Source organism: Pseudoalteromonas sp. 4NS20-0020 (genome assembly GCF_057554385.1).
This window is the reverse complement of the sequence record NZ_BAAJMI010000001.1, coordinates 807,400-852,494: the sequence shown is the minus strand read 5'-3', so window position 1 is coordinate 852,494 and position 45,095 is coordinate 807,400. Positions and strand designations below refer to the sequence as shown.

The following is a 45,095-nucleotide window of genomic DNA, read 5'->3' as shown; positions in this document are numbered from 1 at the left end:
ACGAGCTTCTTAATAACACTGCACTAACTATTAAATAGTAAGTGGCGTCCCCAAGGGGATTCGAACCCCTGTTACCGCCGTGAAAGGGCGGTGTCCTAGGCCTCTAGACGATGGGGACACATAAATGTGTCACTAGGACATTTGATGAGTTTGACTCACATCATGAGTTGCTAAGGTAATGCATATAATACAATTAAAGACTCGAGCTTTAATTGTTACGCTATTCTCTTGGTAAAACCACCTCTAGCTTAAAACTAGATGGCGTCCCCAAGGGGATTCGAACCCCTGTTACCGCCGTGAAAGGGCGGTGTCCTAGGCCTCTAGACGATGGGGACGCAGAAAACTGCTACCCTAGGACAAACACTAATAATTGGTGGAGCTATGCGGGATCGAACCGCAGACCTCTTCACTGCCAGCGAAGCGCTCTCCCAGCTGAGCTATAGCCCCAACTTTATCAACACTCGCCGTAATAACTACGTCGTGTATTGCTTAGTGCGGGGCGCATTCTATGCACCACCTAAAATAAAGTCAACAGTTTTTTATCCAGCTTTATTTAAATGGTTTAATTTTCAACAAACTGGCTATCAAGCATGCTAAAAAACACAATTTGATTAAAATCATTGCCCTAATGCGACTCCCCTACACTTTTATTTTATGTAGCGTTGCTAGTCAGTGAATTGTAGTTCACTACCCTACCCTCAAAAGGTATACATTTATATGCAATTCAAACATTGCAAATATAATTTATAAATTACCGACCTAACATCGCACTTTCATATCAACAGGCCAGTTGGGTAAATGCAGTAAAACACATATGCTTTTTATAATTGCACTTTAAAATACTTTTTCTATTTTATTTGTTATGACTTTTTAGAGAGGTAACAAAATATATATTCTTATTAAAGAAGGTTTAAATGTTCAACAATGAAAAGTGATCGCTTGTATATTCCCTCTAAAAACTAGATTAGCCACTAATGTGATTTATAAACACTACAAATACACCACACAATTACGCTACCGAACATGTTTTGACTATAAAATAGACGCCCGCCATATCTTGTTGTTTATAAAACCCTCATTCAGTACATTTTTGTCATTCAAGTGTTGACACATTTTCAACTCTATCTATAATAGCGCCCCACAACAACGCAGCAATGTGATGTTGTTTAGATGCGGGTGATTAGCTCAGTTGGGAGAGCATCGCCCTTACAAGGCGAGGGTCACTGGTTCAAGTCCAGTATCACCCACCACTTTTAAAAGTGTTCGCATCTAAATTCTATACGGACGCTAAGTTCATATAGAAAAAGAGAACATCACTGCTACTTACAAGTAACAGAGAAGTTCACTGGTTAAAGTCCAGTACTATTTATTTTAATAGTCGTGTTTTAATTTATATGTGGGTGATTAGCTCAGTTGGGAGAGCATCGCCCTTACAAGGCGAGGGTCACTGGTTCAAGTCCAGTATCACCCACCACATATAAAACCTATTATAAAAATAGTAGTTTAAATTGTAATATGGGTCGTTAGCTCAGTTACAAGAAAAGAGAGCATCACCGCTTTTTATAAAAGATGGCGAGGTTCACTGGTTAAAGTCCAGTACTACTTACTACAGGTAGTAGCATGTAATATGGGTCGTTAGCTCAGTTGGGAGAGCATCGCCCTTACAAGGCGAGGGTCACTGGTTCAAGTCCAGTACGACCCACCATTCTCAGAATGGTGCATATTACAAAAATCTAAATGGGTCATTACTCAGTTTAGAAAAAAGAGAGCATAACCGCTACTTCCAAGTAACGGCGAGCTTCACTGGTTAAAGTCCAGTACTATTTATTTTAATAGTAGCGTTTTAATTTATATGTGGGTGATTAGCTCAGTTGGGAGAGCATCGCCCTTACAAGGCGAGGGTCACTGGTTCAAGTCCAGTATCACCCACCACATATAAATCTATTATATTGATAGTCGCGTTTTAAAATTTAATATGGGTCGTTAGCTCAGTTGGGAGAGCATCGCCCTTACAAGGCGAGGGTCACTGGTTCAAGTCCAGTACGACCCACCATTTTTAGAATGGTGCATATTAAATATATAATTTGGGTGATTAGCTCAGTTGGGAGAGCATCGCCCTTACAAGGCGAGGGTCACTGGTTCAAGTCCAGTATCACCCACCAAATTATACTAAGCGATTAATTGATAATTTTAAAAAAGTAATACCTATTATATGTGGGTGATTAGCTCAGTTGGGAGAGCATCGCCCTTACAAGGCGAGGGTCACTGGTTCAAGTCCAGTATCACCCACCACATATAAACACTTCCTCGATATCTATTTTTAATTCCTTTCCTATTTTTATTAAATTCTTATTCCAATAATTAAATCTATTATAAAAAAGAGCATCGCCTTTCTTTACAAATAATGGTGAAGATCACTAGCTCAAGTCCAGTATCACCCACCACATATAAATACTTCCTCAATATCTATTTTTAATTCCTTTCCTGTTTTTATTAAATTCTTATTCGAATAATTAAATCTATTATAAAAAAGAGCATCCCCCCTTCTTTACTAGTAATAACAGATTAACCACGACCTATTATTTAGTACCTATTCAAATACGTACATAACCCGTTATTACAGCACTGGATAAAAATGACACTTTATGACCATATAAACGTATTAGTTAAACCTAATTACCTAATAAATACAGCTAGCATTTAAATTCTCTTGTAAGCAGCTAAACTGTTGATTATAGTCTGTGTTAAAAGTGATAACGCTTAAGCCAATGCCAACTAAGATATTTTCAAAAGCCAAAATACTAATAGTCGAAGAGCAACCGCTTGCTCAAAGCTATATGAAACAATCGTTAGAAAGGCTCGGCTTTCGGCAGTTGAGTTTTGCCGATCATGCAAATTCAGCCAAAGAGCAATGTTTAAGTGAATCGTTTGATTTAATTGTTTGTTCGTTTAATTTAAACAAACACCAAGACGGTTACCAATTGTACGAAGAGCTAAGAGTAAAAAAACTTATAAAAAACTCCACTGGCTTTATCTTTATTTCAGCTGAAACAAGTGGCTCATTAGTACACAGTGTACTTGAGCTTCAACCGGATGATTTTTTAGTTAAACCTTTTACAGGGCAAGAACTCAAAACCCGAATTGAACGTATTTTAAAGCGCAAACACGATCTTCAAACCGTATACACGCTTATTGATGATGGCAATGATTCAAAAGCAGTAAAATATATTGATGCCGCACTTGAAAGAAAAGACAATAATTACAGCCCTATCTTACTTCGCCTGAAAGGTGACGCTCTTCTTCGGTTAAAACGGGCTCAAGAGGCCAAAGATTTTTTTAAATCCGTGCTCGACATTCAAAAGTTTGCCTGGGCAAAGGTGGGGCTAGTTGAAGCGCTTATAGCTAACAACGAGCACATTTTGGCGCAGCGCATGTTAAAAACCATGCTAGAACGTCAAGAAACCCGCCTTGTTGCATTAGACTTATTAGGTCGGTTAGAAATAAAACTCAATCAATTTGAATTGGCACAAGATTTTTTGAGCCAAGCTGCCACAATTGCACCACGTAATATATCGCGTCAAAAATCGTTAAGTACAGTCTCGTTAATTAATCACGACTACGAAAAAAACTACCTTACACAAAAAGATATAGCAAACTTTGCTAAGCACTCTATTTACGATCATCCCGACATTTACTTAAATGCGGCTCGAGCAGGAATCGATTTTGCGTTAACAACAGATCAAACTGATCAAGTGCAACGAATTTCAAGGCAGACAAATAAATATATAAACGATTTAAAAACCCAATTTCCTAACAGTACGAATCAATCGCAAATTGATGTGCTTAATGCGCGGCTTCATTATTTAAAAGATGAGCATCAAAAAGCTAAAAAGCTCATTGAACAATTAGAAGATGACGACTCAATAATACGCTCAGTAGATGGCGCGCTTGATAAAGCAAAAGCCTTTCATGAGCTAGGGTTTCATCAAAAGGCGCAAATGTTATTTTCGCAAATAATTAATCATTGTGAAAGACACCCAAATACCAGCGAACCCACCTACTTACGCTATATACAGCAACAACAAAGCGAACGACGTGATATTAAAATGGGGCCAAAAGAACTTAATAACCATGCGGTAACCCAATTTAACAAAGGGCAATTAAACACAGCACTTGAAGCATTTACGCATGCGTTTAGAGTTATGCCACGCAATCAAAGCATTGCACTTAATTTATTACAATGCTTGTTTGATTCGACCAAGCAAAGTGGCAGCTCATTGAATATAGGACTTGCTAAAAAATGCTACGCCTTATTGGACAAATCTGACCTGCCAGCAGATCAAGCGCAGCGCTTAGATAAAATTATGAATCAAGCAAAAGAGATGAAGCTAAACCTCAAAGACTAAAGCTTTTTCATTGCTGCACCATTAACGCAGTATCGAAGGCCCGTTGGTAGTGGGCCATCTGGAAATATATGCCCTAAATGCGCATCACACACGTTGCATACAACCTCTACACGCTCCATGCCATGGCTGACGTCGCGTACATAGCCGATTGCTTCTATCGTTGCTGGCTGAGTGAATGAAGGCCAGCCTGTTCCGCTTTCAAATTTTTCGTCAGCATCAAACAATAAATTATCGCAACAAACACACACATATTTACCGGGCTCTAGTAATGTACAACTGCCAGACATATCAGGACGCTCTGTCCCCTTCATACGAGTTACGTAGTATTCGTTTTCTGATAATTGTTCACGCCATTGTTCATCGGTTTTAATGACTTTTTTACTGGGTGCAGGGTTGCCATTATTGGCAAAGTTAATCACATCTTTCCATTTCAACATAGTAACCTCATGAAAACCTGTATTACGAATAGGGTGAATAACCTGGACTCTGGATAATTAATTTATATAAAACAAAGGTCAGGTTATATGGCTAAAGCTTTTTATTGTTACGTGGATGAATGACGCCGCGATCAAGCTTGTTCAAAGGTAATAGTTTGCTTTTCTGCAGTAGTAAAAATACGCTGCATAAACGCCTCTAACTCCGCTTTTTTAACGGGTAAGCTAACACTTAGTTGCCGGTCATTATTGCTACAAATAATTAGCTCGTCATCTTTACTCACTACGCGCTCAATGCTTTGTATAACCAGCCAATTTGGACCATGTTTTTTATCAAAAAAGCCCATTAAGCTAAACACTAGTAAGTGCTGCGCATCGCGTTGAACAAAGTGCTCTAAACGGTTTCGCGCTTTAAATAGTGGTGTAAGCCTATACATGCTTGAGCAAAACACAAACACCCAAACTCCTATAAATACTTTAAACCAAATAACTTCAAATAGTTCATAGGCAAACATTAAACCAATAAGCACAAAACCGATGAGTGCAATGGTTAATGCTATTTTTTTGTTTACTGAGTCCACTATGAATCCTTTTTAAGATCTTTTTTATCATCTGATGCTTTTTCTGTTGGCTCAGGCCAATCTTTAAAAAACACGGTTAAATAACGACTTTTAACTAAATACCAAAGCACCCAAAACACAATAACCATTTGCACCGCTAAAAAAAGTGAAAACCGGTAATGGCTATGTGCCGCTTGTACTATTAGCCACGTTAAATCTATTAGCGCGCATACAATTAATGGCCAACGCATATGCCGCCAAATACTCGCCAATCTGTCAGTGGCGCTATGTGAATCGCGAGGGCGGCGCAAGCAAAATAACAACGTAGGTAATATCGCAATACTGCCAATGGCAATAGCAATAAAAAAATCGCTTTTAGACCTAAAAAATAACGACATTAAGTCAAGCTCTGGTCGTCGGCTCAGTGCCGCAATAACCCAAATAAAATAAGCACGCAGCAACACCACTACACTTAAGTGAAACGCAACAGGGGTGCGATAACTCCCGTATTTATCCCAGTATTGAGGTCCGTATTGGCTCATTACTACTTTCCTAGCCGTTATGCTTTTTAAGGAGCTCGATTAAATCATCCTCTGTGAGGACGTCTATCCCCAAATCTTGAGCCTTTGTGAGTTTAGAACCGGCTTTTTCACCCGCTACTAAAGCATCAGTTTTAGCAGATACACTACCTGACACCTTTGCACCTAGCTGTTGTAAGCGCGCTTTAGCATCATTGCGGTTAAGCGTATTGAGGGTACCTGTAAGTACATAAGTAAGCCCCGCTAACGGTTGTTCATCCTCTGACGGTGCGCTTAGCGCAGGCCAATGAACACCTTGCTCAATAAGCGCATTGACCACCGCTAAATTGTGCTCTTCATCAAAAAAGCCTCGTACATGCGATGCTACAATATCGCCTACATCGCTTACTTGTGTGAGGCTTTCAACACTAGCACTAATAATATTCTCTAGCGTTAAAAAGTGATTCGCTAAATTCTGTGCCGTAGCCTCACCGGCTTCTCGAATACCCAATGAATATAAAAATTTAGCAAGCGTAGTCGCTTTTGCTTCATTTAAAGCAGTAACTAAGTTTTTAGCCGATTTAGGCCCCATGCGTTCAAGTGATTCAAAGTGACCTTGCTTTAATATAAATAAATCAGCCGGAGTTTTTATAAGCTCACGGTCCACTAATTGATCAACAATTTTATCGCCAAGACCATCTATATCTAGTGCCTTACGCGAGGCAAAGTGCTTTATAGCTTGCTTGCGCTGCGCGGGGCATACAAGGCCACCAGTACAACGGGCTACAGCTTCCCCTTCTACTTTTTCTACATGGGAGTCACAAATAGGGCAAGCTGATGGAAACACAATGTCTCTTGCATCGGTGGGCCTGCGTTCAAGCACAACTTGTGTTATTTGCGGAATCACATCGCCAGCACGGCGTATAATCACCGTATCGCCGACTTTAACGCCTAACCGAGCAATTTCATCACCATTGTGAAGCGTTGCATTAGACACCGTTACACCGCCTACAAACACAGGTTCTAAACGAGCAACAGGCGTAATTGCACCTGTACGACCAACTTGAAACTCTACATCAAGGAGTTGAGTGACTTCCTCTTGCGCCGGAAATTTATAGGCAATAGCCCAACGAGGTGCACGCGCTACAAAGCCTAAACGCTCTTGTAGGGCTTTTTTATTAACTTTTATTACCACGCCGTCAATTTCATATTTAAGCTCACTGCGACGCGTTAAAATATCATCATAATAATCAAGTGCAGCTTGTGGCCCTTCCACCAGCTTTGTTTCTGGACAAAGGGGTAAGCCCCAATCAGTTAACTTTTCTAATTGCTGAAAGTGATCCTCTGGAATTGAGCCATCAGCAACCAAACCAGTACTGTATGCATAAAACATCAGTGGGCGTTTTGCGGTAATTTTAGAGTCTAGCTGGCGTAGGCTACCTGCCGCCGCATTACGTGGATTTACAAATACTTTTTCGCCACGCTTTTGCGCTTCATTGTTTAGCTTTTCAAACCCAGCGCTGTCCATAAATACTTCACCACGCACTTCAAGCTCTTTGGGGTAGTCGCCACGCAACTTAAGGGGGACGTTACGAATTGTTTTTACATTTTGAGTAATATTCTCGCCTGTAAAGCCATCACCCCGTGTTGCAGCTTGTACCAACACTCCATCACGATAAATAATAGATACCGCTAACCCATCAAGTTTTGGCTCACAGCAAAAAGTGAGCTCATCTGTGCTCATTAAGCGCTCTTTTATTCGGCGATTAAAGCCCGTAAATTCATCTTCGCTAAACGCATTATCAAGCGATAGCATTGGCACTTGATGAGCAACTTGCTCAAATTTACTAAGCGCTGCGCCACCTACTTTTTGAGTCGGTGAGTCAGCAGATAAAAATTCAGGGTTTTGTGTTTCAAGCGCACTGAGTTCGCGTAATAGCCTATCGTATTCAGCATCGGGAATGCTTGGGGTATCAAGCACATAATAATTATAATTGTGCTGCTCTAATAGGGTACGAAGATGATTAATTTGCTCACTAATGCTGCTAGACATTTAAACCTCAAAAAACATAAAAAAGCCACTTTGACGATATCGCCCAGTGGCTTGTAAAAATTATATATTACAAATTGTTACGCTGAAAAAGCACGAACCTGCTCAACATATTGCCTTACACGCTCAACACTCATTTCTTCGCGTTCTGCGTCTAATATGTGCGCGCCGAATTCGTCGGCTATTTTTTTAGCCGCACTGTGCAGCATATTAAAGGCTGCTAGTCCGTCACCGTCACACGGCAAGGTCATAAATAAGCTCACACCTGCGGTGCTAAACTGTTCCATATTGTCTATATCGAACGTTCCTGGGTTGTACATATTAACTAATCTAAACAACACTGGTCCTTGGCCTGCAGGGTCTAAATGACGATTAAAAAAGCCTTCTTCAGAATATTTAAAACCAAGCGTATTCACAGCAGGTAATAACTTGCTGCCTTGCATAGTTAACCCTTCTGGCATTTGTATATGTACAATAACAAAATCGGGTACTGGCTCTTTTGGTTGTTCATTAGTTTGCTCAACCGATTCTAAATCGTCAACAACACTCAGGTCATCTTCAATAGGAACCTCTGACGCGCTGGGCTCAATTTGAGGCTCATTAGCATCAAAGTTAAGTTCACCTAGCTGTGGTTCGTCACGCTCACTAACTACCGGCTCTTTTGGCTCAGCTTTTTGACTATATGAATGAGAGGAAGCTGTTTGGCTTTCTTGGAGTGGTTCAACCCGTTCATTAACGGACGTATCTGGGCTCTCTTTTTTCCTTACAGACCATAAACCATGGACTAATAAGCCACCAATGACAATCACACTGATAATGATTAAAACCCATCTTAATTGTTCGGCCATCCCCTCACCTTTTATTATTTGTTATGCCTAAAACCTGTATAGTAATTAAAAACTAATACACGTGTTATAAAAATTTATGCGTGTGCAAGTTGCACCGCTTGTTCAATATCTACTGCAACCATTCGAGATACACCCGGCTCTGCCATAGTCACACCGGTTAAACGCCCTGCCATCTCCATTGCAATTTTGTTATGGCTTATATAAATAAATTGCACTGATTGTGACATTTCTTCCACCAAACGGCAAAAGCGAACAACGTTTGCGTCATCTAATGGTGCGTCAACTTCATCCAGCATACAAAACGGGGCTGGATTTAGCCTGAATATAGAAAACACTAATGATAATGCTGTCAGCGCTTTTTCTCCACCACTTAACAAGTGAATAGTTGAATTTTTCTTACCTGGCGGCCGTGCCATTATACTAACACCACTTTCAAGTAAATCGTCACTGGTTAATTCCAAATACGCACTCCCTCCACCAAAAACTTTAGGAAACAGCTGTGCAAAGTCTTCATTAACTTGATCAAACGTGGCTTTAAAGCGTGTTTTTGTCTCGGTATCTATTTTCCGAATAGCCCCTTCAAGGGTATTTAACGCTTTAGTTAAATCCTCTAACTGATTATCTAAATACTCACTGCGCTGTTTTGCAACATCAAACTCTTCTATAGCTGCTAAGTTAACCGCACCCAGCTTGTCTAGCTGATTTGTAATACCTGTTAATTGGTTTTGCGCTGAATTTAGGGTTAAGTCGTCAGGTAATGTTTCAAGTACGGCTTTTAAGCTTTGTTTAAGCTCATCTAATGGCTCAAGTGCAGCTTGTGCCTTTATTAATAAGCTCTGCTCTTCAAGTGTTAATTTTTGATGTTGCTCTTGAAGCCCTTGCAGCTCACCTTGCGAATTTTTAAGGCTAGCTTGCTTTGTATGTAAGGCGTCTTTGGCTTGTGATAAATCGTTTTGTAATTGCGCTAATCGTTGTTCGCCATACTGATGCTTTTCTAGTAAGGTTGAAATTGATTCACTGAGTGTTTCTTCTGGAATAAGTAACGCCTCTATTTCCAAAACTAATTCTTCAGCTCCTTGTTTTGCCTCTTCATAGGCTTGTGCTGCGTGGCTCAGTTTTGTTTGACTTAACTGCCATTCACTACGTGCTTTTTGCTGACTTAAGCTTGCCTGATGAGCCTGCGTTTTGTATTGCTCCAATGCGCTGAGTGCTTGGCTATAATTTTTATCGCTGAGCATGCGCTCATCATTCGCAATCTCAGTTTCATCTGTTAAATTTAATTGCTGCTCAACAAATAGTTCATATTGCTCGGTTTGTTCATCAAGCTGCTTATTGAGTTGCACCAGTGACGCACTTATCGCTTGCTCTTGTGTTTTTATTTTTGATAGCTGATGTTGATGTTGAGTAACCTGCTCTGTGAGCATATCGCTTCGGGTACTTGAAATAGCAATTTGTTGAGCAAGATGATGAATAACGTCTTTGAGTGCTTTTTGTTCGGTATTAAGCTCTGCTTGTATTACAGTGTATTGTTCAAGCTCACTTTTGACCTGTTCAAGCAGACTTTTAACCTGTATGACCTCATCGGTGTGCGCGTGAAGTTGCTTATGCTTTATTAGCAATGAGTTGTCGGTGTTACTGTCTGCGTTTACGTGCCAATTACGACCATGCAATTCGCCTTTTTTATCCATTATCGCAATGTAATAGTCATCATTTAGCATAGATAAATCGGCGTGTTCGCTATAGCCAATTCGCGTGAGTAAGTCAGGGTACACGCCAGCGGTAATATAATCTGCCAAGCTTGCCTTAAGCAAAGGTTGACTGCTTGGCCATATACTATTAGTTGATTGCTGCTCTGTTACACTTAAATGCGTGAGCGACTTAAGTGCTTGCTCTATTAGTGGCTCAAAACCATCTTGCACTATGAGCTGACTTAAAACCCCAGTTGAGTTAGTGACCTCTTCATCTAACCCCAATGCACTTTTAAGCCCAGCAATACGGGCGTTTAGTTCATTTTCTTTCTGTGTCAGTGTTTTATGATTGTCTTGAGTTTCATCAACCAGCCTATTTTGCTGCTTCAATTTAACTTCACATTGCGCAAGCGCGCTTTGGTTTTTTGCAAGCGCCTCAGTGAGTGCTTGGCGCTGCTGTTTTTGCTCGGCCAGCTGATGTTCTACATTATTATTTTTTAGTTCATCAAGCTGTAAATTTAATTGGCTAAGCTGCTCATTAACATGATTTATTTGCTGTTGCGTGTGCTTTATTTCACTACTTTGCGACTGCACCTGAGTGGTAAGGTGTTGCTGTTGTTCGTTGAGTGTTTGCCAATTCGAATAACTTCGCTGCTTAGTACCCTGCAACCCCTCAAGCTCAAATGACAATTCACTCACTTGCTCTTCGCACATTAAACTGCTTTCTATTGCCTCTTGCAGTGCTTCATCAAGTTCTTCGCATATGTGCTGCTGTTGCGCTTTTTGCTCAAGGCTATCTGTTTGGCGTTGTTGTAATTTTATTAAGCTTTGTTTAAGTGACTGTATTTGTTGTTTAACACTAATTTTTTGCTGTTCGGCTCGAGTTAACTCGGTATGAGTAATATGTTGCTGGTGCTGCGCATAACTTAATTTATCTTGCTGAGCTTGAACTTCTCCTTCAAGTGTTGCAAGCACATCATCGTGCCCTGAGTGAGCCGTTTTAAAAAAGTTTATTTGCTCATTAAGCTTTTTGATTTGCTCGCTTTTGTCTAATTGTTGTTGATGCAGCTTTTGCCATTTTAAAACAGCTACTTGACCTTTTAATGTGCGCTCTGTTGCTTTAAGTTCACGGTATTTTTTAGCATCAAGTGACTGAACAGCCAATTTATCAAGTTGGCTTTGCAACTCTTTACGAACATCTAATAAACGTTCTAAATTTTCTCGGGTACTTTTAATCCGCGTTTGCGTTTCGCGGCGACGCTCTTTGTATTTAGATACGCCCGCAGCTTCTTCTAAAAACACGCGAAGTTCATGAGGTTTACTTTCAATTAAGCGCGATATCATCCCTTGCTCAATAATCGCATAACTGCGAGGACCAAGCCCAGTGCCTAAAAATATATCAGTTATGTCACGCTTGCGGCATTTGCTGCCATTTAAAAAGTACAACGATTGGCCGTCACGTGTTACTAAACGCTTAATCGCTATTTGGTTTCTATCGGCAAAGGTATTTTTTAATTCTTGCTCGCCCAACGAGTTATCAAAAATCAGCTCTACAGAGGCTTGCGAAATGGCTTTTCGATTAGTCGAGCCATTAAAAATAACATCTGTCATGGCATCGCCACGCAAGTTTTTAGCTGAGCTTTCTCCAAGCACCCATCTTACCGCATCAATCACATTAGATTTACCGCAGCCGTTTGGCCCAACAACGCAGGTCATTTGATCTGGAAACGGTATTTTAGTGGGCTCTACAAACGATTTGAAGCCCGCTAATTTAATAGTGCTTAAGCGCATCTTGTTGTTTTACCAATTTATTATTGTTGTTATTCATGGGCAATTTAACTCAAAGAACACACGTTTGTTAAGCTTGACGTTTAAAATTATCTAAAATAATCCCAGTAGCCATAGCAACATTGAGCGACTCGGCCTCACCAAATGCAGGAATTGTTATTTTATCGGTTACTAAACCCGCACAGGCTTGTCGTATGCCATGAGACTCACTCCCCATTAACAATACACCTTCGCCATTAAACTGTGTTTTGTGTACGCTTTGGCCATCTAAAAACGCACCGTAAATAGGTAACTTGAGTGTTTGTAGGTAAGCAGGTAAATCGACCTGACTAACTGAAACTCTTACAAATGACCCCATTGTGGCGCTAATTGTTTTTGGGTTATAGGCATCTGCACTGTCTGTGCTGGTAACAATGTGTTTAATACCATACCAGTCGGCTACTCTAATTATTGTGCCTAAATTACCAGGATCAGACACGCCATCAAGAGCCAATATTAACCCTTTTATTTTGGGTAAGTCGGCTTTTGGCATATCAACAATTGCAATTGCGGCATTATTACTTACTAGCGTGCTCGCTTTAGTAAGAACGTCCTCGTCGGCTTCAATGATATGGGTGCTTGGAAAACAGCTTTGATGAGCATTTATAAACGCCGAAGTTGCAAATACATCAACTGCGTTTAGTGTGCTATTAAGCAACTCAAGTACGTTTTTTTCGCCTTGTACAAGGTATTGATTATATTGCTTTCGGTACTTTTTTTGGCCAAGTTGGCGAATAAGTTTGAGTTGGTTTTTTGAAATCATAACAGCCCCATAAAATTATCCGTCCAGTATAACAGAGTTCATTATAAAAAATGTATCACCTAGTTTGAACTCACCTTATAGAGATTAAAAGTCCGATTGCAGGGATAAATATTGAGTTTTGCACTTAAAATCGGTAAATTAACAAAAAACAACATGGAATGGCTTTTAATGGAATCAATACACCCACCCCCTTCACAATCAAACGAATCGAGCGCGAATCCACTCACCCCGCTATCTAGCTCTAAAGTACAATTTAGTGGTAAAGGCGGTGAGTTTTTTGGTATTTGGATAGTTAATATCTTACTAAGCGTACTAACATTGGGCATTTATTCTGCCTGGGCAAAAGTGCGTACAATGCGCTATTTTTATGGGCATACTCGTATAGATGGCCACAGCTTTGACTACTTAGCTACTCCAATGCAAATTTTAAAAGGCCGTATTTTAGCCGTTATTGTATTTTTAATTTACACATTTGCTGTCAGCTTTCTTCCACTCATAGGCTTCTTATTTGCCATCGCTTTTATTTTTTTAATGCCGTGGATTATTAACCAAGGCTTACGTTTTAATATGCGTATGACCCGTCATCGTAATGTGCGTTTTGCATTTAAAGGGGATTACGGCGAAGCCTTCATTAACTTTATTCTTTTACCTATTGCTAGTGTATTTACACTTTATTTATTAATGCCTTATGTTTTAAAGCGCATAGATACTTACATCCACAGTAATATTAGTTACGGTAATAAGCCATTAGCCGTAAACCTCAAAGGTGAAACCTACTACCTTACAGCCCTTATTTGCTTTGTGGTGAGCTCTATCACCATGGTGATATTTATGGCTATTTTAGGACTATTTGGACTTGATTTACTCAATGTAGAAAACCAACAAGCCGCTCAAGACCCTGCAAAAATGGGGGTTATGTTTGGTGGGTTAATGATTGCTTACGTCGTGATGATTGCCATAGTAACCGCGGTATGGAAAGCGGCAATTAGAAATCATATTTTTAATAATAGCCAATTTGAAGATGTAGCATCGTTTAAATCACAGCTTAAACCTATTCCTTACGCCATTTTACTTTTAACCAACATGTTAGCTATTGTGTTTTCATTAGGGCTTGCTTACCCCTGGACACAAATTCGTACATCAAAAATGCTTGCCGAAGCTACAACCGTTGATATATACCCTGGCGCATTAAACTTAATAGATACAACGCAAGAGCAGCAATCATCCTTTGCTGAGGAAGCGGCTAACGTATTTGATATTGATTTGTCGTTAACATAAGAGTTTATTATGAACGTTCAGGGACATTATTTTCCAAACGCTTCGAGTAATTATCAGCTGTGTGTCGCTAAAATTAGCGGCTCACACGTTGAAATTAATCACGGTAACGAAGAACCTGTCCGCTATGCAATTAACGAACTTAATTTAAGTTCGGCGATTGCAGGTCTTGCCGACGAACTAAGCTTTGACGATGGTGGTCGGTTTATTCCGCTTGATGTAGATTTTAGGTGGCCATTTAACGCCAAAAATCATCACTCATTAGAGCGGTTTGAAAAAAATAAGTGGGCTATTATTGCAGCAATTGTAATTACACCTCTTTTTATGTGGTTAATGCTATACAAAGTTGTGCCCGCAATTGCTGTTTATAGTGTTGATACTCTACCGCATAGCGTTGTTGAACAAATGGGTGAGCAAAGTTTTGCTGTAATTAAAAAATTAGCACTAGACCCAACAGAGTTACCTGACGAACAACAAGCCAGAGTTCAGCGACACTTTAAGACCATACTTGATGAGCTTGCACTTGAAAAGTCGGTGTATAGGCTTTCGTTTTATAAATCCCAAAGCTTTGGTGCTAATGCGTTTGCACTCCCTCATGGCCGAATTGTGGTCACAGATGAATTAGCTAATTTACTGGCCGATAAGCCCAATGCACTAAAAGCCGTGTTACTTCACGAAATTGGCCATGTCGTTCACCAGCATAGTGTTCGCATAACAGCACAATCGGCAGCAAGTACGATTGTACTTGCCGTTATATTCGGTGATTTAGAGGGAATAGCTGAGGTTGCCTTGGGGACTGGTGCCTCGTTTGCCCAACAAGGCTTTTCGCGAGATATGGAACGAGAAGCCGACAGTTATGCATTAGCACAACTAGAAAACTTAGGCTATTCAAGCAACGATTTTGCCGATGCAATTGAAGCTTTGCAAAGTGCGCATACCACTGAAAACGAACACCTTAAAAAGGTAAATAACTTACTCGAATACTTATCAAGCCACCCCAGCTCACAGGAGCGAATAGATAATGCTAGGAAATAACCGCGGTTATATACAAATTGCACGCTATATTGTGGGGTTGAGTTGGATGTATCATGGCTTTTTTCCAAAGATTTATCACGTTGCCCCTCTTGAAAAGTTAATGACTGGCAGTGCTGGCTATTCTGCACAAGTGTCTGATTTGATTACGCGTGGTGCCGGTATTGCTGAGGTTATTTTTGGGCTGTTACTAATTATATTTTATAAAAATAAACAGCTAGTTTGGTTAAATATTTTCTTATTATTCGGCCTGTTAGGGGCCGTTGCGCTCATGCAGCCTAATTTGTTAATAGAAGCATTTAATCCAGTTACTACCAACTTACCGCTTATTGCCTTGAGCTTTATATGGCTGAAAGAAATAAAACTCTTGAGTAATCGATACCTCTAAATAATAAAAGAGGATTTACATCCTCTTTTATTATTGGGGCACTTTAGAGTGAGTACTTATTTTTATGTGTCCACAAATGCAATAACTCGCTCGCAATTGTTGCTGCGGCAATAGCGGTAAGCTCACTTTGGTCATACGACGGTGATACCTCTACCACATCCATTCCCACCATATTTATACCTTTAAGCGCGCGCAGTATTTTAAGCACTTTATCTGATGTTAAACCACCACAAACCGGTGTGCCTGTACCTGGTGCAAATGCCGGGTCAAGGCAGTCTATATCAAACGTTAGGTAAACGGGTAAGTCGCCTACCCGCTCGCGTATTTGCGCTGCTATTTCATTGGCGTGCAAATCGTTAGCTTGCATTGCATCAATCACTGCAAACTCATGCTTTGATTGGTCAAAGTCGGTACGAATACCTATTTGTATGCTGTGCTCTACATCAATCAGACCTTCCATGGGTGCATGATAAAACATAGTGCCGTGATCAAAACGCGAGCCATTGCTGTATGTATCAGTGTGCGCATCAAAATGAACCAGTGCCATTTTGCCATGTATCTTTGCATGTGCGCGCAATAGCGGAAGCGTTACAAAGTGATCGCCACCAAGGCCTAACAGCGTTGCCCCTTGGCGAAGTATTTGCTCTGCGGCCATTTCTAGCTGTGCCGTAAAATACTCAGGATCGCCTACCGGATAAGTAAAGTCCCCCGCATCTGCAACCGTTAAACGCTCAAACAAAGGAAATGTCCACGGGTATTTAGTGTCCTCCCAGGCTAAATGTACCGACGCTCTGCGAATGGCATCGGGTCCTAAGCGAGCACCGGGACGGCCCGATGTTGCTAAATCAAAAGGTAAGCCTAGTACAACGACATCTGCATCAATGGCATTAATGTTTTGCACCATAGGGCGACGTAAAAACGTCATCCCGTTTGAATACAATGAGTGGTCAACATGACCAAATAAGCTAGACATTGCTTATAACTCTTCTAAATAAGTGTAGCCATTAAGGCCGTTTTGCAACTCGTCTAAAACGCTTTGCTGTTCATTTTTATCTATTTTTGCAGACACTAACTGCGCGTACGACTGCTGAAAGCTCTCAACATCTAAATGTACATAACGCATCATATCGGCTACGGTATCGCCCTGGTTTATTTCGCTAATACTGGCAACGCCTTGCTCATCCATATTGATAATGGCACTGTGCGTATCGCCAAATAAATTGTGCATATCACCTAAAATTTCTTGGTACGCACCCACTAAGAAAAAGCCCATTAAGTAAGGTTTATCAGCACTGTACTCAGGCACAGGTAATGTGCTTTCAATGCCTTGGCCATCAACATAGTGCTCGAGTGCGCCGTCTGAATCACAGGTTATATCAAGTAATACTGCACGTTTTTTTGGTGCTTCGGTTAAACCACTTAATGGCAATACCGGAAACACTTGATCAATCCCCCACGCATCAGGCAATGATTGAAAAAGCGAAAAGTTTACAAAAAACTTATCAGCTAAACGCGCATTTAACTCGTCAATAATCGGGCGATGAAAACGGTTTTTGTTATCCATGTGTTTGTTAAGCTCATAACAAATACGTAAGTTAACTTGCTCTGCCCACGCACGCTGCGTTAAATCTAAAAGCCCAAGAGCAAACTGGTTATGCGCCTCTGCTAAATCCCCTTGGCTGTCGTGATAAATTTCAATCAGTGCGCGGTCGTCAGTTAAATCGGTTAACTGCACAAACGAGGCCCACATATTATTCAATAAAAGCGGTGCATCGCCAGCAGGCGCTTTTAGCTGTTCTGGTACGTAGCTTTCTGTGCCTATCACGTTTGAGATAAGTACAGCATGGTGCGCCGTTAGTGCACGCCCCGACTCAGAAATAATAGTCGGCATTGGTTGTTCATACTGCTTACAGGTATCGCCTATGGTGTACACAATGTTATTTGCATACTCAGCTAAGCTGTAGTTCATTGAGTTATGCGATTGGCTGCGCGTACCGTCGTAATCAATAGCTAAACCGCCCCCTACATCTAAGCACTCAATGCTTGCACCTAATTTGCGTAGCTCACAGTAAAAACGCGCTGCCTCGCTTACACCTAAACGCACATCGCGAATGTTTGCCATTTGCGAGCCTAAGTGAAAATGCACAAGCTGCATTAAATCAAGTTGGCCTGCCTCTTTTAAACGGTTTACTACATGTAAAACTTGCGACGCTGATAAACCAAATTTAGATTTTTCACCGCCACTTGCTTGCCACTTTCCTTTGCCTTGCGATGCTAAACGTACACGAATACCAATACGTGGTTTAACATTTAGCGCTTTTGCTTGGCTAAGCACCATGTCGAGCTCAGAAAGCTTTTCAAGCACTATGTATACTTTGTGGCCTAGCTTTTCGCCAATAAGTGCTAAGCGCACATATTCTTTGTCTTTGTAGCCATTACATACAATCACTGCACTGGTTTTTTCTGCCATTGCCAAAACAGTTAATAGCTCTGGTTTGCTGCCTGCCTCTAGGCCTAATTGTTTTTTTTCTAATTCAGCTTGGCTTGCTACTATTTCTTCAACTACTTCGCGTTGTTGGTTTACTTTAATTGGGTAAACTAATAAATAATCTTTTGGGTAACCATAGTTTTCAATCGCGGTATTAAATGCGCCACATAAACTGTGCACTCGATGATGTAAAATTTGTGGGAAGCGCACTAAAGCCGGTAAGCTTAAGCCTTTTTCTTCTAGCTGCTTTGCAATATCTGTCAGTGCAATAGTTTGCTCTGGGGCGTGAGCCTTTGGGGCAACATACACATCACCTTGATCATTAATACCAAAAAAACCTTGGCTCCAATGACGAACATTGTAACTCGTGCGAGCTTGTTCTAGTGATGTTGTCTCTTTCATTTATCTTTCTCTTTTATTTTATGAATGCCGGTTCGGCTAATTGCGCGCATTAAAAGAAAAATAGACCTTTAAGTCCAACAAGTATTTTTACTCGTAACGAGTGATTTTTAATATTAAAAATAAATAGTAAGCAGCATGACCAACAAGCCTTTATTTTATATGGCCTAGCTTTAAGAAAAACTCAGATTGGTAACACACTCATATATTGAGGGGGAATTTTAGGTGTGGTTTAAACAACTGCGTAGGAGCAAATTAATTACTTAGCCTGAAGTCTGCTTTAGAGATTTGATTTCAGAATCAGGCTAATTAACTATTGAAGCTAAATCATTTATTCAGCTAACGCCACTTCGGCAAGCTTCATTGTGCTCTCAAATGATTTAGTGCCAGCAATAAATAGCCCATTGTGACAAAAAACAGCGTCGTCTAATCCCGTTTTTGCTTTGAAATCTTCATCAGACAAACCAGCCCATGCTTTAGGAAGCGACTTTCTATCTTCAAACGAGCCGGGCTCGACAGGGACTGTTTGAAGTATCCATTGACCTGAATGTGAAGGGTAAACCATGTACAACGCTTCGCTTGACAAAATATGGACTGTTTTTTTCCATGGCGTGTACTTTTCAAGCACAATAACGCGAGGATCTTCAGCACTTTCTATCGCTTTAGCGACAATTGCTTTTGCATTGACACTGCCACTTGCTGACGCTATAAATCGAGTCAGCATACGAGAAGCAAATTCGACAGCTTCATCAAAGCACTTATCAAACTCTGGGCTCTCTTCCCATGTTGGATTATACATTGAAATTGTTTGACTTAAACTTATACCCTGCTGAACACCCTCAACATGACCACAATCAATTGCATCAATGGTTGAAACTAATCCTGCATCAACTCTGTCTGCAACTGCTTGATTATTGTCACACAGTGCTAAACCATACTTTTGCCACACCAATCCAAATGACGAGTACGGTATTCCATTTTCACGTTCCCCTGCGCCACCACGTTGGTGGTGATCAAAACGCCCAGCATCTGGATCGTATTGCCCACCTACATCAATCACTATATCAGCACTGTCCATAAGCGCTTTATCACGTGTACGTACTAAATTAAACGAAGGGTAGACATGTTTAAGCACCGCGATGCTAAATACATCATCGGCATGAAAATTACCGTTATGAGTAACTACTGTTAAATCGGTCACTGAACTGGTGTCTTTATTAGAAAGGATAAGGAAGTCTCGCTCTGTATTGCGTTAATTGTGAAAACTATAGGACGTTAGGTGGTGAATTTTATACGAATGTGATTAACAAGAACAGGATTCTTGTTAGTCGTTTTGATACTACGACAGACTCCAGCCAAATTACCAAAGCATGTTAATTTAAAATTGAAGGTGTCTACATTTTAATAAGACTGATGCCAGCATAAATAATCATCGAAGTTCATAGGCTTAGCAATTAAATAGCCTTGAATCATGTCAACGCTCATTGTTTTAAGTACGGTAAATTGTTCTTCGGTTTCAACACCTTCAGCAACAACTGTTAAGTTAAGGCTTTTACCTAAATTAATAATGGTTTGCACAATACTAAACCCTGTGCCTTTATCTAATATTTTATCTATAAAGCTTTTATCTACTTTTAATTCATTCACCGAAAACGAGCTCAAATGCGTTAAACACGAATAGCCTGTACCAAAGTCATCTATTGAGAAAATAAAACCTTGCTGCTTTAACTCATCAATTTGCGATATTACGCTGGCTATATCGCCGCTAAGCATAGACTCTGTGATCTCTAACTTAATATTCGATGGATTAACATTATAATCATTAACAACATTTAATAATTCTGTTTTTAACGTCGTTGAATTGAACTGAACCTGACTAATGTTGATAGACACTTTAAATGAATCATCAATCAACTGCTTGCTATTAAGCTCATTTATTAGAATACAAATATCACGCAGAACGGTGTTTTGGAGCTTTTGAATAACCCCATTTTGCTCAGCGATTGGAATAAAGTCATTAGGCGCAATCAGCCCCTTACTTGGGTGATGCCATCTAATTAAAGCCTCAGCCCCAGTAATTTTACCATTTGCATTTATTTGCGGCTGAAAATACGCACTAAACTCATCGTGTGCAATGGCTCTTACAATGTCGGTTTCAAGTTCGGCCTGATTTTCAAGCAATGCTTGTAACTCGGGATCATAAAAGCTGCAGCTATTGCCGTTTTTCATTTTAGAACGGTACATAGCCGTATCAGCAAATTTAAGAATATTATCGGTTAAATGATTGCTTTTATCTATTAAACAAATACCAATGCTACAACTAACCTGAAAGGCTAAGCGGCCCACTTCAAATTTATCATAAAAAACACTTTGTATTATTTTTGCTATTTTTTCAGACTCTAAAATTGCACTTTCTGTATTATCACCAACATATTCAAGCAATATAATAAACTCATCGCCACCAACACGCGCTAATGTATCTTTTTCACTAACAACACCATTAAATCGTTTTGAAAGCTCTACAAGAACTTCATCACCCGCGCTGTGGCCTACTGAATCGTTTATTCGTTTAAAATTATCTAAGTCTAGAAATAATAACGCACCGGTCACATCGCTTTGCTTTATATTCTCAACATAGACTGATAATTTGTCATTCAGCATTCGTCTATTTGGCAAACCTGTTAATGGGTCATAAAAGGCAAGCCTTTCTACTTCTAGCTCTGCTTTTTTTCTTGTTGTTATATCGCGTGCAACCCAAACAATATAACGCTGAGATGGGTTATCTGACTGGTAATCTTTAATGGGTGATGTACGACCTTCAAAAACCATTATTTTGCCGTCGATATCTAATTCGTATTCAAATACTTGAACATCGTTTGTGAGCAATGTTTTATTTATTACCGCCATTATTGATGTGGCATCTTCAGCAGGCATTACGTCATTAATTTTTTTATTTATTAAGTCAGATTGTGACTTGTATAAAAGCGCGTCGGTGGTGCCATAAATATCCATATACTCACCCTCTTCACTAATAATAAGTGTTAAATCGGGCATAACCTTTGTAAAAGCTGCAAATTTTTCATTACTTTTTTCTAAATCAGTAATGAGCTGGTTAGCTTTTATGTACTCTGCATTTTTTTCAAGTGCAATACTTGTGAAATTTACAAAATAGTCGATTAATTCAAGTTCGAAAGATGAAGGCTTTTTGGGCTTATCGTGGTAAATGGCAAACGTGCCTAAAATACTAGATTTAGTTGAAATAACAGGGGTAGACCAACACGACTGCAATCCAAACTGTAAAGCGACGTCTTTAAAATCAGCCCACAACGATGAATTAGCTATGTCTTCAACAATAACGCGCTCGCCTAAATAAGCAGCAGTACCGCACGAGCCAACATTTGGACCTATGTGAACCCCATTGATTGCCTGACAATAACCATCCTCAATGTTAGGCGCGGCACAGTGCAGCAATTGCCCTTTGTTTAGTGACAAAATAGAACATTTAGCGGATTTTTCATCAATAAGTTCTTCTATCGATAAGCATATCTCGTCAAGGACATCCTCAAACGGGAGCCCAAGCGCTATTTTAGATAAAATATCTTGCTGATGGGATAACAACTTATTTAATCTAACTGTTTCCATTTGACACCACACACTTTCATTATTGTTTTTAGCTTACAGATGTTTTTTAAAAACAGTACAGTATTCAGTACCGAATAAAATTATTCTCTTAGGTAACGTAAAGTATAGCTTTAAATAAACGACTTTTACTGCTAATTACTGTTTTTTATACAATAATAAACAGCATAGCGTTAGTCTATAAATATAGGTGTTTTAAAATCTGCTTGTTATTGGCTTAAACCAAGCTCCATAAACACACTTTGCGGGTTATCTTGATAAGAACCAAAACAACCACAACGTTTAAACCCTAAATTTTCATATAGTTTAATCGATTCTATTTGTTTAGGGCCGGTTTCCAACCTAATTAATGGTATTTCTTCTTCACCTGCGTAGTGCAAAAGAATTTGCATAACTCTACGAGATAACCCTTTCCCACGGTAACTAGGGTTTACATAAAGGCGTCTTACTTCTGCGTAAGATGGTTCCCCTGATTGCATTACAATTGCACCACAAGCAACAATCCCGTCATCATTTTTTAACCCTATGGCATAAACATTAGGTTTATCTAGTTCGCTTAAGGTAAGTGATTGCGCGGTAGCTACAGGGTATAAAGAGTTTATAAGTCGGTCGATATCAGCAAAAACATTAATCACATCCTGGTCATTCGGTTTTAAATCAACTAACTGCATTGAGTATCTCAAATTTATATTAATTATATGTTGTGAAACTATACCGAATTGTAACAAATGAACAACCTCTGCATGGTGTTTTAACACAATTACAGCTTTAAATGATTCAGACTCAGTACTTTAAAATAAGGAACTGATAAAAAATGCGTATACCTTGCTTTAAACACTTTGTTACGCAAAATAGCTGTTCAAAATTATTAAGCTATTTATACTAACTTAAGTTGTAAACATTGATTGAGGTTGTTGTGCAGATCATACAAGGTATGGAATATTTTTTTTCAGGGTTTAAATTAATAAGCCAAAAAGGATTAAAGCGCTTTGTGCTCATCCCGCTTTTGATTAATATTTTATTATTCGGTAGTTCATTATTTTTCTTATTTGGCTGGCTGAGTGACAGCTTTAATTATATCAACAATATGCTTCCCGAATGGCTAAGCTGGTTAGAATGGTTAATGTGGCCAATTGCGGTACTAGTCGTGCTATTTAGTTATAGTATGGTGTTTACCGTGATTACAAACTTTATTGCAGCCCCATTTAATGCACTTTTAAGCGAAAAAGTAGAATTGTACCTAACGGGTCAAAAAATTAACGATGATGGCTTTGCTGACTTAATAAAAGATATACCACGTATGCTTGCCCGTGAGTGGACCAAGCTATGCTATTACTTACCACGTGCTATTGGCTTTTTTATATTACTGTGGGTATTACCGGTAATAGGGCAAATTCTGTGGGTATTATTTACTTGTTGGATGTACGCTGTGCAATATAAAGATTATGCGTTTGATAACCATAAAATTAGTTTTAAAGAAATGAAAAACGACTTAAAGTCTAAACAAGGGCTTTCTTATGGGTTTGGTTTTGCTGTTATGTTATTAACAGCTATTCCATTTGTTAACCTAATTGTTATGCCTGTCGCGGTATGCGGTGCTACAAGGCTGTGGGTAGATAATTACCGACCAAAATACCGAAGCTAGCTCTTAAATGAAGCTATTACTTTAGTAACAGTGTGTATATAAAAATGGGCCTAGCGGCCCATTTTTTATCTTCAATCAGCTGTATAAGCTTTGAGGGACTTTAGTCACATTCAAATGTACCGTTATCTCTTCTCTATCATGGTATAAATGCTTAGCTTGTAATTCGTAGCTAATACCGTACTTAGCGAGCTCTTCTTTTATCATTGCTAAGCACTCATATACACTGTCAAAGCGCTTTTTCATTGGTAATTTAAGATTAAAAATAAGCTCTTTTGCATAGGCATTGACTGCCCAGTCAATCATTAGGCTGGTTACTTTGGTTGGTTTTTCTACCATGTCACATACAAGCCAAGTAATGTTTCTTTTCTCTGGACGATATTTAAAGCCATCCTCTCTGAAATGCTTAACCTGCCCTGTTTCCATTAGGTTATCATTCATTGGTCCATTGTCTATTGCATTAACAAACATGCCTCTGCGCACCAACTGATATGTCCAACCACCTGGGCATGCGCCTAGGTCAACACATCGCATACCGGCAGCAACACGTGTTTCTCTTTGCTGCTCTGGTATAAACACATTAAACGCTTCATCAAGTTTAAGTGTAGAACGGCTAGGACCATCGTTTGGCATACGCAAACGTAAAATCCCCATAAAGTTGGGTGAATTGTTATAGCTGTATGAGTAGCCAACATATGCGGTATTATTTTCCAAAAATAACACATGCATCACAGGCCGATTTGCCTTTGACTCACGCAACACGGTGTTTTGTTTCTCTAGTGCTTTTTTAAGCGGTGTGGATATTTTTTTACAAAAAGTAAGTAGTTCTTTCCCTTCGTTTGTATCAGGCGTCTCTACTCGTAGTTCAGCGCATAAAGGAAAATCTTTAGCTGCTTGCACAACTGCGCCTACACGGTCTTCTAAAGGCATATCTTCTAATAATGTGCCGGCAAACCACTGGCGAGCAAACACCATATTTTTGAAGTCGATTTTTTTGATTATTTCGTCGCTATGCTGCGCTTCAAAACATTCATATATAACGTAACCTGTATTAGGTTTTGCTTTTACATACCCTGCAAAACCCTGCTCAGCAGCATGAAATGTTATTTCAGCAGCTGCATCGTTTTCAAACCCACTGCGACAATAAATCACAACACTAGACATAATAACCCTTAAACTTTTTAAAACTTAAATCGTGCAACTTGCACTAAAATAACAATCCAACCAATAATAAAGCACACCCCACCAAGAGGAGTAATTGGCCCTAACCACTTCATTCCTGTCAGTGCTAATAAATATAGGCTGCCACTAAAAAGCAGTGTACCTATTATAAAAAAGAGGCCAGCCCAATTTAGGTTAATACCCCATTTTAAGAGTAAAGCTACTGCAATTAGTGCTAAACCGTGCACCATTTGATACTCAGCGGCTGTTTTAAACACACCTATCGAATATTCTGATAGACGACTTTTTAGTCCGTGAGCGGCAAAAGCCCCCAACATAACCGAAAACATACAAAATAAACTGCCTGCCATTAAAAATAGTTTTGTCATTATTTACCCAACATTTTGTTTATAAATTGCGCTGTACTAGAAGCTGCTATTTGGCGGTTTTCTAATTCAGTAATGCCACTTTTTTTACGTGGTTTTAACGAATGGTCGCCATCAGCGAGCCATACATAGTCGGGCTGTTTTGGCATTGCCAGCGTTTTTAGTTCTTCACGCGTACCAAATGTATCTCGCTCACCTTGCAACACTAAAAATGGACAAGGAATATCAGCAAAGTGTTCTGTACGAAGCTTGTCTGGTTTACCTGGTGGATGAAATGGGTAACCAAATGCAATAACGCCTTTAATTGGCTGCTTAGTTGTGCATGCAAGCATTGACGCCATTCGCCCACCCATTGATTTACCGCCAATAAACAAGGGTAATTTAGGTTGAGCATGCGTTAATACTTGCTCATAGTATGTAAGCAATTTGGGAGCACGCTCTGGCGGGCGTCGCTTGCCGGTTTGCTTTGCAATTTGCATATATTCAAAATCAAATAAACCAACATCAACACCCTGCTCACTGATCAGTGCAGCCACGTGCTGCATAAAGTCAGAATCACTGCCAGCACCAGCACCATGGGCAAAAATAAACTGTGCAATTGCGGGTTGGCTTTGACTTTTGAACCATTCAATCATGATTAATACTCTTGCTCTTGTTCAACCAAACTTAGCATCCATTCTTTAAATGACACTATTTTTCCCAATTCAGTTTGTGATTCACGAAGCACCAAATAATAAGCGTTTTTACTTTCTAGACTGTGGCTAAACGGAATAACTAGTCGCCCTGCATCAATATCTGGTTTAGCTAACACACTATTCCCAATTGCAACGCCTTGACCATGAACGGCAGCTTGCAGCACCATAGAAGAGTGGCTAAATATAGGCCCTTGATTTACTTGTACATTACGTACACCTGCAGTTTTCATCCACGTTTTCCAATTTTTACGTGTAGTGTCATGCAATAAGGTGTGCTGTGCTAAATCACTGGGTTGATCAAGTGGTTTGGGGCCACTCAATAACATAGGGCTGCACAATGGCACTAAATACTCTGTATGTAACTTATAAGCTTGCACTCCATTCCAGTGACCACGCCCGTAGTAAATGGCAATATCGACATCGTCGCTTAACGAATTTTCGTCTTGGTCTTGTGCTTTTATTCTTACGTCAATTTCAGGGTGTAATTCATTAAATAAACTTAAACGAGGCACTAACCATTGAATAGCAAAACTAGGGGTTAAACTTACCGTTAATGAGCCTTTAGCCCCTCGCGCAAGTAACTTTTCTGTGGCATCAATCAGTTGCGTAAAAATTTCTTTAATATCTAAAAAATAACCTTGGCCTTCTTCTGTTAATAATAACGAACGATTTTTTCGTAAAAATAGCTTTAAACCTAAATGTTCTTCGAGTGTTTTTATTTGATGACTGACAGCTGCTTGCGTTACATAAAGCTCTTCTGCGGCTTTTGTAAAGCTTAAATGCCGTGCTGCAGCTTCAAATGCTTTGAGTGCGTTTAATGGGGGGACTCGTCTTGACATAATAACCAAGCTTTGAATTAGTTTTTCTTATGCATGAATTATATACCCATGACGAGAAAGAGTATATTTAAGGTGTAAAAAAAGCGACTAATGTCGCTTTTTATTATGCGGTCACTTTTTATAAGTCGCTAGCGCTGGTATCTAAAGACGCAAAACTCTTAACCAAATCATCTACCGCTTTCATTTGCGATAGGTAGCCTTCTAATTTACTTAGGGCTAATGCACATGGTCCATCACACTTTGCTTCATTAGGGTTTGGATGTGCTTCTATAAATAAACCAGCGATCCCCAAAGCCATTCCACTTCTGGCTAGCTCTGCCGCTTGAGCTCGACGCCCATCAGCTGAATCTGCACGACCACCTGGACGTTGCAACGCATGCGTTGCATCAAAAATTACAGGTGCCATTGCTTTCATGTCATCCATTCCTAACATATCAACAACCAGGTTATTATAACCAAAGCTAGAGCCACGCTCACAAAGTGCAATATTATTATTACCAGCCTCATTAAATTTAGTAATGATGTGGCGCATTTCATGTGGTGCTAAAAACTGCGGCTTTTTAACATTGATAATCGCACCTGTTTTTGCCATAGCAACAACTAAGTCTGTTTGACGGGCTAAAAAAGCAGGCAACTGAATAACATCAACCACTTCAGCAACCGGCGCCGCTTGATGCGGTTCGTGAACGTCAGTGATAAGAGGAATGTTGAAGGTGTTTTTAATTTCTTCAAATATTTTTAACCCTTCCTCCATTCCCGGACCACGGTACGAGTTAATTGAAGAGCGATTAGCTTTATCAAATGATGCTTTAAACACATATGGTATGTTTAGCTTTGTCGTCACTTCTACATAATGCTCTGCAATGCGCATGGCTAAGTCGCGCGATTCTAAAACGTTCATACCACCAAATAAAACAAACGGTTTGTTGTTTGCTAATTCAATATCATTAATTTTGATAATTTGATCTTTCATTTTAATTCCTTAAGGTGCAACTGCTTGCAACATTAATCCACAAATATAAGCCATGTATGTACCCACTCCGTAACCTAATACAGCCAGTAAAACACCGACAGGCGCAAGCGAAGGATGAAATGCTGACGCAACAACAGGCGCAGACGCTGCGCCTCCGACATTAGCTTGCGAGCCTACTGCCATATAAAAAAGCGGTGCTTTAATTAATTTTGCAACAAGCAACATTAAACCAGCATGTACTAGCATCCAAATAGCGCCCACTAAAAACAAGCCCGGGTTATCAAAAATAGCGGTTACATTCATATGTAAGCCAATTGAGGCAACTAAAATGTATAAAAAGCTTGAGGCTACTTTAGATGCACCAAATGCTTCAATCTGTCTTACTTTAGTAAAAGACAAACTAATACCAATGGTAGTTGAAATGACAATTAACCAGAAAAACTTACTGGTTAAGCTGTACTCTTTTGCCCACACATAATTATTAGCGAAAAACGGCCCTAAAAAGTCTGCGCAAAAATGGGCTAAACCAGTAATACCAAATGCAATAGCAAGCAATGTCATGTAGTCATTCAGCGTTGGCATGCGCGCATGCTCTGCATGGTATTTTTCAACACGCTGCTTTAAATCTTCAATTGCGCTGGTGTTTGCTCCTGTAGCAGCATCAATTTTCTTATGATTAGCTGCCATTAGTAACAAGACTGCCATCCAAATATTAGCCACTATGACATCAACGGTGACCATCACTGAAAAAATATCGCCGCCCACCTCAAACATTTCTTTCATTGAGGCTTGGTTTGCACCACCGCCAATCCAGCTTCCAGCTACGGTGGTCATGCCGCGCCATACGGCATCTGGCCCATGTCCGCCTACAATTGTAGGGTCTACCGCGCTCACAACTAAAATAGCCAGAGGTCCGCCGATAACAATACCGAGCGTTCCCACTAAAAACATAATTAATGCTTTAGGGCCTAAGTTTAAAATCGCTTTTAAGTCAATGCTAATAGTTAAAAGTATTAAACAGGCGGGTAATAAATAGCGTGAGGCAACGTAATAAACATTCGATTTATTACCATCGACAATACCAAATGTATTAAGCAAAGAAGGTAAAAAGTAGCAAAGCAATAAAGCCGGTACATATTTATAGAACGTTTTTAATGCTGGGCGCTCGCTGTTTGAGGTTTTAAATATAAACCCCAAAATAACCGCAAGTAAACCAAGCACAACTGCATCATTGGTGATTAATGCGCTTTGTGTTTCAACCATGGTATTCCCTAATATTAATGGTGAGTTTTATTATTATCTTCTAATTCTTCAATTTGGTGCTGGATGATTTCTATTGCTGGATCATCTGGGCATTCATCTACAAAAAATTGTAGATCATCTCGGGCCATTTTAGGGCAATCGAGCTGATTTAATAAATACCCTCTGTCACGCCTTTCGTAGGGGTCGTCGCCAATTAATTCCATTAACATTTCAACGCATGTTAATGCATGGCCAAATTTATTTTCACTAATGAAAGACCACTTTTGCTGCGCTAAGAAAAGCTTATAAACTTCATCGTCAAAAATAAGTTCTAAGGGCTCTTGTTCTTGCCCTTCAGCTTCATCAGCATTTTCAGGAATAATATACCAACTTTGCTGACCGCTACTTGGTTCAACCAAATAGCCTTCTTCATCGCTCATAGCAATATGAACACCTATATCACCTTGATTTAGACTCATACTGGCATCGAGGTTAGCCTGTTGTAAAAAATGACAAAGTAAAATTGCCAGAGTAGTTGGCGAGCCGCTACGCATAGTTAGGGTGTAGCTTAGGCTATTTAATTTATGCTCAGGTACTTTTAAACTCGAAGCGCTAAATAGCCATGTACTGTAAAAGGTGTCTAGTAACTTATCTAAGCGTTCGTGAGAGTCGGGTACAACAATGCATAATGCATTAATTTGTTTTTCAAAATCAGCAAGAACATCAAAAGCGGCTGTTAAGTCTAGTTGTGGATCCCATTTCGATTCAGCCTTAATGCAACGATAGATTGCCGCAGGGGTAAAGTCATCGTAAGCATCATCAATATAAGAGTCATCGTGTTCATCAAACCCAAAAGTGGTCATCAATACTGCAACATTTCTAGAAAACGAACGCGTAGTTTACCTAATTCTACCCATATATTCCAATAACGAAATGTACTTGATCAAATGCATGGAGGGAATATTCGAGCTTTAGAGATACTAAAGCTCGGTAAATTTATTTAAGGCTTAAAGTAGTAATGCTGACTTGGCTGTTGCCAAATAACCAATAGCTAAAATAACAAACGTATTTACAATAAGGTAAGATATTTTAGCCAAAAAATTAGTTTGCTTAGCGCTTATAATTCCAATAGCAATATAAGCAACCACTAATATAATTTTTTCTAATAACCAATGTTGTTCAAACGGGTTTATCTTCCCCATATACATGAGTGTAAATGCAGAAATTAAAAGTAATGTATCAATGCTATGGCTACCAATAAATACAACTTTATTACGAGCAATTTTGCCACTGCCCATTCGTGAAAAAGATCGAATATAAAATAAAACTACACTCAATGCTGCTATTGCCATGTGTGAGTGCTTTACTGCTAAATAATCCATATGCCTCTGTTCTTCTATTTATATTAAATTAATCTGGGTAACGTTTGATAATTATTTCAAGTTCATCAAGGTTTGCGTTAAAAACATCAACTAACTTTGGTTCAAAATGCGTGCCTTTTTGTGCGTTTATCTCTTCAACAACACGCTCGAGCGTCCATGAATCTTTATAGCAGCGTTTATGCCTTAACGCATCATATACATCAGCCAATGCCACAATGCGGCCGAATATATTAATTTTATTCCCTGCTAAACCTTCAGGGTAACCAGAACCATCCCACTTTTCGTGATGTTCCTTGGCTATAGTGGCACCTGCACTGACAATTTCATGTGCTGATCCTTTTAAAATCCCATAGCCTTTATCAGTGTGGGTTTTCATTACTTCCCACTCTGGTGCATCAAGCCTTGCGGGCTTATTTAATACCGAATCGGGGATACCTACTTTGCCTACATCGTGCAAAGGCGCAGCTAATCTAATCAAATCAGCTTGCTGTTTAGATAAACCATAACCAAGCGCCAAAGCATGGCAAATATGTGCAACACGTTTTACATGATTACCTGTTTCAGTAGAGCGTTGTTCAACCGCTTCACTTAATCTGTAAACAAGCTCTTGTTGCGTGGCCTCAATCTCTGATTGTAACTGAACATTTTCAAAGGCTAATTGTACATTTTGAGCAAAAATTTCAACGAGGTTGCGTTGTGTATCGGTTAGTTTATTTGGAATGCCTGTGATAAACAGCATTGAGCTGTGGTTATATTCACTGCTGCAATAAGCAAATAGGTAATTATCTTTGTAGATAATAGACTGATTATTTAAAGCTTCTTGGCATGCGCTTAGTTGATCTGCGTGTAGCACCTCTTCAAGGTCTTTACCTTCACTTTTTTCAAACTCACCGGTACCTGAACAAATAATCATTTTATTGTTCTGAGATGCTGGGTTTTGTGCAACAAGGGTGGTCGCGTACATAGCCTGATCTGAAATACCAAGCAATGATGTAAGTTGCTGCATTACTCCTTCTATGAAATGCTCTATTGAATGTGCAGAAAAAATATTGCGTGATGCAGTTATTATTTTCTCAAGGCCAACACGAGATTGTTCTATTGAAATAATATCGCGGTACGAACGAAGGCTCGACATGATAACTGTAAATAATTTTTGTGCGGTGAGTTCTGTTTTTGATTTGTAGTCGTTAATATCAAAATTAACTATTACTTGGCGTTCTGGTGCCTGACCAGGTTGGCCGGTACGTAAAATAATACGAATGTGGTTATTCTTTGCGGTTTCACGAATATATTTTACAACTTGTAGGCCTGCATCGTCTGTTTCCATTACAACATCAAGTAAAACAATTGCTGCGTCTTTATGCTCATCAATTAAAGTTTTAGCCTCAGCGCCAGAATACGCGCTGATAAATTCTAAACGTTTATTTTGAAACTCAAAATCACTCAATGCCAATTTAGTAACTGCATGAACTTCAGGTTCGTCATCAACGATTAGTACTTTCCAGGTGCCCAAATCGGTGTTATCTACCGGTGTATCTGGCTCATCTGAAAATAAAAAGTCACCCATCATAATTAGAATTCCTACATGACACATTTAACACACGGATGCAGTAATAATTAAGCTTATTATGGCCACTGTGCGAGCGTTACACGGTCATTTTCACCAAGATCTTTTATCGTTTTAATATTAACAAAGGCCATCGTTTTAAAAAATTCACGAACAGCAAAACCTTGGTCATAACCGTGCTCTATTAGAAGATAGCCACTAGATAGCAAATAGTCACGTGATTGTGTAATTATTTGTTTAATATCAGACATTCCTGAATCTTCAGCAACTAAGGCAGATAAAGGTTCAAATCGCACATCGCCTTGAGCCAAATGTTCGTCACTACTTTCTATGTACGGTGGGTTGGTAACTATAAGATCAAAATATTCATTATCAAGTGAGCTAAACCAATTGCTTTGTTTAACACGCACATTACCAAGTCCTAGACGCTGTTGATTCCGAGTTGCAAGCGCTACAGCGTCAGCCACTTTATCAACCGCGGTAATATTCCACAAAGGCATTTCACTACCCAATGCCAATGCAATTGCCCCAGTACCTGTTCCTAAGTCCAGAACTTTTGCATTTTCCGAAATTCCTAAACCAAGTGCAGCCTCAACTAATGTTTCAGTATCTGGCCGCGGAATTAACGTTGTTGCATTGACTTCTAAGGTTAAGCTCCAAAACTCACGTTGCCCTGTAATATGCGCTACAGGTTCGCCGCTTAATCGCCGAGCGCAAAGAGTATCAAAGGAGTGTTGTTGCTCTGTACTGAGCAACCTTTCGGGCCAAGTAAAAAGATAGCTACGTGGTTTATCAAGAACATGAAGAAGTAATACCTGTGCGTCTAATTTCGCACTTTCGCTGCTTTGCGCTAATAAATTAGCGCCAGCAGCAACAGCTTGCTCGAGAGTTTGATTCACTATTACTCATCGCCCATTGCGGCAAGTAAATCAGCCTGATGCTCTTGCATTAATGGGTCTACAATGGCACCTAAATCACCCGCTACAACTTCATTTAAGCGGTACAGCGTTAAGTTGATACGGTGATCGGTTATACGTCCCTGCGGATAGTTATATGTACGAATACGTTCAGAACGGTCACCACTACCAACTAAGTTGCGACGCTCAGAGGCTTCTGCTGCATGACGCTTCTCATCTTCAGCTTGCTGTAAACGCGCTGCAAGTACTGACATCGCTTTAGCACGGTTTTTATGTTGCGAACGCTCATCTTGACATTCAACAACCACACCCGTAGGTAAATGCGTAATACGAATTGCTGAGTCAGTTTTATTTACGTGCTGGCCACCTGCACCCGATGCTCTAAAAGTATCTACTTTTATATCGGCGGTGTTAATTTCAATTGCTTCAGCTTCTGGTATTTCTGCCATTACCGCTACGGTGCACGCCGATGTATGAACACGACCTTGCGATTCAGTCTCTGGTACACGTTGTACACGGTGTACGCCAGACTCAAATTTAAGCTTACCGTATACGCCTTCACCGCTAATGTTAGCAATGACTTCTTTGTAACCACCGTGTTCACCTTCATTGGTAGTTACTACTTCTAATTTCCACTTTTGCGTTTCAGCAAAACGGCTGTACATTCTAAATAAATCACCGGCAAAAATAGCGGCTTCATCACCCCCTGTGCCTGCGCGGACTTCTAAAAATACATTGTTATTATCTTTTGGATCTTTAGGAAGCATTAATACCTGAATTTCATCTTCAAGGCTTAATATTTGTGCTTTGGCTTCTTTATACTCTTCCTGTGCCATTTCTCGCATATCAGGGTCTGAGTCTTTAAGCATCTCTTCAGCGCTTGCTAAATCTTCTTTTGTTTGTTGATATGCTAAAAAAGTTTTAACTATTTCTTCAAGCTCAGAGTATTCTTTTGAAAGGCCACGAAAGCGATTTTGATCGCTAATAACCGACGGGTCGCTCAACAGTGCTTGTACTTCTTCGTAGCGCTCTACTAGCGTTTCTAATTTATTATAAACAGACTCTTTCATTTAACGGTTATTCCTGATCAATACCTAACATTTTTTTCAACTGATTTAATTGAGCCACTTCACCTTTTTTAGCCGCATCTTGAATGGCACGGGTAGGCGCGTGCATTAAGCGGTTGGTTAACTTATTGGCCAATTCTAAAATTACTTTTTCTGCGTCTTTACCACTAGAAAGCTGGCTAACTGCTCTTTCTACTAATTCCGACTTAATTGTTTGAACATCGTTTCGATAGTGACGAATTAACCCCACAGAATCGAGTGAACGCATCCACATACAAAACTCTTTAGTGCGCTCAGTAATAATTATTTGTGCCTGCTGTGCAGCTTGTTCTCGCGCTGCCATATTTTCACTTACAATTGTTTGTAAGTCGTCAACCGAGTATAAATAAGCCGCATCTAGCTCACCAACTTGGCTTTCAATATCGCGCGGTACCGCAATATCAATAAACAACATCGGTTTGTTACGGCGCTGCTTTAGTGCTTGCTCCACAACACCTTTACCAATAATAGGCAGTGTACTGGCCGTTGAGCTTATTATAATATCTGCGTTATGCAAACGCTCTGGCAACTGCGCTAACGCAATGACATCTGCAGACACTTCATCGGCTAAATTGCGGGCTCGTTCAATAGTTCTATTGGCTACTGTTATATTTTGTGGCTCATTTTGATACAAATGCTTAGCAACCAGTTCTATTGTTTCGCCTGCACCTATTAATAACACATTGGTTTTATCAAGCTTGCCATAAATATGCTTAGCTAAATTAACAGCCGCAAACGCTACCGAAACTGCACTGGCGCCTATGTTAGTTTCAGTTCGGACCTCTTTAGCAACCGAAAATGTCTTTTGAAACAAACGATCAAACGTAACACCCACTGCATCATGGGTTTTAGCACTATTATAGGCTTGTTTAATTTGCCCTAAAATTTGCGGTTCACCTAACACAAGCGAATCTAAACCGCAGGCAACGCGCATTAAATGGTTAATTGCTTGATTGCCCTCGTGGCAATAAATGTTATTACTCAGTTCCTGTTCATCTAAACCATGGAAACTGGCAAGCCATGCTAACAGTGTTTGGGAATTTTGCTGAGCAAGGCTACAATAGATTTCTGTTCGGTTACAGGTAGACACGATCACAGCTTCATTAAAGTCGGCATGGCCACTTAATTGCTGCAACGCCTCTGACATTTGCTCAGGCGAAAAAGCCACTTTTTCACGCAGTTCTACGGAAGCAGTTTTGTGATTTATACCTAGTGCTATTATGGTCATGTTTGCCAAATATTGCTGAGCCCTACTTTAAAGGCGGCAATTTTACCAAAAATCAGCGGAATATGGAAAGTAAGGAACAACATTTGATTAGACATTATTTAATATTAGCTATAACTTTTATGTTTTTAAGTGGCTGCGCGCAACAATTACCAAATAAAACAGCAACTTATGACAACTGGAAAGGTAAACTCGCCAATCAAAAAACTTGGCATGTAGAGGGGAAACTTGCTTTTATTAGTCCCGATGAGCGCCAATCTGCAAACTTAAATTGGCAGCAACAAGAAAATAACAATAATTTAGTACTGACTTCATTTATTGGCACACGCATTTTACAACTAAAACAGTCGCGCAATGTTGCTGAGCTTGAATTTGACGATAAAGTTTATGTAGATACCAATGCATCTGCGCTGCTTAAGCGCTTAACTGGCTTTGCCTTACCTGTTAATAATGCTGATGACTGGCTTAAAGGCACTATTGATTCACAAACGTTACAAGTTGATGAACTTGGCCGTTCGAAACAAGTACTTTGGTTAGATAATGAAAGTAAACAATGGCAAATAAACTATGCAGATTATATACAAACCGCTGGTTATTGGTTGCCTACAAAACTGACGCTCAAACACCAAAAAATTAAAATTAAAATTCAACTATATGACTGGCAATTTAATTAACTATGAATAGCAAAACCTTTTTTTCACTTATTGCACCTGCAAAACTCAATTTATTTTTACATATTAATGCGCGCCGAGATGACGGTTATCACGAATTAGAAACCTTATTTACCTTCTTAAACTTCGGCGATGAGCTCTCTTTTGAGTTAACAGATGAATCATCAATTTTAATCACTGGTGATACTAAAGGCATACCACTTGAAGATAATCTCATCTATAAAGCTGCTCTAATGTTACAAACTGATGCTAAAACAAAGCACGGTGTAAAAATAAATTTGATAAAACGACTGCCTATGGGAGGAGGTGTTGGAGGGGGGTCGTCTGATGCGGCAACAACACTATTAGCGCTCAATAAATTGTGGAATATTAATTATGACATTAATAAACTTGCTAATTTAGGCTTACAATTAGGGGCTGATGTGCCTGTATTTATACGTGGTGAAAGCGCCATTGCGCAAGGCATTGGGGAAAAACTACACCGTGTTGAACTTGCGCAAAAATGGTACTGTGTTGTGCACCCAAACCAGCATGTAAGCACCGCTAAAATATTCACTCACCCCGACTTAAAACGCGATACACCAAAAATCTCAGGTGATTGGAAACAGCAAACTTTGCACAACGATTGTGAGCCTTTAGTTAAAAAGCTATGCCCCGAGGTTGAAAAAACCCTCCAGTGGTTGCTAAAATACGCTCCGTCGAAGATGACCGGAACAGGTTCATGTTGTTTTGTAGAGTTTGATACACAAGCTCAAGCTAGCCATGTACTTGCTAACCTCCCCCATACTTGGCAGGGATTTGTAGCGTCAAATGCTAATATCTCTCCTGCTCATACGGAGTTAACCGCCATTTTCGATCAATGAAGTAACGTAAAAGTAATCATAAGTTAACTCGTAATGATTTTTATCATTGCTCGTTAGTCCAAAATTTCAGTGCCTGAGGAACCCTACCGTGCCTGACATGAAGCTCTTCGCTGGTAACGCAACACCTGAGTTAGCTCAAAAAGTTGCAAAACGTTTATATATTGAATTAGGCGATGCTGTTGTTGGCCGTTTTAGCGACGGTGAGATCAGTGTTCAAATTAATGAAAATGTTCGTGGCTCGGATGTTTTTATCTTGCAATCAACCTGTGCCCCTACAAACGATAACCTTATGGAACTTATCGTTATGGTTGATGCTCTTCGTCGCGCATCTGCGGGTCGTATTACTGCCGTCATTCCTTATTTTGGTTATGCCCGCCAAGACCGTCGCGTACGTTCTGCCCGCGTACCAATCACTGCTAAAGTTGTTGCCGATTTCTTATCGAGTGTAGGTGTAGACCGTGTACTTACGGTTGATTTACATGCAGAGCAAATTCAAGGCTTCTTTGATGTACCAGTAGATAACGTATTTGGTAGCCCTGTATTACTTGAAGATATGAAAGAGCGTCATTTTGATGATGTTGTTATTGTTTCTCCGGATATTGGTGGTGTAGTGCGCGCACGTGCAATTGCAAAACTATTAGACGATACTGATTTGGCTATTATTGATAAACGCCGCCCACAGGCAAATGTTTCTCAGGTAATGCATATTATTGGTGATGTAGAAGGCCGTGACTGTATCATTGTTGATGACATGATTGATACTGGCGGTACGTTATGTAAAGCCGCTGAAGCACTTAAAGAACATGGTGCTAAACGCGTATTTGCTTATGCAACTCACCCTATTTTATCAGGTAAAGCAGCTGAAAATTTACGTGATTCTGTTATTGACGAAGTTATTGTAACCGACTCAATTCCATTATCTGATGAACTTAAAGCGCTTGATAAAGTAAAAGTGCTAACGCTTGCTGATATGTTAGCAGAAACTATTCGTCGTATTAGCAACGAAGAATCTATTTCAGCGATGTTTGAGCACTAATCTCAGGTATTTGCTGAAAACAAAAGCGCCTTTTGGCGCTTTTTTTGTATGCCATGTATATTTTACTGAATCACAGTGGTATGATAGCGCGCCTTTTGGCTAGGGACCTTGGTCGCAAAGGCCCTAAACTTTTAAATAATTGGAGACATCATGTCTAACACAACTTATACATATGACGCTGAACTTCGCGTAGAAACTGGTACTGGTGCGAGCCGCCGCCTACGTCGCGAAGACAAAGTTCCTGCAATCCTTTACGGAGCTGACAAAGAAGCTTTATCTCTTACTTTTGCTCATAAAGATATGATCAAAGCACAAGAAGACGAAGGTTTTTACACTCATATTCTTACACTTAATGTAGGCGGCGAGAAAGTTGAAGCTATCTTAAAAGATATTCAACGTCACCCATTCAAGCCTAAGCTTACTCACCTTGATTTCCAACGTGTAGACGCAACTCATAAATTAACAACTAAAGTTCCTCTTCACTTCATCGGTGAAGAAATCGTAACTAAAGCTGGCGCAACTGTTGTTCACCAGTTAACTGATGTTGAAATTTCTTGTCTTCCAAAAGCATTACCAGAATTCATTGAAGTAAATGTTTCTGAGTTAGTAGCTGGTGATTCAATCCATATCTCTGATTTACAACTACCTGCAGGCGTTGCGTCTGTTGAATTAGGTAAAGGCGAAGGCCATGACCTTTCAGTAGTTACAATCAAAGCAAACAAAGCAGCTCCAGCTGAAGACGAAGAAGCTTCAGACGCTGCAGAATAATATTTAAGGTCTCGCACCTTGAATTCTATTCAAATGCTTGTGGGCCTGGCTAATCCAGGCCCCGAATACGCAAATACACGCCACAATGCAGGTGCTTGGTTCATCGAGCAACTCGCAGCACGCTACAACTGTACGCTAAAACACGATCCTAAATATCACGGCCTTACTGGCAAAGTGATAATCCAAGGCCAAGAATTCAAATTATTGATCCCCACCACTTACATGAATTTAAGTGGTAAAGCGGTCAGTAGTTTAGCCAACTTTTTCAAAATCCCTGTTGAAAATATCTTAGTTGCACATGACGAGATGGATTTAGAGCCCGGTGTCGCCAAATTAAAAAAAGGGGGCGGACACGGTGGTCATAATGGCTTAAAAGACATTATGGCAAAAATGGCAAATCAAAAAGATTTTATGCGTTTACGTGTTGGCATAGGTCATCCAGGACATCGTGAAATGGTTACCGGCTGGGTGCTTGGAAAAGCGCCAAAGGTTGACCAAGAAAAAATGGATGCTGCTGTAGATGAAGCAGTTCGTTGTATGGAAATACTTGCAAAAGACGGCGTGCTAAAAGCACAAAACAGACTTCATTCGTTTAAACCCTAATAAACTTGAGTCCAAGTGCACGGTTAAACGAATTCTAAACAAGGTATCTTACTATGGGTTTTAAATGTGGCATCGTTGGCTTGCCTAACGTAGGTAAATCAACGCTTTTCAATGCATTAACTAAAGCGGGTATTGAAGCCGCTAATTTTCCTTTTTGTACCATTGAGCCTAATACAGGTGTGGTACCTGTTCCAGATCCTCGCTTGGACGAGCTTGCTAAAATTGTAAACCCACAACGTATTCTTACTACAAGTATGGAGTTTGTTGATATTGCAGGCCTTGTAAAAGGCGCATCAAAAGGTGAAGGCCTTGGTAATCAGTTCTTAGCGAATATCCGTGAAACTGATGCAATTGGTCATGTAGTACGTTGCTTTGAGGACGAAAATGTAATACACGTAGCGGGTACAATTGACCCTGCTGACGATATTGACGTGATCAATACTGAGTTAGTACTTGCTGATATGGACAGCGCTGAGAAAGCTATGTTCCGTAATGCTAAAAAAGCGAAAGGCGGCGATAAAGACGCAAAAGAACAAAATGCGGCGCTTGAAAAAGTAAAAGTACACCTTGATGAAGGCCTTACACTTCGATCGTTAGAATTAACTAAAGAAGAAAAAGCAGCTATCAGCTCTATCAACTTCTTAACTATCAAGCCAACTATGTATATTGCAAACGTAGCAGAGGATGGTTTTGAGAATAACCCACTACTTGACCGCGTTCGCGCTATAGCTGAATCAGAGGGCGCTGTGGTTGTCCCTGTGTGCGCAGCAATCGAATCTGAGTTATCTGAACTTGATGATGAAGACAAACTCGAATTTATGGCTGACCTTGGCTTAGAAGAGCCAGGCCTTAACCTTGTAATTCGAGGCGGCTACGAATTACTCAAGCTACAAACTTACTTTACCGCAGGCGTAAAAGAAGTGCGAGCTTGGACAATTCCTGTAGGTGCAACAGCGCCGCAAGCTGCTGGTAAAATTCATACCGATTTTGAACGTGGATTTATCCGTGCACAAACCATTGCTTATGACGACTACATTAACTGTAAAGGTGAAAGTGGTGCAAAAGAAGCGGGTAAAATGCGCCAAGAAGGTAAAGAGTACATTGTTAAAGATGGCGATGTAATGAACTTCCTGTTTAACGTATAAGTATTTATTCCCTCTATTTAGGGAAATAAATTTTAAAGGCTCGTTTTTACGAGCCTTTTTTGTTTTTTAAACGTATATACACTGTCAGCTTTTGGGAATAAATAACACTAAGTTAATTTTAAAAAAGCGCAACCTGTTATACTTCCTCTTTAATCGGTGTTAAAAAAACGGCGTTTTTATTAAAATTTAGCCTGTTAGCTTAATTTTCCTGCAAACAAACACAGTTAAGTGTTTTTTTGCAAAAAAGGTGTTGACGAATTTGGGTCATGTCAGCATAATACGCCCCGCACTCAGCGATGAAGTGCTAACAAAAAAGATGGCTAAGTAGCTCAGCTGGTTAGAGCACATCACTCATAATGATGGGGTCACAGGTTCAAATCCCGTCTTAGCCACCATTTATTTTTTGTTGCTCAATGAAGAGTTTAAAATAACTACCTTGTGTGCGGGAGTGGCGGAATTGGTAGACGCGCTGGATTTAGGTTCCAGTATCTTAGGATGTGAGAGTTCAAGTCTCTCCTTCCGCACCATTATTCTTGATAAGAATTAAAACTATCAGTTGTTTATTGTTGGGATATCGCCAAGCGGTAAGGCACCAGGTTTTGATCCTGGCATTCCCAGGTTCAAATCCTGGTATCCCAGCCAACAATGGCTAAGTAGCTCAGCTGGTTAGAGCACATCACTCATAATGATGGGGTCACAGGTTCAAATCCCGTCTTAGCCACCATTTCTTTTTTAAGAATTGGCTCTGCAAGAGTTAAATTGCAACTCAATGAAGAGTCTAAAATAACTACCTTTCTTTGATTATTCAAAGTTAAAAATGCGGGAGTGGCGGAATTGGTAGACGCGCTGGATTTAGGTTCCAGTATCTTAGGATGTGAGAGTTCAAGTCTCTCCTTCCGCACCATGTTCTTGATTAGAACTAAAACTATCAGCTAATTCTTTGTTGGGATATCGCCAAGCGGTAAGGCACCAGGTTTTGATCCTGGCATTCCCAGGTTCAAATCCTGGTATCCCAGCCAACTTCTTCTACCAAAGAGTGTTGTTAAAGAATAACTCTGTTATGAGTATAAACATAAAACTATATGCGGGAGTGGCGGAATTGGTAGACGCGCTGGATTTAGGTTCCAGTATCTTAGGATGTGAGAGTTCAAGTCTCTCCTTCCGCACCACGTTCTTGATTAGAACTAAAACAATCAAATATTTCTTTGTTGGGATATCGCCAAGCGGTAAGGCACCAGGTTTTGATCCTGGCATTCCCAGGTTCAAATCCTGGTATCCCAGCCAACTTCTTCTACCAAAGAATGTTGCTAAAGAATAGAACTGCGGGAGTGGCGGAATTGGTAGACGCGCTGGATTTAGGTTCCAGTATCTTAGGATGTGAGAGTTCAAGTCTCTCCTTCCGCACCACGTTCTTAATTAGAACTAAAACTCATCCAAATTTAAAGTTGGGATATCGCCAAGCGGTAAGGCACCAGGTTTTGATCCTGGCATTCCCAGGTTCAAATCCTGGTATCCCAGCCAATTTTCTAACCCTTCTCCTTTGTACCATCTAAAATAAATTCTATTATCCAATAGATCATCTTCTATAAAATCTATCCAACTAATTCAATATTTTAAGATCAGTCGCTAAACACCTCGTGATATAAATGTACTGAAGCTGATTGAAAAAATAATACGTTTAATAATTTAATTCTGTAAATAAAAACACTGCTGATTCATAGTGAAAATTGAGTTACTTAGTCGTTTTATTAAAAATCTCAATACTACTAACATCAAGTTTAGTCTCATAAATTTTATTATGCATTGCTATTACTACATAATGCTTTAGATGCCTTTATTTAAGTATTTCTCTATAAAGCTCTCTAAAGGTAGTGGCTTGCTAAAATAATAGCCTTGAAGGAATTCACAATTCATTGATTTAAGTACTTCTTGTAGCTCCTTCGTTTCGATTCCTTCTGCAACCACATTACAATTGAGCCGATGTGCTAAAAATAACGTCGATTCTACAATTGCATAATCAGCTATCTTAGTAAGCATATTATTAATGAAAGACCGATCTATTTTAATTTGATTTATAGGTAGCTCTCGCAGTAAAGATAAGGAAGAAAACCCGGTACCAAAGTCATCTACACTAAATTCAAATCCACGACGGTTAAGTTTATACATCATTGCTCGAGCAGCCTCCAAATCAGTCATCATTGCACCTTCTGTAATTTCAAAAACAATGTAGTTACTTAACGTAGGGTCCTCTTTAAGGAGCTCTTCTATAAACTCCACAAAACTCTCACTTTCAAGGTCTCGTGTTGATAAATTTACGTGCATGGTGCCAGTAAAACCTAACGATTTTAGACGCTGTAAATTTTTTATTGTTTCAATTACAACCCATTGAGTGATATTAAGAATCATCCCCGTACGCTCAGCCACTTTGATAAATTGATCAGGAGTAATAAACGAACCGTCCTTCTGCGGCCACCTAATTAATACTTCTGCACCATGTATTTCGTCAAAACGAGTGCAAAATATTGGCTGAAAATAAAGCTCAAACTCATGGTTTATAAGGGCGTTTTTTATTTTTGTAGTCATATCAAGAAAGTTATCAGCCCTTTCACTCAATCCTTCAAAATAATTAACAAATAATTGCTGTGTGCTTTTAGCTTCAAGTAAAGCTAAATCTGCATTTTTAAATAGCTCATTGGCATAAAACGCATCTTGAGGATATGAGCTAACGCCGACTTTTAGCTTTAACCATACTTTTTGCGCATTAATTAAAAAAGGCTCTTCAACAGAACCCTTTATAACGTCTATACAATCATAAATATCTTGCTCATTTGCTGAATCTAAAATTAACGCAAATTCATCACCGCCAATTCGATGCAGTTCACCTATGTTTAATAAATTTAGATTTAACGTTTTGGAGAATATGCACAACAATTCATCTCCTAAGCTATTACCGTAGAGCTCATTTACACGTTTAAAATTACTTAAATCAAATAAAAATAAACTAAATGGTTGCTCATTATTAATATGCTGAATCAATAGATTAAAAAAACACTTGCGATTAGGGAGGCTTGTTAAGCTGTCATGCTCTGCTTGGAATCGTTGATGATTTTCAGACTTTTCTATTTCTAAAATACTTTTTAAGCTGAGGCGCATTATTAGAAATACAAAAATACCCCCTCCTAATAAAATGAGTGAGATACTAATTAAGACCAAGTTATCTAAAGTGTTATTTGCAAAATAATGTAATATCCAACAATACCCAAAAATAAATAAAACAACTAAAGCAAGAAGTAAACTCCATGCCATATTTTTAGTCTTTTTGCATATTGTTATTATTGGCTGAATGCTAAAACCTAAAAGCAAAATACCTAATAAGATTACAATTAATAAACTTTCCATAGCCCCTCAAACTAAAGACTTCTTATTGCTTGAGTATGGCAAATATACGTAAAAGGGAAATAAAATTAGGATTAAGAGCTTTAAAATAACTTTTAAGCTCTCATTTTAAGGGCTGAATAGTCAAATGATTACAAATTAGTTTAATGAGTAAAATGCATATCTTAAATGTAAACGCATATTCTTAGCTAAATTCACCGCTAATTGCGTACTTTAATACCCAGTTTTTTACCACCCCAGTATTGTTAGCCATTTTTAAAAATTGGCTACGCGCCCATTTTAGTGGCGCTATTTGGTTTGAAAAACCAAAATAGCAGGCATCCATCATACTCATCATTAATAAGTTAGCTTTTCGGCGGGCGCGTTCGTACTCTTGCAGCTTTAACGCACATCCTACGTCGGTTGCATCATTTAATAGAGTGGCTAAAGCGACCACGTCCTGGAAGCCCAAGTTAACGCCCTGCCCAGCCAGTGGATTAATAGTGTGCGCAGCATCGCCTACTAACACCAAACGACCACAAGAATAATTATTAGCATGTTGACGAGTAATTGGAAACACTGCATGACTTTGCACTTCAAAATCGCCTGCAAGGCCAGGGAACTTAGCCAAAATATGACTTTTTAATTGTGCTCCATCTAATCCTTTAAATGTGTTTAATGTGTTGGCATCGTCGTACCAAATTAAATTAGCGTAAGGTGCTTGCATAGGTAAAAAAGCCAATGGGCCTGATGGCGTAAATTGCTGCCATGTCTTTATTTGTTGAGGTGCGTCCAATTTAATAAGTACGCCCATACATTGCTGCTGGTACTGCCAACCGGTTACACCAATATTTGCTTTAGTTCGTAATTGCGATTGTCCGCCATCGGCTGCAACCACTAAGCTGGCGGTATAACGTTGCTCGCCATATACCAAGGTAATCGAATCGGCATTTTGTTCAATTTTACTAACAATCTGTTTTTGCTCGATGACTTCAATATCGTATTGCTCAAACTGCATCCATAAACTGGCTTGTATTAAACTGTTTTCGATTAAGTGACCCAAATGCGTGGTATTAATGTCGGCGCAATCAAATAACAATTTATCGTCGCCGCGTTCAAAAGCTTCTAACTGTTGGTATGGCGCAATCCGGCCTTTGCTTAAAATGGGCATAGCCCCTAAACCA

The 45,095-nt window shown here is 39.6% G+C and carries 37 protein-coding genes and 20 tRNA genes (1 of these 57 running past the window's edge); 28 read left to right on the top strand and 29 right to left on the bottom strand.

Annotated features, from left to right (window positions below; genetic code table 11):
- Nucleotides 1–42 precede the first annotated feature (42 nt).
- The 3 genes from AC27JL_RS04015 to AC27JL_RS04005 all read right to left on the bottom strand — a co-directional run bounded on the left by AC27JL_RS04015 (nucleotide 43) and on the right by AC27JL_RS04005 (nucleotide 447).
- Nucleotides 43–118 (bottom strand) — tRNA-Glu (locus AC27JL_RS04015).
- A gap of 141 nt (nucleotides 119–259) precedes the next feature.
- Nucleotides 260–335, bottom strand: a tRNA-Glu gene (locus AC27JL_RS04010).
- Between the two features lie 36 nt (nucleotides 336–371).
- A tRNA-Ala gene (locus tag AC27JL_RS04005) sits at nucleotides 372–447 on the bottom strand.
- Nucleotides 448–1,174: 727 nt separating this feature from the next.
- Between AC27JL_RS04005 and AC27JL_RS04000 the strand changes: the two genes are divergently transcribed.
- The 8 genes from AC27JL_RS04000 (at nucleotide 1,175) to AC27JL_RS03965 (ending at nucleotide 4,406) form a co-directional block, all read left to right on the top strand.
- Nucleotides 1,175–1,250 (top strand) — tRNA-Val (locus AC27JL_RS04000).
- Between the two features lie 148 nt (nucleotides 1,251–1,398).
- Nucleotides 1,399–1,474 (top strand) — tRNA-Val (locus AC27JL_RS03995).
- Between the two features lie 155 nt (nucleotides 1,475–1,629).
- A tRNA-Val gene (locus AC27JL_RS03990) sits at nucleotides 1,630–1,705 on the top strand.
- 151 nt (nucleotides 1,706–1,856) lie between these two features.
- Nucleotides 1,857–1,932: transfer RNA gene (locus tag AC27JL_RS03985), tRNA-Val, on the top strand.
- 45 nt (nucleotides 1,933–1,977) lie between these two features.
- Nucleotides 1,978–2,053, top strand: a tRNA-Val gene (locus AC27JL_RS03980).
- Nucleotides 2,054–2,086: 33 nt separating this feature from the next.
- Nucleotides 2,087–2,162: transfer RNA gene (locus tag AC27JL_RS03975), tRNA-Val, on the top strand.
- Nucleotides 2,163–2,216: 54 nt separating this feature from the next.
- Nucleotides 2,217–2,292 (top strand) — tRNA-Val (locus AC27JL_RS03970).
- Nucleotides 2,293–2,768: 476 nt separating this feature from the next.
- Entirely contained in the window at nucleotides 2,769–4,406 is a 1,638-nt protein-coding gene (locus AC27JL_RS03965; protein WP_006794530.1) for a response regulator, read from the top strand.
- Here AC27JL_RS03965 and msrB read toward each other — a convergent pair.
- The 7 genes from msrB to AC27JL_RS03930 form a co-directional block, all read right to left on the bottom strand.
- On the bottom strand, nucleotides 4,403–4,843 hold the full coding sequence (gene msrB, locus AC27JL_RS03960; protein WP_006794529.1) for a peptide-methionine (R)-S-oxide reductase MsrB: 441 nt from the start codon (nucleotides 4,841–4,843) through the stop codon (nucleotides 4,403–4,405). The genes AC27JL_RS03965 and msrB overlap by 4 nt on opposite strands.
- A 131-nt stretch (nucleotides 4,844–4,974) precedes the next feature.
- Nucleotides 4,975–5,421: a hypothetical protein gene (locus AC27JL_RS03955; RefSeq protein WP_487194846.1), complete on the bottom strand. Its 447-nt coding sequence runs from the start codon at nucleotides 5,419–5,421 to the stop codon at nucleotides 4,975–4,977.
- Nucleotides 5,421–5,942, bottom strand: coding sequence for a DUF2919 domain-containing protein (locus AC27JL_RS03950; RefSeq protein ID WP_487194845.1), 522 nt, complete (start codon nucleotides 5,940–5,942; stop codon nucleotides 5,421–5,423). Before AC27JL_RS03950 ends, AC27JL_RS03955 begins: the two co-directional genes overlap by 1 nt.
- A 10-nt stretch (nucleotides 5,943–5,952) precedes the next feature.
- Entirely contained in the window at nucleotides 5,953–7,971 is a 2,019-nt protein-coding gene (gene ligA / locus AC27JL_RS03945) for an NAD-dependent DNA ligase LigA (protein ID WP_008133100.1), read from the bottom strand.
- A gap of 77 nt (nucleotides 7,972–8,048) precedes the next feature.
- The gene (zipA, locus tag AC27JL_RS03940; protein ID WP_487194844.1) at nucleotides 8,049–8,816 is read right to left on the bottom strand and encodes a cell division protein ZipA; all 768 of its coding nucleotides are present in this window, start codon (nucleotides 8,814–8,816) and stop codon (nucleotides 8,049–8,051) included.
- Between the two features lie 74 nt (nucleotides 8,817–8,890).
- Complete coding sequence (locus AC27JL_RS03935; RefSeq protein ID WP_487194843.1) at nucleotides 8,891–12,295, bottom strand: chromosome segregation SMC family protein; 3,405 nt, start codon at nucleotides 12,293–12,295, stop codon at nucleotides 8,891–8,893.
- Between the two features lie 67 nt (nucleotides 12,296–12,362).
- Entirely contained in the window at nucleotides 12,363–13,094 is a 732-nt protein-coding gene (locus AC27JL_RS03930; protein ID WP_203984129.1) for an RNA methyltransferase, read from the bottom strand.
- Nucleotides 13,095–13,262: 168 nt separating this feature from the next.
- Here AC27JL_RS03930 and AC27JL_RS03925 point away from each other — a divergent pair, with 168 nt between their 5' ends.
- The 3 genes from AC27JL_RS03925 to AC27JL_RS03915 are packed head-to-tail and all read left to right on the top strand — an operon-like array spanning nucleotide 13,263 to nucleotide 15,789.
- Nucleotides 13,263–14,372: a YjgN family protein gene (locus AC27JL_RS03925; protein WP_487194857.1), complete on the top strand. Its 1,110-nt coding sequence runs from the start codon at nucleotides 13,263–13,265 to the stop codon at nucleotides 14,370–14,372.
- A 9-nt stretch (nucleotides 14,373–14,381) separates the two neighbouring features.
- Nucleotides 14,382–15,404 (top strand): M48 family metallopeptidase, encoded by a 1,023-nt coding sequence (locus tag AC27JL_RS03920; protein ID WP_487194842.1) that lies wholly within the window; start codon nucleotides 14,382–14,384, stop codon nucleotides 15,402–15,404.
- Nucleotides 15,391–15,789, top strand: a complete 399-nt coding sequence (locus AC27JL_RS03915; RefSeq protein ID WP_487194841.1) for a DoxX-like family protein — start codon at nucleotides 15,391–15,393, stop codon at nucleotides 15,787–15,789. The genes AC27JL_RS03920 and AC27JL_RS03915 overlap by 14 nt, the downstream gene beginning before the upstream one ends.
- A gap of 43 nt (nucleotides 15,790–15,832) precedes the next feature.
- On the opposite strand, the gene speB is transcribed toward AC27JL_RS03915, so the two are convergent.
- The 5 genes from speB to AC27JL_RS03890 all read right to left on the bottom strand — a co-directional run bounded on the left by speB (nucleotide 15,833) and on the right by AC27JL_RS03890 (nucleotide 22,986).
- Nucleotides 15,833–16,762, bottom strand: coding sequence for an agmatinase (speB, locus tag AC27JL_RS03910; protein WP_006794519.1), 930 nt, complete (start codon nucleotides 16,760–16,762; stop codon nucleotides 15,833–15,835).
- Nucleotides 16,763–16,765: 3 nt separating this feature from the next.
- Nucleotides 16,766–18,679: a biosynthetic arginine decarboxylase gene (gene speA, locus AC27JL_RS03905; RefSeq protein WP_487194840.1), complete on the bottom strand. Its 1,914-nt coding sequence runs from the start codon at nucleotides 18,677–18,679 to the stop codon at nucleotides 16,766–16,768.
- Nucleotides 18,680–19,007: 328 nt separating this feature from the next.
- On the bottom strand, nucleotides 19,008–19,877 hold the full coding sequence (locus tag AC27JL_RS03900; RefSeq protein ID WP_487194839.1) for an MYG1 family protein: 870 nt from the start codon (nucleotides 19,875–19,877) through the stop codon (nucleotides 19,008–19,010).
- Nucleotides 19,878–20,077: 200 nt separating this feature from the next.
- Nucleotides 20,078–22,318 (bottom strand): sensor domain-containing phosphodiesterase, encoded by a 2,241-nt coding sequence (locus AC27JL_RS03895; RefSeq protein WP_487194838.1) that lies wholly within the window; start codon nucleotides 22,316–22,318, stop codon nucleotides 20,078–20,080.
- Nucleotides 22,319–22,524: 206 nt separating this feature from the next.
- Complete coding sequence (locus AC27JL_RS03890) at nucleotides 22,525–22,986, bottom strand: GNAT family N-acetyltransferase (RefSeq protein WP_006794515.1); 462 nt, start codon at nucleotides 22,984–22,986, stop codon at nucleotides 22,525–22,527.
- Between the two features lie 263 nt (nucleotides 22,987–23,249).
- Between AC27JL_RS03890 and cysZ the strand changes: the two genes are divergently transcribed.
- A complete protein-coding gene (gene cysZ / locus AC27JL_RS03885) occupies nucleotides 23,250–23,960 on the top strand; it encodes a sulfate transporter CysZ (protein WP_200888040.1) in 711 nt (236 codons plus the stop codon).
- Nucleotides 23,961–24,035: 75 nt separating this feature from the next.
- On the opposite strand, the gene rlmM is transcribed toward cysZ, so the two are convergent.
- From rlmM to hemA, 12 genes are all read right to left on the bottom strand, one after another.
- On the bottom strand, nucleotides 24,036–25,121 hold the full coding sequence (rlmM, locus tag AC27JL_RS03880) for a 23S rRNA (cytidine(2498)-2'-O)-methyltransferase RlmM (RefSeq protein ID WP_006794513.1): 1,086 nt from the start codon (nucleotides 25,119–25,121) through the stop codon (nucleotides 24,036–24,038).
- A gap of 17 nt (nucleotides 25,122–25,138) precedes the next feature.
- Complete coding sequence (locus tag AC27JL_RS03875; RefSeq protein ID WP_487194837.1) at nucleotides 25,139–25,507, bottom strand: DUF423 domain-containing protein; 369 nt, start codon at nucleotides 25,505–25,507, stop codon at nucleotides 25,139–25,141.
- Entirely contained in the window at nucleotides 25,507–26,139 is a 633-nt protein-coding gene (locus AC27JL_RS03870; protein ID WP_008133128.1) for an alpha/beta family hydrolase, read from the bottom strand. Before AC27JL_RS03870 ends, AC27JL_RS03875 begins: the two co-directional genes overlap by 1 nt.
- Before the next feature lie 2 nt (nucleotides 26,140–26,141).
- Nucleotides 26,142–27,038: a transcriptional regulator GcvA gene (locus AC27JL_RS03865; RefSeq protein WP_006794510.1), complete on the bottom strand. Its 897-nt coding sequence runs from the start codon at nucleotides 27,036–27,038 to the stop codon at nucleotides 26,142–26,144.
- A 118-nt stretch (nucleotides 27,039–27,156) separates the two neighbouring features.
- Nucleotides 27,157–28,011: a 3-deoxy-8-phosphooctulonate synthase gene (kdsA, locus tag AC27JL_RS03860; protein ID WP_487194836.1), complete on the bottom strand. Its 855-nt coding sequence runs from the start codon at nucleotides 28,009–28,011 to the stop codon at nucleotides 27,157–27,159.
- Between the two features lie 9 nt (nucleotides 28,012–28,020).
- The gene (locus AC27JL_RS03855) at nucleotides 28,021–29,274 is read right to left on the bottom strand and encodes a DUF819 family protein (RefSeq protein WP_487194835.1); all 1,254 of its coding nucleotides are present in this window, start codon (nucleotides 29,272–29,274) and stop codon (nucleotides 28,021–28,023) included.
- Nucleotides 29,275–29,288: 14 nt separating this feature from the next.
- Nucleotides 29,289–30,116: a tetratricopeptide repeat protein gene (locus AC27JL_RS03850; RefSeq protein ID WP_008133135.1), complete on the bottom strand. Its 828-nt coding sequence runs from the start codon at nucleotides 30,114–30,116 to the stop codon at nucleotides 29,289–29,291.
- Nucleotides 30,117–30,260: 144 nt separating this feature from the next.
- Nucleotides 30,261–30,635, bottom strand: coding sequence for a SirB2 family protein (locus AC27JL_RS03845; protein WP_203984146.1), 375 nt, complete (start codon nucleotides 30,633–30,635; stop codon nucleotides 30,261–30,263).
- A gap of 28 nt (nucleotides 30,636–30,663) precedes the next feature.
- Nucleotides 30,664–32,205 (bottom strand): DUF3369 domain-containing protein, encoded by a 1,542-nt coding sequence (locus AC27JL_RS03840; RefSeq protein ID WP_487194834.1) that lies wholly within the window; start codon nucleotides 32,203–32,205, stop codon nucleotides 30,664–30,666.
- Between the two features lie 56 nt (nucleotides 32,206–32,261).
- Complete coding sequence (gene prmC / locus AC27JL_RS03835; RefSeq protein ID WP_487194833.1) at nucleotides 32,262–33,101, bottom strand: peptide chain release factor N(5)-glutamine methyltransferase; 840 nt, start codon at nucleotides 33,099–33,101, stop codon at nucleotides 32,262–32,264.
- Nucleotides 33,102–33,103: 2 nt separating this feature from the next.
- On the bottom strand, nucleotides 33,104–34,189 hold the full coding sequence (gene prfA, locus AC27JL_RS03830; protein WP_006794503.1) for a peptide chain release factor 1: 1,086 nt from the start codon (nucleotides 34,187–34,189) through the stop codon (nucleotides 33,104–33,106).
- Nucleotides 34,190–34,196: 7 nt separating this feature from the next.
- Nucleotides 34,197–35,453, bottom strand: coding sequence for a glutamyl-tRNA reductase (hemA, locus tag AC27JL_RS03825; protein WP_170865573.1), 1,257 nt, complete (start codon nucleotides 35,451–35,453; stop codon nucleotides 34,197–34,199).
- Between the two features lie 83 nt (nucleotides 35,454–35,536).
- On the opposite strand from hemA, the gene lolB reads away from it, so the two are divergent.
- The 16 genes from lolB to AC27JL_RS03745 all read left to right on the top strand — a co-directional run bounded on the left by lolB (nucleotide 35,537) and on the right by AC27JL_RS03745 (nucleotide 42,057).
- Nucleotides 35,537–36,124, top strand: a complete 588-nt coding sequence (gene lolB, locus AC27JL_RS03820; RefSeq protein ID WP_487194832.1) for a lipoprotein insertase outer membrane protein LolB — start codon at nucleotides 35,537–35,539, stop codon at nucleotides 36,122–36,124.
- A 2-nt stretch (nucleotides 36,125–36,126) separates the two neighbouring features.
- Nucleotides 36,127–36,984, top strand: coding sequence for a 4-(cytidine 5'-diphospho)-2-C-methyl-D-erythritol kinase (gene ispE / locus AC27JL_RS03815; RefSeq protein WP_487194831.1), 858 nt, complete (start codon nucleotides 36,127–36,129; stop codon nucleotides 36,982–36,984).
- An 88-nt stretch (nucleotides 36,985–37,072) separates the two neighbouring features.
- Nucleotides 37,073–38,020 carry a ribose-phosphate pyrophosphokinase gene (locus AC27JL_RS03810; protein WP_008133143.1) on the top strand — a complete coding sequence of 316 codons (948 nt, stop codon included), beginning with the start codon at nucleotides 37,073–37,075 and terminating at the stop codon, nucleotides 38,018–38,020.
- Nucleotides 38,021–38,170: 150 nt separating this feature from the next.
- Nucleotides 38,171–38,788 carry a 50S ribosomal protein L25/general stress protein Ctc gene (locus tag AC27JL_RS03805; RefSeq protein WP_008133144.1) on the top strand — a complete coding sequence of 206 codons (618 nt, stop codon included), beginning with the start codon at nucleotides 38,171–38,173 and terminating at the stop codon, nucleotides 38,786–38,788.
- Nucleotides 38,789–38,806: 18 nt separating this feature from the next.
- Nucleotides 38,807–39,391, top strand: coding sequence for an aminoacyl-tRNA hydrolase (gene pth, locus AC27JL_RS03800; protein ID WP_008133146.1), 585 nt, complete (start codon nucleotides 38,807–38,809; stop codon nucleotides 39,389–39,391).
- A 53-nt stretch (nucleotides 39,392–39,444) separates the two neighbouring features.
- Nucleotides 39,445–40,536: a redox-regulated ATPase YchF gene (ychF, locus tag AC27JL_RS03795; RefSeq protein ID WP_008133148.1), complete on the top strand. Its 1,092-nt coding sequence runs from the start codon at nucleotides 39,445–39,447 to the stop codon at nucleotides 40,534–40,536.
- 318 nt (nucleotides 40,537–40,854) lie between these two features.
- A tRNA-Met gene (locus AC27JL_RS03790) sits at nucleotides 40,855–40,931 on the top strand.
- Nucleotides 40,932–40,978: 47 nt separating this feature from the next.
- Nucleotides 40,979–41,063 (top strand) — tRNA-Leu (locus tag AC27JL_RS03785).
- 40 nt (nucleotides 41,064–41,103) lie between these two features.
- Nucleotides 41,104–41,178, top strand: a tRNA-Gln gene (locus AC27JL_RS03780).
- Between the two features lie 5 nt (nucleotides 41,179–41,183).
- Nucleotides 41,184–41,260: transfer RNA gene (locus tag AC27JL_RS03775), tRNA-Met, on the top strand.
- A gap of 95 nt (nucleotides 41,261–41,355) precedes the next feature.
- Nucleotides 41,356–41,440 (top strand) — tRNA-Leu (locus tag AC27JL_RS03770).
- A 40-nt stretch (nucleotides 41,441–41,480) separates the two neighbouring features.
- A tRNA-Gln gene (locus AC27JL_RS03765) sits at nucleotides 41,481–41,555 on the top strand.
- A 65-nt stretch (nucleotides 41,556–41,620) separates the two neighbouring features.
- A tRNA-Leu gene (locus tag AC27JL_RS03760) sits at nucleotides 41,621–41,705 on the top strand.
- Nucleotides 41,706–41,745: 40 nt separating this feature from the next.
- Nucleotides 41,746–41,820 (top strand) — tRNA-Gln (locus AC27JL_RS03755).
- 38 nt (nucleotides 41,821–41,858) lie between these two features.
- Nucleotides 41,859–41,943: transfer RNA gene (locus tag AC27JL_RS03750), tRNA-Leu, on the top strand.
- Between the two features lie 39 nt (nucleotides 41,944–41,982).
- A tRNA-Gln gene (locus AC27JL_RS03745) sits at nucleotides 41,983–42,057 on the top strand.
- 303 nt (nucleotides 42,058–42,360) lie between these two features.
- Here AC27JL_RS03745 and AC27JL_RS03740 read toward each other — a convergent pair.
- Entirely contained in the window at nucleotides 42,361–43,935 is a 1,575-nt protein-coding gene (locus AC27JL_RS03740; RefSeq protein ID WP_487194829.1) for a putative bifunctional diguanylate cyclase/phosphodiesterase, read from the bottom strand.
- A gap of 181 nt (nucleotides 43,936–44,116) precedes the next feature.
- Nucleotides 44,117–45,095 carry the 3' portion of an FAD-dependent monooxygenase gene (locus AC27JL_RS03735; protein WP_487194828.1) on the bottom strand. Its footprint extends 203 nt past the window's final position, so 979 of the gene's 1,182 nt are visible here — the last part of the coding sequence; the start codon falls outside the window, past its right edge; it ends in the stop codon at nucleotides 44,117–44,119.

Bases quoted from the DNA above. Each gene is read 5' to 3' on its own strand.
- AC27JL_RS03965 (WP_006794530.1), top strand. From the start codon at position 2,769: ATGCCAACTAAGATATTTTCAAAAGCCAAAATACTAATAGTCGAAGAG.
- msrB (WP_006794529.1), bottom strand. From the start codon at position 4,843: ATGTTGAAATGGAAAGATGTGATTAACTTTGCCAATAATGGCAACCCT.
- AC27JL_RS03950 (WP_487194845.1), bottom strand. From the start codon at position 5,942: ATGAGCCAATACGGACCTCAATACTGGGATAAATACGGGAGTTATCGC.
- ligA (WP_008133100.1), bottom strand. From the start codon at position 7,971: ATGTCTAGCAGCATTAGTGAGCAAATTAATCATCTTCGTACCCTATTA.
- zipA (WP_487194844.1), bottom strand. From the start codon at position 8,816: ATGGCCGAACAATTAAGATGGGTTTTAATCATTATCAGTGTGATTGTC.
- AC27JL_RS03935 (WP_487194843.1), bottom strand. From the start codon at position 12,295: ATGCGCTTAAGCACTATTAAATTAGCGGGCTTCAAATCGTTTGTAGAG.
- AC27JL_RS03930 (WP_203984129.1), bottom strand. From the start codon at position 13,094: ATGATTTCAAAAAACCAACTCAAACTTATTCGCCAACTTGGCCAAAAA.
- AC27JL_RS03925 (WP_487194857.1), top strand. From the start codon at position 13,263: ATGGAATCAATACACCCACCCCCTTCACAATCAAACGAATCGAGCGCG.
- AC27JL_RS03920 (WP_487194842.1), top strand. From the start codon at position 14,382: ATGAACGTTCAGGGACATTATTTTCCAAACGCTTCGAGTAATTATCAG.
- AC27JL_RS03915 (WP_487194841.1), top strand. From the start codon at position 15,391: ATGCTAGGAAATAACCGCGGTTATATACAAATTGCACGCTATATTGTG.
- speB (WP_006794519.1), bottom strand. From the start codon at position 16,762: ATGTCTAGCTTATTTGGTCATGTTGACCACTCATTGTATTCAAACGGG.
- speA (WP_487194840.1), bottom strand. From the start codon at position 18,679: ATGAAAGAGACAACATCACTAGAACAAGCTCGCACGAGTTACAATGTT.
- AC27JL_RS03895 (WP_487194838.1), bottom strand. From the start codon at position 22,318: ATGGAAACAGTTAGATTAAATAAGTTGTTATCCCATCAGCAAGATATT.
- AC27JL_RS03890 (WP_006794515.1), bottom strand. From the start codon at position 22,986: ATGCAGTTAGTTGATTTAAAACCGAATGACCAGGATGTGATTAATGTT.
- cysZ (WP_200888040.1), top strand. From the start codon at position 23,250: ATGGAATATTTTTTTTCAGGGTTTAAATTAATAAGCCAAAAAGGATTA.
- rlmM (WP_006794513.1), bottom strand. From the start codon at position 25,121: ATGTCTAGTGTTGTGATTTATTGTCGCAGTGGGTTTGAAAACGATGCA.
- AC27JL_RS03875 (WP_487194837.1), bottom strand. From the start codon at position 25,507: ATGACAAAACTATTTTTAATGGCAGGCAGTTTATTTTGTATGTTTTCG.
- AC27JL_RS03870 (WP_008133128.1), bottom strand. From the start codon at position 26,139: ATGATTGAATGGTTCAAAAGTCAAAGCCAACCCGCAATTGCACAGTTT.
- AC27JL_RS03865 (WP_006794510.1), bottom strand. From the start codon at position 27,038: ATGTCAAGACGAGTCCCCCCATTAAACGCACTCAAAGCATTTGAAGCT.
- kdsA (WP_487194836.1), bottom strand. From the start codon at position 28,011: ATGAAAGATCAAATTATCAAAATTAATGATATTGAATTAGCAAACAAC.
- AC27JL_RS03855 (WP_487194835.1), bottom strand. From the start codon at position 29,274: ATGGTTGAAACACAAAGCGCATTAATCACCAATGATGCAGTTGTGCTT.
- AC27JL_RS03850 (WP_008133135.1), bottom strand. From the start codon at position 30,116: ATGACCACTTTTGGGTTTGATGAACACGATGACTCTTATATTGATGAT.
- AC27JL_RS03845 (WP_203984146.1), bottom strand. From the start codon at position 30,635: ATGGATTATTTAGCAGTAAAGCACTCACACATGGCAATAGCAGCATTG.
- AC27JL_RS03840 (WP_487194834.1), bottom strand. From the start codon at position 32,205: ATGATGGGTGACTTTTTATTTTCAGATGAGCCAGATACACCGGTAGAT.
- prfA (WP_006794503.1), bottom strand. From the start codon at position 34,189: ATGAAAGAGTCTGTTTATAATAAATTAGAAACGCTAGTAGAGCGCTAC.
- hemA (WP_170865573.1), bottom strand. From the start codon at position 35,453: ATGACCATAATAGCACTAGGTATAAATCACAAAACTGCTTCCGTAGAA.
- ispE (WP_487194831.1), top strand. From the start codon at position 36,127: ATGAATAGCAAAACCTTTTTTTCACTTATTGCACCTGCAAAACTCAAT.
- AC27JL_RS03805 (WP_008133144.1), top strand. From the start codon at position 38,171: ATGTCTAACACAACTTATACATATGACGCTGAACTTCGCGTAGAAACT.
- ychF (WP_008133148.1), top strand. From the start codon at position 39,445: ATGGGTTTTAAATGTGGCATCGTTGGCTTGCCTAACGTAGGTAAATCA.
- AC27JL_RS03740 (WP_487194829.1), bottom strand. From the start codon at position 43,935: ATGGAAAGTTTATTAATTGTAATCTTATTAGGTATTTTGCTTTTAGGT.